This is a genomic window from Mesorhizobium sp. M0317 (assembly GCF_040321555.1).
Lineage (GTDB): Bacteria > Pseudomonadota > Alphaproteobacteria > Rhizobiales > Rhizobiaceae > Mesorhizobium.
This window is the reverse complement of the sequence record NZ_JAMYRV010000003.1, coordinates 115,344-173,014: the sequence shown is the minus strand read 5'-3', so window position 1 is coordinate 173,014 and position 57,671 is coordinate 115,344. Positions and strand designations below refer to the sequence as shown.

Here is a 57,671-nt window from a genome sequence, read left to right as displayed (position 1 = left end):
CCCGGCCAATTCGGCTCGAAGGCGATGAAGTCAGGCTGTTCAAGGCGACATTGTTATATTCGCTGCTGCTGTTGTGGCTGGTGCCTTATCTCTTCGTGATAGGCCGTGCCGGCTCGGCCGGTTTCATAATCGATTCCTATCTGGTCTCTTGTGCCGCGGCGATGATCATGCTTGCCTTGGGTGACCATGTGCGCAGGGCGCTTGGCAATGTCATCGTCGGCATGATTGTCCTCAGCGCCATCATCGGAACGATCGAGGCCGTCACCCAGCATCGATTCCTGCCCTATCCCCTCGTTGAGCTGGACTTTCGGCCGATCGGACTGTCGGCCCATCCGCTGGCGCTGGGCGCGCTTTGCACCACCGCCATAGGTTTCGTTGCATTGACGCGGTGGCGTATCTGGGTGTGTGCGCTTTGCATTTTCATTCTCTTCATCGGCACGGCCGCTTCGGGCGCGCGCACCGCCCTGCTGCTCGCTTGCGGCGAGATCCTGTTCCTGCTCGTGTTCCTGCCTTGGCCGGACTTGTCACCCAGACATCAGCGCCAGGCCAAACTCCTGGTGCTGATGCTGACGCTGGCCGGTGGCGCCATACTGATTGCGATACTCTTTTCGGCGGGGCTGCTGAACCGCTTCAGCAATACGCTCTTCGATCAAAATTACGACGCGCGCGTCAAGATCTACGATGTATTCAAGTTCGTTGAATGGAGGGACATCCTGCTTGGCATGAATCCCAACGAGTTGTTGAAGATCGTCAACGAAAAGCTCAACCTCCCCTTCATCGAAAGCACGCCGGTCGTTCTTACGCTTTTGTTTGGCCTGCCGATCGCCTTGCTCTTCGCGTTTGCTTTCTTCCGGTTCCTTTTCAAGCTCCTGCGCAATACGCCTCGGGCCGCCCATATCGCAGCGGCCGCGTCCATTCTCGCGGCATTGTCAAACAATGCCCTTTCTTCGAAGGCGCCGGATATCATGCTGCTCGTCATCTTGTTGCTCGCTTATCGAAAGCCGGATGGGCGCCAAACCGGCACGCCCCTTCAAGGCCAACCAGCATCAACAGCGACATGACGCCAAGCCCGCTCCTTGCGGGTGCCCTCGCGACGACCTCTTGTATTTCCATTTGAAACGCCTGCACGCTTTGCCAGGCTACGACGGGCGTGGCAGAATACCGACCAAGGGCGGATAGATCGCTGTTCCGGAACGCGCCTGACACGCCTGGAAAATGAAATGTTAACGATGTTTCCGTAAAGCAGGCTGTGCGTATTGAATATTAAAGGGTTAGCATGATGTCCGCCGCTTCCGGTCCTCCTCCAACCGCGGCCGCCGCCGGCATTAGCCCCTATGAACGGATCGAAAATGCGCGGCGCGCCAGCAGGCCACAGCCGCAACAAACCGCGCCGATCATGGCACATGCGGCGGCATCCGCTGTAACGTCGGCCCCTGTAACGTCGGCCCCTGTGTCGCCTGCACCCGTGGCCCTGCCTGTAGCCGAGCCCGTCACGACGGTGACGCTCAACAAGATCGGAACCTTTCTCGAACTCGATTTCGGGCGTCTGTTTGTCTGGCTGCGCGCCGGCCTCGCTCTGGTATGCCTGCTGGCAATCGCCGGCGGGATCATCGGCGGTGCCTACGCTCTGCTGAGCAAGCAGCGCTACACCGTGACCACGGACATCCTCATCAATCCCGCCAATCTTCAGGTTGTTCCGAATGATCTTTACCCGCAATCGGCCCAGGTCGATGGACAGCTGCTCAGCGCGCGCAGCAAAGAGCGCATCTTGACCTCGGGCAGCGTGCTTTCACGTGTTGTAGACGATCTTGACCTGGCCAGTGACCCGGAGTTCTTCGACGCGGACCGTAGCCGCACAGGGACGGACGGCGCCAAACCCGATCCAAAGCTTACCGCCCTGAAGAACCTGGCGGAACGGGTTAGCAGCATCGCGGATGAAAAGTCGTTTGTCACGACCTTGATGGTATCGGCGGAAACCCCCGCCAAGGCGATCCTGATTTCGCAGGATATCGTCAAGACTTTCCAGGAAGAGCTGGCCAGCGCCGAGGCTTCCGGCGCCAGCCGTGCCGCGGCGGCGCTGGACGGGCGGCTGGGCCAGCTCAAGAGCGATGTGCAGGCGGCCGAAGAGAAGGTCGAAGCCTATAGGCGCAGCCACAATCTGGCCACCAGCAATGGGCAGCTTGTTTCCTCGCAAACCATGACCCAGCTCAACGGCCAGATCGTGGAGACGCAATCGCGCGTCATCGCCGCGCAGGCAAGTTACGACGCCCTGCTTGCCGCCGGCGCAAACGGCACCAATTCCGGTCCCGCCACGTCGGAGGCGCTTGTGGCGCTGCGCGCAACGGCCAACGGCCTGCGCCAGCAGATCGATTCGCAGTCGATGACCTTTGGCCCCCGTCATCCGTCGATCGTCAGGCTGAAGACGGAGTACAACACAGTCAGCGCGCAACTCAGCGCCGAATACGCGCGCACCCTGCGCCTGGCGAAGGTCAATCTCGATGCCGCCAAAACCTCGTCGGCCTCCCTCAATGCCAAGATGAATGACTTGAAGGGCAACGTGTTCTCGGATAGCGATTCCGAGGTCGCCTTGCGTGAGCTTGAACGTGACGCCGCGTCGAAGACGGCTATCTATGAGAGCTTCCTGTCGCGGGCACGCCAGATAACCGAGCGCGAACAGATCGACAGCACCAATGTGCAGGTGATTTCCACCGCAGTGCCGCCAAAGGGCCGTTCATGGCCCCCGCGCACCGTCGTGATGATCGGCCTGGGGGCCATTGGCGGCATGATCCTCGGCATGTTGCTCGCCATTACCCTGGGTATCGTGCGCGACATGCGGCTTCCGCCGAACCGCCCGGATGTCATTGCCAGCCGCGCCTGAAATGGCGAAGCGGATTGTCTTTCACATTGCCAGCCTCAGGGGCGGCGGCGCCGAGCGTGTGTTCGTCCTGATAGCGAACGAGCTGGCATCGCGCGGCCACAACGTCACGCTTTTTACCTGGAACGCGCAGGGGCCCAATGCCGCCCTGCTTTCGCCTGCCGTGCATCTGGTCGATTTCGGCCTCCCCATTCGCGGCGAGGGTTATGGCAAGTGGGCGACATTGAAAGGCATCGTGCGAAGCGCGGGCCTGCTTGGCCGCCTTTCTCCCGACGCGATCTACAGCGCCCCGGAATTCGCCAATCTGGTCGTGGCGCTGGCGCTTTCCCTCGCGCGAAGCAGGGCGCGGTTCTTCCCGAGTTTCCACGCCGCCGCCTCACTGCCTTCCGGCAGCCTTGGCGCGAAAATGGCGGTCTGGCTTTCGGCCCTGGTTGCGGCCCGCGCCACCAGGGCCATCGCGGTTTCTGAGGGTGTCGGCGGCGATCTTGTGGCCCGAGGCTTCCCGAAATCCAAGGTCGTGGTCATCAACAACCCGCTGCCGCCGGCTGCGGCATCCCAGCAACGCTCCTACGCCTGGCAGGCAGAGCTCGCGGCGATGGGCAACGGCCCCATCATCATCACCGCCGGACGCCTGGTGCCCGTTAAGGATCATTGGACGTTGCTGCGGGCCTTCGCTGTGCTGCGCGCCGGCCGCCGGGCCCGGCTTGTCATCTTCGGCGAGGGTCCGCTGGCCGACGAGTTGCGCGCCTATGCCAAAGAATCCGGTATCGGCGCAGACGTTCTGTTTGCGGGCTATGTCAATGATCCGGCGGCCTGCTACGCCGTAGCTGACTTGTTCGTCCTATCATCGACCAGCGAGGGCTTCGGCAATGTTCTGGTCGAGGCCATGGCAGCGGGGATTCCGGTGGTCTCCACGGACGCGCCGCACGGCCCGCGCGAAATACTTGATGACGGCCGCTTCGGCGCCCTGGTGCCGGTCGGCGATGCCGCGGCCCTGGCAGTGGCGATGGCCGGAATGCTCGACCAGCCGACAACCGCCGCGATCCTGAAAAGCAGGGCGGCGGATTTCGAAATTGAAAAGATCGGAGACCGGTACGAGGCGTTGCTCTGAATTAGCGCATGGATCGGCTTGCGGCGGCACAGGAATCCGCCATTGATGGGACAGGACGCCGCCAACATAGGCCGGTTACTCATGATCTTTAACATCAATTTACCCGGAGTTGGTAACAACAGGGAACCCGCGTTTTATCCTCAGGATAGGGATTTTCCTTGCCGCAGCATCACAGCCTTCCTGCCGGCCGTGCAAACGATCGCAATTGGCCGCGATTGCACCGCTTCATGCGGGTTGAGCTGGAACTCGCGCCTGACGTCCTGGTGCCGCGAGCCGAAACGGAACTGCTTGGCCGGACGGCCGCGGCCATTCTTGGCGAACAGGCGCACGAAACGATCCTGATCGACATGTGCTGCGGCAGCGGCAATCTTGCCGTGGGCATCGTCAGCGAATGTCCTCGGGCTCGGGCATGGGCGGCGGACCTGACCGACAGCACGGTTTCGCTTGCCCGCCGCAATGTTGTGCGCCTCGCCCTGCAGGACAGGATCAAGGTCCGGCAAGGCGACCTATTTGCCGCGATCGAGGGTGACGGCCTCCGCGGCGCTGCCGACATGGTTGTGTGCAACCCGCCCTATATTTCCTCATCCCGTCTCGATAGCGAAAGCGCGCATCTGTTGGAGAACGAACCTCGGGAAGCTTTCGACGGCGGCCCTTACGGTATTTCGATCCTCCAAAGGCTGGTCCGGGATGCCGCAGCTTTCCTCAAGCCAGGCGGATGGCTGCTATTTGAGTTCGGCGAAGGTCAAGATCGGCAGATAGCAACCCTTTTATCGAGAACGAAATCCTACGAAACCCCAACCTTTGCCGTGACGGCCGACGGCCAGCCCCGTGTCGCCATGGCGCGCAAACATGGTGGCCGGGTTCCCGGAACCGGGAGCCCGGCGTGAGCGTCGTCCGCGCCCTCGATCAGGCCGACCTTGCGGCCGTCGCGGGCATGTTTCAACGCATGCTGCGCAAGAAGCGGGGGCCAGCGCCGGCCTCCCTCGTCGATTACATGAGGCGGTTTTATCTGGACGCACCCGACTGGGGCAGCGGGCTCCGTTCGCTTGTCCATGTCAATGACGCCGGCCAGGTTTCCGGGTTCGTCGGCGTTCATGCGCTGCCAATGAAATTCAACGGCCGGCAGCTCTACGCTGCCATCTGCAGCTCGCTGATGGTCGAGGATCACGAGACCGATCCGATGGCCGGTGCCCGCCTGTTGAAGGCCTTCCTCGATGGTCCGCAGGACATCTCCTTCAGCGAAACCGCCAATGATACGTCCGTGAAACTGTGGACGCGGCTTCGCGGCGTTGTGCTGCCGCAATACAGCCTTGACTGGGTTCGCGTGATGCGGCCGGCGACCTTCATGCTCAGCCTTTTTGCCAATCACATGAAGCTTGCCTGGATGTTCAACCCGCTCGCCCGGATCGTCGACCGGCTCTACCTTCGCAAAATGAAGGGCAGTCAACGACGCTGGACCGGCGTCGTCGCCAACGCATCGAGCCGGGGGGCATTTCGGGCCTCCGAGATCGACAGCGGCAGCTTTGCGGGGCTGCTGGAGCCGCTTTGCGCCCAATTTCCGCTACGTCCGCAGTGGGCGGAAGGTCAGCTCAACCATATTCTGGGCGATGCGGCGCAAAAGCCGGATTTCGGAGAGCTTGTCTACGTGTCGGTGGCATCGCCGAACGGCGCCAATGTCGGCGCTTTCGCCTATTACGCGCGACCGGACGGGATCGGCCGCGTGCTGCAGGTCCTCGCTCTTCCCGGCCAGGCCGGGCCGGTGATCGATTGCCTGGTCGAGCATGCCGCCCGGCGCGGTGTCTCCGGCTTGCGCGGCCGCGTCCAGCCCGCGCTTCTGGACGCCATGCTTGTAAGACGCATAGCCTTCATACCGGTCGCCTCGACCGTCGTGCATTCACGCGATCCCGAGCTTCTCGATGCCATGAAGAACGCGCAGGTCTTTCTGAACGGGCTTGCGGGCGAGCAGTGGAGCCAGTTGATCGGCGGCCGCTTCACCTGAAGCGTTCCGCCTACAGCAATTCCAGGAAAGGGTGCGCGGCTTTCCGTCCGGAATTGCGTAAAGACAAGAGCTTAGTATTTCTTTCATGCATGTCGTATCGCAAGACCGGATCACTTTTGCTCGATATGCATAGGTCAGGAGCCGACTTCGTCCACGCCGTCAACGAGCTGCGGGCGCAGGTGCAGATAGCGCGTTGCCTTTCGCTTGGCGGCGATGTCGGCCCAGACGCGTTCGATCTGTGAGGCGGTCAATCCCGCCGCTTGCCCTACCACCTCGGCTGACACGCCGTTGTTGAGGCCGTAGAGACACAGATCCATCCGATCGTAAGGCAGGGAGAAGTAGAATTCTTCCTGCGTCTGCGCCAGCGAGTAGGTGTCGGTGGTCGGCGGCCGGTTGCGGACCTCTTCCGGAATGCCGAGATAGGCGGCTAGCGCATAGACCTGCGTCTTGTAGAGATGCGCGATCGGCTTGACGTCGGCGGCGCCGTCGCCGTTCTTGACGAAGAACCCCTGGTCGTATTCCAGCCGGTTCGGTGTGCCGAGCACGGCGAAGTTCAGCCGGTCGGCATGATAATATTCGAGCTGCTTGCGGGTGCGCTGCTTCATGTTGGTGGCGGCAACGATGCCGAGATAGACAGCCACCGGCATCCGCAATTTCGTCTGCTTGCCTTGCGGGTCCTGCACCACCAGCGACGAGATGTTGTAGCCCTCGCCTTCGAGCACGTTCGCGATCACGATCTTCGAGGCCCAGCCCTTGCCATAGTCCGGGACCAATTCGCGGATGAAGGCGTCGCGGCGTTCATAGCAGCCCATTGCCCGCAGGGTCGGCCCGATATCCTCCACAACGGCCTCGACGCCGAAAGTGTCGGCGACCAGATGGCCGAGCCGCAGGCTTTCGGGGTCGGAATCGCTTTCCGGCATGAGGACGCACAGCACATTCTGGTGGCCGACGGCCCGCGCGGCCAATGCAGCCGAAACGCTGGAATCTACACCGCCCGAAAGACCGAGCACGAGTCCGCGCTTGCGAATGCCGCGCAACTGCTCGCGCAGGGCCGCCACGATCCTGTCCGTTTCGGCGGCGGGATCGATGGCCAGGGCTTGCGTGAAGGCCGGCGCATCCTGGGTTGAGCCGATGTTCATTGCTCGGCCTCCATCATCTCAGCCGCGAGCCGGCGGCTGACCTTGCCCGACTCCGTCTTCGGTAATTCGCTCCGGAACTCTATGATTTTGGGGACCATGAAATCCTCCAGGTGGCGCGCGCAGTGACGAATGATGTCCTTTCCGCCAAGCGCCGGATCGGACCGCACGACGAGCGCGCCAATCGCATGCCCCAGCACCGGATCCGGCACGCCGACGACCACCGCTTCCGCGATACCTGGATGGGCGTGGAGCACGGCCTCCACTTCCTTGGGGGCGACCTTCTCGCCACGCGTCTTGATGATGTCGTCCTTACGCCCGACAAAATAGAGAAAGCCGTCCTCGTCGGTCTGGAACAGGTCGCCCGTATAGAGCACCTTTTCCCAAGGGTTAGGCCCCGGCCGGAGCGCTCGTTCCGTCGCGGCCTTGTTGCGCCAATAGCCCTGCATCACGTGCGGACCGCGGATGACTAGCTCACCTGCCACGCCCGCCGGCACGCGTTGTCCAAGGTCGTCGACGACAAAGGCTTCCGTGTTGGGGATGGCTATGCCGACCGACCCTGGCCGGCGGTCAAGTTCCTCGGGTGGCAAATAGGTGCAGCGCTTGCATTCGGTCAGCCCATACATCGAATAGATCCGGACGCCGGGCAGCAGCGAGCGCAGGCGTTCTATGTGGGCTGGCGGCAAGGCGGCCGCGGTGTTGGAAATATAGCGGAGGCTGGGCAGGAAACCCGGCGCCAGATCACGCATCTGCAGGATCATCGCCGCCATGGTAGGCACCAGCGGAAGGCCGGTGACGCCCTCTTTGCGGATGCGTTCGAAGATCTCGTGCGGGAAGGCGAAGGACTTCTCGAGCACCAGCGTGGCCCCGAGCCTGACTGCCATCAGCAACTGGTAGAGGCCATAGTCGAAGGCAAGCGGGAGGACGTTCAGGATGATGTCGTCCGGCGCGTTGCGCAGATAGGTGGCGATCGACCCCGCGGCGGCGTCGCAATTGCGATGCGTCATCATCACACCCTTGGGCCGGCCGGTCGAACCTGACGTGTAGATCAGCATCGCAAGGTCGACGTCGATGCCGCGATGGTCTACCTCCGCGCCATCGAACGTCAGGCAGTCAGTCAGGGACGCGGCCCCTGCCGGGCATTGCCCATCGGCCCCAGGAGTGGAAGCCACGAAGATGCCGGTCTTGCCTTGCGATGCGCAGGCTTCGGTGACCACGGGCATCAGCTTCGCCTGCGTCAGGACCGCCCTGGCGTCGCAATCGGCGATGATGTAACCGAGCTTGTCGGCCTTTGTGGAGGGGTTGATCGGACTGAAGGTCGCACCTGCCTTGAGTGCGGCAAAGATCGATACGGCGGCCTCCCAGCAATTGTCCATGAAGATCAGGACGCGGTCGTCGCGCCTGATCCCATTCATGAAGAGAGCGGTGGCCAGCCGGCTCGAAAGGTCGTCGAGTTCTTCGTAGCTCAGCCTTTTGCTCCTGGTGACCAATGCCGTCTTGGCCGGGTGGGCAGCAGCCTTCGCCACCAGAAAATGCTCGATCCGCACGGGACGTTCCTCGCCGTTGGCGCTTACGCTGCCAGCGTTTGTGCTCTCGCCTCGATGAAGGACGAGATGCGGTCAAGCGAGTCCAGGTTGGCCGGAACGATGTCGGCGTCCACCATCGCGATGCCGAAATTGTCCTCGATGAAGGCCACCAGCTCAAGCACCGCAGTCGAGTCGATAATGTCGTTCTCGATCAGCGAGGCTGAATCCGACAGTTTGTAGGAGGTGTCGCCGAACAGGAAGTTGTCGACGATAAAGCTTCTGACCCTGTCCTTGATTGCCGTCATCATGTATTTCCTTTTCCTCGCCGTCTCAGGCCGCTCTTGCCGCGCCGACCGCTTGGCCGGCGAAATTCTTCTGCCACAGCTGCGTCGATAGAATGCCGACGAAGGCGGCGTTGTCGCGAAATCCGGTCGCGGTCTCCATGCGGCATTTCTCGTGGAGCTTGGCCACCGCCTTGGCGTTGAACAGGCCGCCGGCGGTAATGCTCGCCTCGCCCAGGCAGTCACGAATATAGTCTAGTTCCTCCGCCCCGACGAAGGAGCGGGCCTCCGGGGCGCGGTAAGGTTGCTTGGTGCGTTTGCCGATCGCCGCCGGAAGGTGGTGCCTGGCCACCTTGCGCAATATGTGCTTCTCCATCAAGCCTTTCAGTTTCATCTCCGGCGGAAGTCTTGCCGCGAACTGTACCACGCGATGATCCAGGAAAGGAAACCGCCCTTCGATGCCGTGCGCCATGGCCATCCGATCGCCTTGGCTGGAGAGGATGTAGCCGGGCAGGAGGAAGCGGGTTTCGAGATATTGCGCCTGATGCAGCGGATGCCATAGGGAAAACGCCTCGGGTAGGCGGCTGGTCAGCTCTTCAGCTGCGTCATAACCCTGCAACGTCGCGCGCAGGTCGCCGGAAAAGAAGATTTTCGCCGCCGCCGTGGTCTTGAAGCGTGGCCGATGCGAGAACAGCGGATCGTCGAGGGCAGCGTTGCTGGTACCGAAGAAGGCAGCCAGATACTCCACCGATTGCTGTTGCAGGCCCGGCAGATACGGGTAAAGCCGGCGGAACAGCTGCGGCCTTACGCGCGATGTGGGCTGCCGCCCGCAGAACCGGCGGACACGCGCCTCCTTGAAGACGTCGTAGCCGGCGAAGACCTCGTCGGCGCCTTCACCCGTCAGCACCACCTTCAGGCCGGCCTGGCGAACCAGGGCGGATAATTTGTAGAGTGGCGCTGGCGCCGTGCGGATGATCGGCCGCTCGGCAAAGCGGACGACCTCAGGAAAGACCCCGGCGATATCGCGGGCGCCGCATTCTATGGCGTGGTGGCGCGTGCCGAGCGCCGAGGCCATTTCGATCTGAAAGGCGCTTTCGTCATGCTCGGCGCTGTCGAAGGTTACGGAAAATGTCTCCAGTCTCCGAGGAGTCATGCCGGCGGCAAGCGCCGAAACGAGCGACGAATCGAGCCCTCCGGAAAGATAGGAACCGACCGGCACGTCGGCCCGCATGCGAAGCCTCACCGCATCGGTCAGAAGGGCTTGCAACTCCTCTGCCGCGTGGTCCTCGTTCGTGATCTTCGACGGCTCATCACGATGCGGATAGTCCAGGTGCCAGTACCGCTTGACCGTGACCTGCCCCTGCGTCGCAATCATCACACTTGCCGGTTCCAACTCGTGGATATTGCGGAACGCCGTGCGCGGAGCGATCGGCGCCCACAGCGTAAAGATCTGGTCCAGCGCAATCGGATCAATTTCAGCGGAGACGCCCGGGACCTTCAGCAGGGCTTTGATCTCCGAGGCAAAGTAAAGCACCCCGTCCTTGCTTGTGTAGAACAGCGGCCGGACACCCATCCGGTCTCGTGCAAGCACCATTCGTCGCTGCCGATTGTCCCATATCGCCAAGGCGAAATCACCGTTCAGGAGAGACAAGCAGTCTTCGCCCATCTCCTCATAGAGCTGAAGGATGACCTCTGTGTCGCTCGACGTCCGAAAGTGCCGGCCCTTGGCGATCAGCCCTTCGCGCAGTTCTATGTAGTTGAAAATCTCGCCGTTGAACGCAATCGTCAAATTGCCGGCCTCGTCGGACATCGGTTGCTGGCCATCGCCGATGCCGATCACCGACAGCCGCGCATGCCCGAGCCCGGCATCGGGTGCTACGAATTTCCCTTGCTCATCCGGCCCACGATGGGCAATTGCGGCTACCATGTGCGTGAGCAAAGCTTCCGCATCCCGGATTGACCCGAAATAACCCCCGAATCCACACATCCCTTGAACTCATCTTGAACGCTAAGGTACGGAACATAACCTCGATAATGGCATCTGAGGTTAATCCAATATTTTCACCCAGCATGTGGTTAACAAGAAGTTTGCCACGATGTGGTCTTCGTGGCTAGGACGCGATGGCTCTCCATCACCTGGCGGTCGCGTGTGTGGACAACAATTTTGAGGCCGAGCCCTTCCAGGGCGTGCGGCCGTATAGGCGGAACGATAGTCCAGGCGAACCGCCCTGGATACAAACAGGCCGCGCGCAACGTGCCGGCGATCTTGAGGCAAATTCAACCGCAGGCTGCCGGGCTGACTATTATTGGGTAGGTTTTTTCAACGGTTGCAATGGCTTAGCGTTTTCCGACACGCGCCGGGCGCGAACGGACCAGAGCGTTTCCAAAAAAGTGACACGGTTTTCTCTGCAGAAGCGCGCAGCGCTTCTCAAGCAATTTGCCTCGAAATCAAAAGATGACGTGGGTTTCAACGTGTCTGTGGAACGGTTGATCGCTCTAGGCCTTTTGTCCGGGTTGGCATGGCCGGACACGGGCGGCTAAGGCTGGAAATGTGATTGCACGTCTTCGCTGCCGGGGGGCTGGCCGGAGGACGAGGAGGATGGCGCTGAATTTCGAATATATTGCCGGCCATCCGGCGCTGCACCGTCATGTCGAGGCGCAGTCGAAGGCGCTGCTGCATATCTATGAAACGAGCCCACGCCTGGCCGCCGTGTTCGCCACGCAACAGCGCTGGCTGCTGGCTCACACCGGCCTAGCCCTGCATTTCGCCCGCGACCCGCGCGATCCCCGCACGGAACTGACACTGGCCCGCTTCATCGATGCCGTGCTTCACTATTCCGTCGCCAGCCGCAACACGGCCGAAGCCTTCATCAAGGAGATGCTGTACTATCACATCATCGAATACCTGCCGCACACCGGTGATGGACGAGCCCATCCCTTTCAGGTGACGGCAGCGACGCTGAAGGAATTCGACGGCTGGGTGGTTGCGCATCTGCGCACGCTCGACGGTCTCGACAGCGGCAACCGCCTCGCCGCTTTTCTCGAGCAGCACGGCATGATTGCCAGGCTGCAGCCGCTGGTGGCGGAAGGCCTGCTCTCCTCCAACCCTGTGCGTGAGCCCAAGCAGACGTTTTCGCTGTTCATCTGGCTCAACAATGGCGGCATCGTCATGGATTGGCTGATGTCCGGCATCGATCCCGACAATGCCGCCCTCGACCGGATCCCGACCAGCGTGGTTTCGATCGGTGAATTCGCCAGTTGGCTAAAACTCTCGCGCACCCATCTTGCGCGCAAATTGCGCGACGCCGAAAAGCTCGGCAGCGTCGGCTGGCTGGGCCGGCGCGGGCATTCCGTAATGTGGGTCTCGAACAGCTTCTACCAGGAATACATGACCGTGCAGGCCGCCAAGCTTGCCGTCATCGATGCCGCGTTCGAGGCCTGCCGACCGGCGTCGCCGCACGCTGGCTGAACGTTCGGCGCAGACGCTGTTGCGCAGCCGATCGTGCCGACCGCGAGGACCCGTCCGGGCGCATGGCCGAGGTGGCCTTTCCGCCGTCGGGATACGGACATCTGGACAGCGGGGGCGAAGCCTGAAAGCGGAACGATCCGCGCGAGCGGCAGCGATCCGCCCGACGGGTTCGGGTGGATCAACTGGTCAAAAGCCGGGCGCAGCATCTCAATCGATGTCGAATGACACGCCCTGCGCCAGCGGCAGCGCCTTGGAATAGTTCACCGTGTTGGTGGCGCGGCGCATATAGGCCTTCCAGGCATCGGAGCCGCTCTCGCGGCCGCCGCCGGTTTCCTTCTCGCCGCCGAACGCGCCGCCGATCTCGGCGCCCGACGTGCCGATGTTGACGTTGGCGATGCCGCAATCCGAACCATCGACGCCGAGAAAGCGCTCGGATTCCTGCAGATCGCGGGTGAAGATCGACGACGACAGTCCGGCGCCGACCGCATTGTGCTCGTCGAGCACGGCATCGAAATCGGAGTACTTCATCACATAGAGGATCGGCGCGAAGGTTTCTTCGGTGACGGGAGCCACCTGCTTCGGCATTTCGACCAGCGCCGGATGCACGTAATAAGCATCGGGATGGCCATTCTCGACCCGCGAACCGCCGGTCAGCTTGCCACCGTGAGCGGTGGCTTCCTTGAGCGCCTTCTGCATGGCGTCGAACGCCGCCTTGTCGATCAGCGGCCCGACGAGCGAAGACGTCTCCAGCGGATTGCCCACCGAGACGCTCTCATAGGCCTTCTTCAGCCGCGGCAGCAGCGCGTCATAGACGCTGTCATGCACGAACAGGCGCCGCAGCGTCGTGCAGCGCTGGCCCGCGGTGCCCATGGCGCCAAAGGCGATGGCGCGCAGCGCCATGTCGAGATCGGCGGTCGGGCAGACGATGCCGGCATTGTTGCCGCCGAGCTCGAGCACGGCGCGGGCAAAGCGCTTGGCCAGCCGCGGGCCGACATCCCGGCCCATGCGGGTCGAGCCGGTGGCAGAAACCAGCGCCACCTTCGGGTGGTCGACCAGGATCTCGCCGACGGAGCGGTCGCCAATCAGCACCGGTGCCAGGCCCTGCGGCGCATCCGCGCCGAAGCGCTTGACCGCGCCGGCAAAAATCGCCTCGCAGGCGAGCGCCGTCAGCGGCGTCTTTTCCGAGGGCTTCCACACCACGGCATCGCCGCAGACCAGCGCCAGCGCCGCGTTCCACGACCACACCGCGACCGGGAAGTTGAAGGCCGAAATGACGCCGACGACGCCGAGCGGATGCCAGGTCTCCATCATGCGATGTCCCGGACGCTCGGTGGCGATAGTCAGACCGTAGAGCTGGCGGGAAAGGCCGACGGCGAAATCGCAGATGTCGATCATTTCCTGGACTTCGCCGAGGCCTTCCGACGGGATCTTGCCGACCTCGACCGACACCAGCCGGCCAAGCTCGGTTTTGTGCGCGCGCAACTCCTCGCCGAGCAGCCGCACCAGTTCGCCGCGCCGGGGACCCGGCACCATCCGCCAAACCTGGAACGCCGTGTGCGCGGCATCGATGGTCTTGGCCGCATCGGCCGGCGAAATCGTCTTCAGCGCCGCGATCTGTTCACCCGTCACCGGACTGCGCACGACGAGGTCGCCGCCGGTCAGCGCGTCCTTGGCCACACCCAGTTTCGCCAGAAGTTCGGCCGTTTCCTTCGCTATCGTCATTTTCATCCCTTTCAGATCCGCTCGCCATCATAGGGCGGCGGTCGAGCCTTGGCGCCATTATCGCCCGCATGCCGCAGGCGCTGTCATGGCGTGCCATTACTCGGTTCAGGGGAAAATCGCCACCCCGGCATGGTCCAAGCCGGGATTGCACGATTGAGCCAGAGGAGAAACAGGCTTAGTGCGCTGTCTTCGCCGGCGCCTTCACGGCTCCGTCTCGCATCAGCCGGTCGATATGCATGCGGATATGGGCGGCTTCCGCTGCCGTGTTGGCCAACGCAATGGCGCGATCGAAGGCGACACGCGCCTCTTCGCCACGGCCGAGCTGCATCAACAGACCGCCCTTGAGGCCGAAGAAGTGGAAATAGCCGGACAGCCTCTCGCCTAGCGGCTCGATCATGGCAAGGGCAGCTTCCGGCCCGCGCACCTTGGCGACCGCAACGGCACGGTTCAGCGTCACCACCGGCGAAGGTTGCATCGCCTCCAGCAGGCTGTAGAGCAGGTCGATCTCTGTCCAGTCGGTCTCCTCGGGGGTTGCCGCCCGCGCATGAAGGGCGGCGATCGCCGCCTGCACCTGGTAGGGTCCGGGCTTCTGGTGGCGCAGGGCCTTGTCGACCAGCGCCAGGCCTTCGTCGATCATCTTGCGGCTCCACAGCGAGCGGTCCTGGTCGTCGAGCAGCACGATCTCGCCATTCTCGTCGAAGCGGGCCGGCGCGCGCGCATGCTGCAGCAAAAGCAATGCCGTCAGGCCCATGATCTCCGGCTCGGTCTGGAACAGCCGCAGCAACAGGCGAGCCAGCCGGATCGCTTCCTCGCAAAGCGGCGCACGCGCCGGCGCCTCGCCGCTGTTGGTGGAATAACCTTCGTTGAAGATCAGATAGACCATGGCGGCGACGGCGGCGAGCCGCTCCGAGCGCTCGACCGCGCCGGGCGTCTCGAACGGCACGCCGGCATCTGCAATGCGCGCCTTGGCGCGCGTGATGCGCTGTTCCATGGCGCTTTCGCCGACCAGGAACGCACGCGCGATCTGTTTGACGGTGAGACCGGAGACGATGCGCAACGCCACCGCGATCTGCTGCGTAGGCGGCAGATCCGGATGGCAGCAGATGAACAAGAGCCGCAATATGTCGTCGCGGTAGTGGGCGCCGTCCAGCCGTTCGGCGATATCGCTCTCGGCATCTTCGAGGTCCGAGATCTGGTCCTCTTCCGGCATCGGCGCCTGCTTGGCGCGCTTGCGCACCGCGTCGATGCCGGTATTGCGGCCGACAAAGATCAGCCAGGCCGCAGGATCGCGCGGCGGCCCGTTCTGCGGCCAGTTCTTGAGTGCCCTCAGGCACGCGTCCTGGAAAGCTTCCTCCGCCGTATCGAGATTGCGGAAATAGCGCAGCAGCGCACCCATAGCCTGCGGGCGGGCAGCGCTGATCGCCGAGCTTATCCAGGCGAGGTCTGTCATGTGGCTACTCTGGTTGGGTTGAAGACGGAAACCGGTCGGATCTCATAGGATCCGCCGCTGGGATTAACCTCGGAAAGCTCGCGCGCGAACTCGACGGCCTCGTCGAGATCGGCGCATTCCAGCGTGTAGAAGCCGAGGAACTGTTCCTTGGTCTCGGCAAACGGGCCGTCGATGACGACCGATTCGCCCTTGACCTTGCGCAGCGTCGTCGCGGCGGTGGTGGGCAAAAGCCGCGCCACCGGCCCAAGCCGGCCGGCTTGAGCGTATTTTTCCTGCACATGCATGAGCTTTGCCATGACCTCGTCATCCTGTGCCTTGCTCCAGGAGGAGACGACATCTTCGGAGGCATAGCAGAGGATAGCGTAGAGCATGGGAGGTCCTTTTCTGTCTCAAAGGACGAAACAGTAGGGCCTATGCCGACATGGCGTCGACAAAAAAGTTACGCCATTTTGTCAGCCTTCGCTTGCCTTCAACCATCTCAGCACAAGAGCCTCTTCATCATCGAGACCGTCTATCGATCGCTTGCGCTTGTTGGCCTCGGTCATTTCGCTAAGCAGCCGCCCTTCCACCCAGGCTTCGAAAACCTGTGGATGGATGTAGCATTTGCGGCAGACGGCGCGTGTGTTACCGAGCCGCTCGGCCACCTTGTCGATGACCGCGTTCATCACACGCTTGGTCTGCGCCTGGCTTTGGGGAAGCTCCGTCCGCGCAAACAGCGACGCGGCATGGATGGTGCCGCCCCAGGTGCGGAAATGCTTGGAGCTGAAATTGGCGCCGATCGCGTCGCGGATATAGCGGTTGACATCGTCGGAGCGCACTCCATGCCTCTCGCCGTCCTCGTCGAGATATTGGAACAGTTGCTGCCCCGGAATATCCTGCGCGCCGCGCACGACCCGGGCGATGCGGCGGTCGACCAGCTTCAACTTCCATTCCTTGCCGGACTTGCCCTTGAAGGCAAAGCGCAGGCTGGATCCCTTGATGTCGACGTGGCGGTCGCGTAGCGTCGTCAGCCCAAAGCTCTTGTTGTCGCGGGCATAGGCGGCATTGCCGACCCGGATCATCGTGTTGTCGAGCAGCCAGACAATTGCCGCCACGACGCGCTCGGCCGGCAGGCCACGGCGGCGCAGATCGGCATCGATCCGGCGGCGCAGCTCCGGCAGGCTTTCGGCAAAGGCGACAAGGCTGGAGTATTTGGCGCCGTCGCGCTCGGCGGCCCACAGCGGATGGTAGCGGTACTGTTTGCGCCCGCGCTGGTCGCGGCCGGTCGCCTGGATGTGGCCGGCGGGATCGGGCGAGATCCACACATCCGTCCATGCCGGCGGAATGGCCAGCGCCTTGATGCGGGCAATGGCTGCCGCGCCGACGGCCTGTCCTTTCGCGCCCTTGTAGGAAAAGCCTTCGCCCGCCTTCAGGCGCCGGATCCCCGGCTCGCTGTCGCTGATATAGGTGAGCGAGGCCTGTTCGGCAGCGGTCTGCGCGCCGTTCTTCGGCGCTCCATCGTCCCCCTGTCCGGCAGCCGACCGGCCGGATGGCGTCCCAGATTTGTCAAGCATGCCCGCTCCACGAGATTTTTCTCGTAGATAAGCGCCAGGCCGACTGCTGGTTCCACCGCGTTGCTATGGAATGTGGTCGGGTCCACCAATGGTGGCACCAGCCGGCACGGCCATCCAGAGGCCGCCATCGTCGACGTGAGGCGGATGGTAGTCGCGCCCGGGCGGAATCTGTTCGAACACGGCCCCTGCCTCATCGGCAAGGTAGTCATAGCCCACATCCTGCAGAAGCCCCTTTGGATCGAGGTGGTGGTAGAGATTGCGGCGGGCGATCCGCCGCTTCGGCTCCATCATTTTCAAATGATAGAGGTTGAGCCCGCTGTTGCGGGCCTTGAAACCAAGATCGGGAGGATACCAGAGCCCATGCAGGTCCTCTGGTCGGTACTTCGCCGGATCGTAGGCTCTGAACAGACGATACTGGAACTTTTCGGCCCACAGCCCGTCGACCCGGTACTCGGTCGGCGAATACAATTCGCGGAGCCGGAACCCCCAGGCCATACGCCTGTAATCCCCCGTCAGCTGTCCGATCCGCTCCGCGGTACCGCGTTCCAGCCGCTCATCGGGATCAATAGCCAGGATCCAGTCGGCAGCAGCTTCATGCGCTGCGTCGAGTAAGATCCGCCGCCGCTGCGGCTCGCTGCTGAACACGCCGGTCGCCCCACGATCGTCATAGGCAATCCAGCCGTCAACGACCGGATCGATGTTGGTGATCAGATCGGCAACCAGATGCGCGTCATAACGATAGCTGAAAACTGCGACCGTTCTCTGGCGCGTCCAGAACAGTCGGCTCCGTCGCCAGCGTCGAGGTTTGATTTGGCTCCTTATCATTTTCTTGTTGCCGCTTTCACGCGATTTCGCACGCCAATATAGACACCCACGGATTTGACCAGCAGGGCAAGCCAGACAATTGGCATCGACATCATCGCGAAAGTTCGATCCCGATCGGAAAGCCCGATCTTCACCAGCTTGCGGGCATTCCGCCGATCGCGAAACGTGTCGCGAAAACACCGAAACGGACTGTTCAGGGCGGACGCTGCGAGGTAATCGCCGCGGCGACAGCCGCGCCTGTACTGATCGGCAAGCAATCTGGACAGCCGGGTTTCGTTGCGATGAACGGTTTGCACCTTAGGCTCCCAGACCGGCTGCAGTTCCTGCGGCAGCCGCCCCAGGAATTCGGTGTCTTCGGCAGCAGGCATGGTTTCATCGAACAAGCCATATTCATCGAACAGCCGCCGATCGAACGACACGCCGTAACGCAGCGCACGATCCGACGGCAGACCGGGAAGCCGTCGCATGAACATGATCAGATGAGCCGCACAGGCGATCAGATTGCGCGGATGGCTATTCACCATCGCGCTCGCCACGGCGCGGTCGCCAGCCAGATGCCGCTGCATCCGTGCCTCGGCCCAGCCCGAACAGGCGAGGCAATCATCGGCAAGAAAGGCAACGAAAGGCGCTTTGGTGGCCGCAATGCCGAGGTTGCGGGCTGCGCCTACAAACAGCCTTCGACCGACCTCGATCACTGGCACCTTGACCCCGGCGCCGGTCAGCAGCGCCAGGACCTCGCCTCCGCCCGAGTTGACCACCATGATCTCGAGCGGCTCATCCTGATCCAGCAGGGATGTCACCGCCTCGACGATTTGAGCCGGCGCGCGATAGCCGATGACAATGACGGCAAGCTGCGGCGGGGCTGATTCAGGCACGTTGCAACTGGACGCGCGGAGAGGAAAACCAGCGCCGCAGCGCCAGCTTCAGCTGGTAGCGCCTGCAACGCCAGGTGTTCGACCGCACCTTCGGCGCCGCCGCCGCGATCCTCAGGAACCGCGCCGCCGTCTCCAGATCGCCGCGCGCATAGTGAACCCGGGCGATCTTGAGGGCGACCAGCCCCTCCCTGGTCTTTAGCGACGACAGTGGGATGCCACAGTCAGTCAGCTCGCGCAGCGCCAGCCGCCAGTCGAGAAAGCGGCGCACCGGCCTGGTGATGAAGCGATCATCGGAACGCACTGCCGAAACGTGGTAGATCATGACGGGATGCACGATCAGGGCAAGCGACGCCCTGCCCATCAGCCTGGACCAGAACAGCGTGTCCTCGTCATAGGCAAGCCCGGTCGGGAAGCGCGTGTCGCCGACGACGCGCCGGGAAACCAGCGCACTGCCCACGGCGATCGAGCGAATGTGACCTTCCAGATAGGCCGAGGCATTGGCTATACCGTCTTCTATGTAGCCGGCTGGAAGCTTGAGGTTCCGGTTCTCGCCATCGGTGCGCCGACGGTAGGCGCCGATCACCATGTCGGCGGCCGGCTGCGCCCCCGCCCGGACCAGCATCGACCGCAGCCCGCCCTCCAGATGCAAGTCGTCGGCGTCGATCAGGTAGATCCAGGAGCATTGCGCCTGCGCCAGCGCCACATTGCGGGAGCCGCCCGCGTCCCGGCAGTTGCTCATGAGCACGCGCAACGGCAACGAGAATTGCGTGGCGGCATTCAGCGCGGCTTCTGCCGTCCCGTCCGAGGAGGAATCGTCGACCAGCAGCACCTCGCCAATAACCTCGGCTTCGGAACGAAGCGAGGCCAGCGTGGCCGCTATGGTTGCCGCCGCATTGTGCGCCGGGATGATGACACTGATTGCCGTCAATACCGAACTCCGCATCAGCATGCCTGCCGACCGATCCTCCCCGAAGTTTCAACCGAGCATAACGGGCATCGCCGTTGTTGAGAAGCTGTGCTTCGAGGCTGTCAGGCCTTCTCAAGCGCGACCGGAATGACGTCGACGGCCTGGTCGCCGACCTGGCCGCCGGTGGTTTTCAGCACGCCGACGATCGGAGCCACGTCGGAATAGTCGCGGCCATAGCCAACGGTGATGTGGTCGTTGCTGGCCCGCATGCCATTGGTCGGGTCGAATTCCTGCCAGCCGGCATCGCGCCCACACCACACCTTGACCCAGGCATGCATGGCATCGGCGCCTTCGAGCCGCGGCTTCCCTTTCGGTGGAATGGTGCGCAGGAAGCCGCTGACATAACCCGCAGGAATACCTAGCCCGCGCAGGCCGGCGATCATGATGTGGGAGAAGTCCTGGCACACGCCCCGCTTCAAACGGAAGGCATCGCTGGCCCCGGTACGCACCGTGGTCGCTTCCCCGTCATAGGTGAAGTCGCGGTGGATGCGGTTGCACAGATCGATGGCCATGCCGACCGTCGAGCCGCCGGCGCTGTCGCAGGCATAGGCGGTGATCGCCGCATCGATGCCGGCATGATCGCTGGCGGCGAGAAAGTGATGCGGTGCATCCGGCCCCAGTGACCGTACGGCGCCGAGTTCTTCCCGCAGGCGCTGCAGATCGGGCGACACGTCGAGCCCAGGCTCCGGCCGTGACACCGACACGCGCGCGCTCATTCTGATGTCGAGCCCGTCATGGACGTCGCGAAAGGCGATCGCGGTGACATTGTTGCCAAAGAAATCGGCAAAATCCGTGCGCTCCGATGGGGTCGGCACAAACGAAAGCGAGGCCGCGATCACGCGCTGCACGCCGGCAATGGTCGGCGGCAATACACGCACCTGATGCCGGCTGCCACCGGCCGCGGCGTCATAATCGTAGCTGAGATGAAGCCTGATATCGTACAGCATGTTAACCGAAATACGCTTTAGCCAGGCTGCTGTAGAGGTTGCCGATCTCAGTTGCGAGATCGTCCAGCACCTCCGCCGACATCTCCGATGGCTCCATGACGGCAATTGCCGTGTTGAGCTGCAGGATTTCCTTGGCCGCGACCGACATATGCCCCTCCGGCCCAACCGATGGCAACAGGCCGATCTCCGCCTTCAGCCGTTCGAGCTGGAACAGGATCGAGCGCGGGTTGAGTGGGTCGAGCGCCAAGAGGTCGATCACCGTGCGCCGTCCGGCCCGCACCGGATATTGCCGGCGGTGGGTCATGACGCTGTCACCGATCTCCAGCATCATGTCGAGCGAGCCGTCCGGCGCACCGGACCTTGTCAGTCGGGCTAGCGTACGGGCGATCTGGATGCCGCGCTCGATCCGCCGGCCGATCTCGAGGAAACGCCAGCCGGTGAAACGGTACATATTCTCGTGCAACAGGCCGGAAAAGCCGGCCAACTTGCGCAGCATGACCGTCATCGCCCGTGTCGCGTCGTCACCCGGCGCCACCGTGGTGGCGAACTGATGAATGGTCTTCGACAGGTCCTTCAGCGCCAGCCAGCCATCGGGCGAAAAGCGGTCGCGGATCTGTCCGGCGCTGTAGACGGCGCTGTCCAGCGTGCCGATCAATCCGGGCGGAATGGCCGCTTCGAGATCGATGCCGAAGGGTTCGAGATAGTCCCTGATATCGGCGAGCAGCAGCATGTCAGGATCGGACGTCTCGGCCAGCCGCACATGATAGGCGCGCAGGATGCGAACCGTATCCTCCGAGCGCTCGATATAGCGGCCGAGCCAGGTCAGGTTTTCCGCCGCGCGGCTGGGCAGGCTGCCCGGCATGGTGCGGACGAAGCTGTCATGCTCCTGCGGCAGCAGCGTCTCGCGCTCGACCGACCGGTCGCTGACCACCCAGACGTCGGCCGCCTGGCCGCCGCGCTGCATGGCGATGGCCGTCGGGTCGAGCGAAAGGCCGACACGGGCGAAACCGCCCGGCATTACCGTCCAGCCATCGGGCGTGCGCGCCAGATAAACGCGCAGGCTTGCCGGTCGCGGTTCCAGCCAGCCGCCGACATAGACCGGCGTCGTCGACAGCGTCACCGCTTCCTGGCCGACGAAACCGCTGCCATCGCTCTCGATGCGCGCGATCAGCGCGATGCGTTCCTCCGGCGTCAGTGCCGAACCGAGCCTGGTCTGTCCGTCATCCTCGAAGGCCAGCCGCGTCGACAGCGCCGGACCGATCACCATGCGATCGATATTGGCAAGCACATGGGCCCGTTCGGTTGCTTGCCCGCACCACCAGGTGGCGACGCTTGGCAACAGAAGTTCTTCGCCGCGCAATGCGCGCGAAATCTTCGGCAGGAAGGCGAGCAGCGCCCGGGTTTCCATCAAGCCCGAACCCAGCGCATTGACCGTCGAAACCGTGCCGCGGCGGATCGCCTCGACCAGCCCCGGGGTGCCGATATGCGAGTCTGGCCGCAGTTCCAGCGGATCGGCGAAGGCGGCATCGAGCCGCCGCCACAGCACGCTGATCGGCATCAGCCCCGAAACCGTGCGCACCATAAGCTTGCCGCCGGCGACGGTCAGATCCTCGCCCTCGAGCAGCATGATGCCGAGATAGCGGGCGATATAGGCGTGCTCGTAATAGGTCTCGTTGAGCGGCCCCGGCGTCAGAATGGCGACGCGGCCGTCATTCTCCTTCGCCATGCCGATTAGCGCATCGCGAAAGCGGCGGAAGAAACCGGCCAGGCGATGCACATGCATCTCGCCATAGACGTCGGACAAAGCCCGCGTCGTGGCGACGCGGTTTTCCAGCGCAAAGCCGGCGCCCGACGGCGCCTGCGTGCGGTCGCCCAGCACCCACCAGCTTCCATCCGGCCCACGGCCGAGCTCGAAGGCGCAAAAATGCAGGAAATGACCGCTGGCCGGCATGGTGCCGACGACGGGGCGCAAATATTCGGGGCTCGCCGCAATCAGGCCTGCCGGCAGGATTCCCTTCTCGATCAGCCGGTTCGGGCCGTAGATATCAGCGACTATCTCCTCGAAAAGGTCGGCCCGCTGGACGAGACCGGCGCTGATCCCTGCCCATTCCTTGTCTTCGATCAGCAGCGGGATATGCGCCAACGGCCATTCGCGCTCATTGGCGCCGGCCTTGTCGTAGACGCGGTAGTAGACCCCGGCATCGCGCAGATACTGGTCGGCGCGGGCAAAGCGCTGGCCGAGCTTTTCGGGACCCAGCTCCTCCAGCGCCTCGATGAAGGGCGCCCAGGCCGGACGCGGATGGCCCGAAGCATCGACCATCTCGTCGACGACGCCGTCAATCGGCTGGTAGTGCTCCAGCAGACTGTGCCTCAGCGGCTTGCCGCGGACCTTTTTCTGATTCCCCTTTGCCATCGCTGATCAGAGTCTTGCTGGCCGCCTGAGGTCAAGGGTCATGGGGAAGTCTTCAGAGGCTTCTTCATTGCGCAGCACATAGGCCGACGGCGTATGGCCGCGCGGCTCGAAGCGGGCGAGACGCCTCGCCTCGGCCTCATTGCCGTTGACCGGGAAAGTGTCGTAGCTGCGCCCACCTGGATGCGCGACATGGTAGACGCAGCCGCCCACCGCCCGCCCCGACCAACGGTCGTAAATGTCGAAGACCAAAGGCGTGTTGACCGGCAGCGCCGGATGCAGGCCCGACGAAGGCTGCCAGGCCTTGAAGCGCACACCGGCCACCGCGACCTCGCGATTGTCAGTGACCTTCATCGGCACGATTCGGCCATTGCAGACAATGGCATGACGTTCCGGGTTGAGGCCTTCGGTCCTGACCTGCAGCCGTTCGACCGAGGAATCGACGAAGCGCACGGTGCCGCCGATGGCGCCTTGCTCACCCATCACATGCCACGGCTCCAGCGCCTGCCGCAGTTCCAGCTTGATGCCGGCATGCTGGACTTCGCCGCAGAACGGAAAGCGGAACTCCAGCTGGGCATCGAACCATTCCGGCCGGAATTCGAACCCGTTGAGCTTGAGGTCGTCGAGCACGTCGAGGAAATCCGCCCAGACATAGTGCGGCAGCATGAAACGGTCATGGAGCGAGGTGCCCCAGCGCACGAAGCGGCCATCAAGCGGGTTCTTCCACGCACTGGCGATGATGGCGCGCACCAGCAATTGCTGCGCCAGCGACATGCGCGCATTGGGCGGCATCTCGAAACCGCGGAACTCGACAAGCCCAAGCCGGCCGGTCGGGCCATCGGGCGAAAACAGCTTGTCGATGCAGATTTCCGAGCGGTGCGTATTGCCGGTGACATCGGTCAACAGGTTGCGAAACAGTCGGTCGACCAGCCAAGGCAGCGGTGGGTTGCCCTGGCCCGGGTGCGGCACCTGCGCCATCGCGATCTCGAGTTCGTAAAGTGAGTCGTGCCGCGCCTCGTCGAAGCGAGGCGCTTGGCTAGTCGGGCCGATGAACAGGCCGGAGAATAAATAGGATAGCGACGGGCGCCGCTGCCATTGCAGCACCAGGCTCTTCAACAGATCGGGCCGGCGCAGGAACGGGCTGTCATTGGGCGTTGCGCCGCCGACGACGACATGGTTGCCGCCGCCGGTACCGGTGTGGCGGCCATCGATCATGAACTTGTCGGCGCCAAGCCGTGTCTGCCGTGCTTCCTCGTAAATCGCCGTCGTCGTCGCCACGCAGTCCTGCCAGTTGGCAGCCGGATGGATGTTGACCTCGATGACGCCGGGATCGGGTGCCACCCTGATGACGTTGAGGCGCGGATCGTGCGGCGGTCCATAGCCTTCGATATGCACGGGAAGGCCGATCGCCTTGGCCGCGTTTTCTGCGGCTGCGACGAGCTCGAGATAGTCTTCCAGCGCCTCGACCGGCGGCATGAAGACGCACAGCCTGCCATCGCGCGGCTCGACCGAAAGTGCTGTACGCACAGCGCCGCCGATCTCGGTGATCTCCTGTTCGACCCTATCCTGCTGGCCGGTCGTCGCCGTGAAAGAAATCGCCTGCTGGCGTCGTGCCATCTCGTCGGCGCCTTCCAGCTCGGCCGGAGCCGGTTCTGGCAGTATGGCTTCCCGCGCCGGCAGCGGTCCACGCGGCAGCGACGGATCGACCGGCACAATATAGGGGAACTGCGCCGGCGGCACATAGGGCAGCGTGCCCAGCGGCAGGCGGTAACCGACAGGCGAATCGCCCGGCACCAGGAACAGCCGCCCGCGCCGTGTCTTCCACTTCTCCGAGCGCCAGCGCGGGTCCGAAGCCTGGCTGTTCCAGCGCTGCACCGGCAGCACGTAGCCGGACGGCCTGGTCAGCCCGCGCTCGAACACTTTCGCCATGCGGCTGCGCTCTTCCGGGTCTTCCAGCTTGGAGTTGGACGGATCGACATTGTCGGGCAGCTTGCCTTCCTTGAGCAGCCATTCGGCCGGGTCCTCATAGGCCTCGCTGACCATCGCCTTGTCGATGCCGAGTTCGCCGGCGATTGCCGTCAGCAAGCTTTCGGCTTGCTGCGGCCCGACCTCCGCATCGCTCTTTTCGTGTGCGATCAGCGACGGATCGCTCCACACCGGCTGGCCGTCGGTGCGCCAATACAGCGAGAAGGTCCAACGCGGCAGGCTCTCGCCCGGATACCATTTGCCCTGGCCGTAGTGGAGGAAGCCGCCCGGCGCGAAGCGTTCGCACAATTTACGGATCAGCGCATCGGCCTTTTCGCGCTTGGTCGGGCCGACGGCGGCGGTGTTCCACTCGGCGGACTCGAAATCGTCGATGGAGACAAAGGTCGGCTCGCCGCCCATGGTCAGCCTGACGTCGCCCGCTTGAAGTGCGGCGTCGACCTTGTTGCCCAGCACATCCAGCGCCTGCCAGCTTTCGTCCGAGAATGGCTTGGTGATGCGCGGATGTTCGGCGATGCGGTCGACACGCATGTCGAAGCCGAATTCGACATTGGCGAAGCTCGCCATGCCGGAAATGGGTGCGGCGTTGCGGAAATGCGGCGTGGCCGCCAGCGGCACATGGCTTTCGCCGGTGAGCAGGCCGGACGTCGGATCGAAGCCGATCCAGCCGGCGCCCGGCAGATAGACCTCGCACCAGGCGTGCAGGTCGGTGAAGTCTACGGCGGTCCCGGCTGGGCCATCGAGCGCGACCAGATCGGGCTTCAGCTGGATCAGATAGCCGGAGACGAAACGAGCGGCGATGCCGAGATTCCTGAGGATTTGCACCAGCAGCCAGCTCGAATCCCGGCACGATCCCTTTTTCGCGGCCAGCGTTTCCTCCGGCGAGAACACGCCGGTTTCCATCCGCACGATATAGGCGATTTCGCGCTGCAGCCGCGCATTGAGGTCGACGACGAAGTTGACGGTGTTGGTGGCGCTACGGTCGATGTTTGCGAGGAAAGCAGACAGCAGCGGCCCCGCCGGCTCCGGCGTGCGGTAGATGGCGAGATCGTCCCTGATGTCTTCGGGGTACTCGAACGGGAAGGTCTCGGCCGATGGTTCGACGAAGAAATCGAACGGATTGTAGACCGTCATGTCGGCGACGAGGTCGACCTCGATCTTCAATTCCGTCACCGGTTCCGGGAAGACGAAGCGGGCGAGGAAATTGCCGTAGGGGTCCTGCTGCAGATTGACGAAGTGGTTCGCCGGCCCGACGTTCAGCGAATGGCTGAGCACCTTGGTGCGGGAATGCGGTGCCGGCTGCAGCCTGATGACCTGGGGCCCGAGAACCACCGGCCGGTCATATTTGTAATGGGTCAGGTGGTAGACGGCTGCCAGTATTGCCATGGGGCCCCGGAGATCGGCGTTTCTTCAGCCGAACCCTGACACATCTATTGGCCATTCTCCAAGCAGAGATGTTGCGCTGCACCTAAATTAAGCAGCTAACGACCGCGGAACCGTGCTTAGCGGCGGGGTCACCGCCCGTGCCTGCCTTAGACGTCGGGGTTAGCGAAGCCCTTCGCGCCTTCGTCATCCTGGGGCGAAGCAAGGAGCGAAGCGACGCGGCGCAGACCCCGGGATCCATGCCGGGACATCAGCCGAAGAATGCAACGTGCAGAACGATCCTGTTCACATCCTGCCCTGAAAAGATCCTGCCCCGCAGTGCCGGACGAAGCAGAGGGCTCAGAAAAACGCCTGTATCCCCGTCTGAGCCCTGCCAAGGATCAGCGCATGCACGTCATGCGTGCCTTCATAGGTGTTGACCGTCTCCAGGTTCTGCGCGTGGCGCATGACGTGGTAGCCGATCTGGATGCCGTTGCCGCCATGCATGTCGCGGGCCTGGCGGGCGATGTCAAGCGCCTTGCCGCAATTGTTGCGCTTGACGATGGAGATCATTTCTGGGGCCATCTTGCCTTCATCCATCAGCCGCCCGACGCGCAGCGAGCCCTGCAGGCCGAGCGCGATCTCGGTCTGCATGTCGGCGAGCTTTTTCTGGAACAGCTGCGTGCCGGCGAGCGGCTTGCCGAACTGCTTGCGGTCGAGTCCATACTGCCGGGCCCGGTGCCAGCAATCCTCGGCGGCGCCCATCGCGCCCCAGGAAATGCCGTAGCGGGCCCGGTTGAGGCAGCCGAATGGGCCGCCGAGGCCCCTGGCGTTGGGCAGCAGCGCGTCTTCGCCAACCTCGACGCCTTCCATCACCACCTCGCCGGTGATCGAGGCCCTAAGGCTGAGCTTGCCGCCGATCTTCGGCGCCGACAGCCCCTTCATGCCCTTCTCCAGCACGAAACCGCGGATTTCGTCCTTGCCGTTGTCGCCCTTCAGCTTCGCCCAGACCACGAACACGTCGGCGATCGGCGCGTTGGATATCCACATTTTCGAGCCGGAAATCTTGTAGCCGTTCGCCGTCTTCTCGGCCCGCGTCTTCATGCCGCCCGGATCGGAACCGGCATCCGGCTCGGTCAGGCCGAAACAGCCGATCCATTCGCCCGAAGCCAGCTTCGGCAGGTATCTCTTGCGCTGCTCTTCCGTGCCATAGGCATGGATGGGGTACATCACCAGCGACGATTGCACCGACATCATCGAGCGGTAGCCGGAATCGACCCGCTCGACCTCGCGCGCCACCAACCCGTAGGTGACGTAATTGGCGCCGAGCCCGCCATATTCCTCGGGAATGGTGATGCCGAGCAGGCCGGCCTCGCCCATCTCGCGAAAAATGCCGGCGTCGGTCTTTTCCTCGAGATAGGCCTCCTCGATGCGCGGCGCGAGCTTGTCGGCGGCAAAGGCGGCCGCGCCATCGCGCACCATGCGCTCATCCTCGGAAAGCTGGTTCTCGATCAGGAAGGGGTCTTCCCAGACGAACGCGTTCTTGTCGGCGGCCATGGCTTCGCTCTCTCCCAAAATCTTGAAGTGCTCGGGCTTATCCACCTCCGCTTCGGAAAAATCAAACAAAATTGCATCACCGATCAATGAGGTTTAGTAATGGATCATGAACGTCCAACGCCGGCTTTTGCCCAGCACCAGCGCCCTTGCCGCCTTCGAGGCCGTGGCCCGCCTTGGCTCCTTCACCGCTGCCGCCCAGGAACTCGATTTGACCCAAGGGGCCGTCAGCCGCCAGATAGCCCTTCTGGAGGAACAGTTCGGCCGCCGGCTGTTCGAGCGCGACAGCCGCAATGTTCGGCTGTCCACGGCGGGCGAAATCTATGCCGAAGCCGTGCGGGCGGCACTCGGGCAATTGCGCGACGCCGCGCTCGGATTGATGAGCAATCGGCATAGCGGCATGCTGAACCTCGCCATACTGCCGACCTTCGGCACGCGCTGGTTGATGCCTCTGATCCCGGATTTCGTCGCAGAAAACCCTGACATCACCATCAACTTTGTCACCCGCATCGGCCGCTTCGACTTCGCCCGCGAGCGGCTCGACGCCGCCATCCATCATGGCCAGCCCGACTGGCCGGACGCCGATTCCACATTGTTGATGCGCGAAACCGTGATGCCGGTGGTTTCGCCCGACTTCCTTGCCAGCCGCGATATCACCACGGCGGCCGACATCAGCCGCCTGCCGCTGCTGCACATGGCGACGCGTCCCGGGGCCTGGGGCGAATGGTTCGAGGAACAGGGCTTGAGCGCACCGATCGGACCCGGCATGCAGTTCGAGCAATTCGGCACCGTTGCCCAAGCCTGCATGGCGGGGCTTGGCGTCGCGCTCCTGCCGCAAGTTCTTATCGCCGGCGAATTGCAGCGCGGTCAGCTCGTGCCGGCGCCGGGACAGCCGATGCAAAGCCGCAGCGCCTACTACCTCGTCGTCCCGAACGACAAGCGCGGCCACCCGCCCGTCGTCAGCTTTCGCGACTGGCTGCTGGGCCAGGTTGAGAAGGAACCGGCCGTTCTGGCCTGGTAGCTACTTCCGCTTCATCGGCACGGTTTCCGGCTGGAAGCGCAGCGTTTTTGCGACTTGCGTTCGGCAACTTTCGCATCGAGCTTGCTTTTGATCCGGGCGAAAGCCTGGTCTCCATCGACCGAACTGCCACTCGCCATGCCCTCGTCCCAAGACGCCCCAACTCTTGGACACTCACTTTCTCGAAACTTGCCATATCGCGCGTATCTCCACACAAGGATGGTAGATAACGCTCTAGCGATTGCAAGGAACCATTCGAGGCTACTTCCGCTTCAAGGCATCGGCCAGTGCTGCGCCAAACGCGCCTTGCTGTGCCGGTCGTTCCGGCTGACGCTGCGGCATCGGCGAAGGTTGCGCCGGCTTGCCGCCGCCATTGTCGCGCGGCCCCTTCGGCGTCCCGCCCTCGCCGCCGTCCTTGCGCATGGACAGCGCGATGCGCTTGCGCTTGATGTCGACATCGACGACCCGCACCTTCACCACGTCGCCGGCCTTCACCACCTCATGCGCGTCCTTGATGAAGCGGTCGGCGAGTTGCGAGACGTGCACCAGCCCGTCCTGATGCACGCCTATATCGACGAAGGCGCCGAAGGCCGCGACATTGGTGACGGTGCCTTCGAGAAGCATGCCGGGCTTCAGATCCTTGATATCGTCGATGCCATCGGCAAAGGTCGCGGTCTTGAAGCCGGGGCGCGGATCGCGGCCGGGCTTTTCCAGTTCGGCAATGATGTCGCGCACCGTCGGCAGGCCGAAGCGTTCGTCGACGAAGACTCGCGGATCGAGCGCCTTGAGCGCGGCACTGTCTCCCATCAGCGAGCGCACATCGCGACCGCAGGCGGCGACGATCTTCTTGGCCACGCCATAGGCTTCCGGATGGACCGACGAGGCGTCGAGCGGCTCGCTGCCATTGGCAATGCGCAGGAAGCCTGCGGACTGTTCGAACGCGCGCGGTCCGAGCCGCGCTACCTTGAGCAGCTCCTTGCGGCTGGCGAACGGCCCGGTCGCATCGCGATGCGCGACAATGGCATCGGCAAGCGACGCGCCTAGGCCTGACACGCGGGCCAAAAGCGGCGCCGAGGCGGTGTTGAGATCGACGCCGACAGCATTCACCGCGTCCTCCACCACCGCCTCCAGCGAGCGGCCAAGCCGGTACTGGTCGACATCATGCTGGTACTGGCCGACGCCGATCGATTTCGGCTCGATCTTGACCAGTTCGGCGAGCGGGTCCTGCAGGCGCCTGGCGATCGACACCGCACCGCGCAGCGACACGTCGAGCCCGGGAAACTCAGCCGCCGCTGTCGCGGAGGCCGAATAGACCGAGGCGCCGGCTTCGCTGACGATCACCTTGAGCGGCTTTGGCCCACCATCCGAAGGCATGTCGGACAGCATGTCGGCGACCAGCTTTTCAGTCTCGCGGCTGCCGGTGCCGTTGCCGATCGAGATCAGCTCGACCTTATGCTGGCGGATGAGTGCTGCGAGCTGGGCCTGTGTGCCGCGCACATCGTTCCGCGGCGGAAATGGATAGACCGTCGTCGTCGCCAGCACCTTGCCGGTGCCATCTACCACCGCGACCTTGACGCCGGTGCGGATGCCGGGATCGAGCCCCATGGTCGGACGCGATCCGGCGGGCGCTGCCAGCAGCAAATCCTTGAGGTTGCGTGCAAAGACATGGATCGCCTCTTCCTCCGCCCGCTCGCGCAGGTCACGCATTAAATCGAGCGTCAGGTGCAGCGAAAGCTTGATCCGCCAGGTCCAGCCGGCGACTTCCATCAGCCAGCGGTCGCCCGGCAGGCTGCCGCCGATGGCGTAGGCATTGGCGATCATCCGCTCGACCGGCTTCACCGGCGAGGCATCGTCGGCATCGACCTCGATGTCGAGCGACAACACCTCTTCGTTGCGGCCGCGCAGCATGGCCAGCGCGCGGTGGCTCGGAACATTTGCCCAACGCTCGACGTGCTCGAAATAGTCGGAGAATTTCGCCCCGGCCTCCTGCTTACCGTCGACGACACGGGCACGCATGAAAGCGCGCTCCTTCATGTAGGTGCGAAGGTTGCCGACCAGATCGGCATTTTCCGCGAACTGTTCCGACAGGATGTCGCGTGCGCCTTCCAGTGCGGCCTTGGCGTCGGTCACATCCTCGGTCACATAAGCCAGCGCCGCCTCGGCGGGCACCAACGACCGGTTGGCCAAAATAGCCTCCGCCAATGGCCCCAGCCCGCGCTCCCGGGCGATCTCGGCCTTGGTGCGCCGCTTGGGCTTGTAGGGCAGGTAGATGTCTTCCAGTTCAGCCTTGGTGGCGGCAGCCACAATTTTGGCCTCAAGTTCTTCGGTCAGCTTGCCCTGCTCGCGGATCGAACCGAGAATGGTATCGCGGCGCGCATCGAGTTCGCGCAGATAGGCCAATCGCTCGGCAAGGTCGCGCAATTGGGTGTCGTCGAGCCCGCCGGTGACCTCCTTGCGGTAGCGCGCCACAAACGGCACCGTCGCGCCCTCATCGAGCAGCCCTATAGCTGCCGATGCCTGCTCCGGCCGCGCCCCGATCTCTGCCGCGATGATGGATGCGATGCGTTTGCTGTCTGCTGCCATGCTGGTCCCTGTCGCAAAGAGCGGCGACCATAGGCGCTGATGTCCGTCACGCCAACCGCAGTGTTCTCAAGCGTCAAAGAGGTCCACAGGAAAGCGCCTTGCTTTGGCTCGTCCTCAGACCATCCCGCTCAGCGCCTCGAAAAAGGCAACGATCTCGCGTTCGAGCGGATAATCTTCAGGCACCGGCTGCGACCCCATTTTTGCAATCACCACTTCCATCTTCGGATCGACGTAGAGCCATTGGCCGTGGATGCCGATGCCGCAGAAAGCACCGTTTGCCGCACCCGTCTGGTACCACTTGTTGCGATAGCGGCCCTTCGGGAACAGATGCACCATCGTGCCGCGCTGCCAAGCCTCCGCGCTGCCGCCGGCAACAGTCGTATCGTGCACCCAGGCTTCCGGCACGATGCGCCGCCCATTGGCCGTGCCGCCCTGCCGCACCATCTCGCCAATACGCGCCAGGTCGCGCGGCGTCACCGAAGTGCCGCCGGCGGTGCGCGCCGTACCTTCCATGTCGACGCCGATCGAAGCCTCGCTGACAGCACCCAGCGGCAGCCACAGTTTCTCGCGCATCAGGTCCGGGAAGCGCTGGCCGGAAGCTCGTTCGAGCAACAGGCCGAGCAGATCGGAATTGGGCGAACGGTAGCGGAAGGTTTTGCCGTGCGGTTCTTCGAGCCGCTGCAAGGTCAGAATGAATTCGCGCAAGCTTTCAGTGCCGCCGCCCGGATTCCACAGCGTAGCGCGACGGTAACGGGCAAAGGCGCTTTCGGGATCGAGATAGGCCTCCTCGAAGTCGAGGCTGACGCTCATATCGAGCACATGCCGGCAGCTTGCATCGGCATAGGCCGAACCGGCGGCTTCCGGAATGTACTGGGTCACCGGCGCTTCCGGGTCGAACACGCCCTCGCCTTCCAGTATTCCGGCGATGATCGCGGTGACCGATTTGCTGATCGAAAAGATGATGTGACGGGCGCCGAAATCCATATTGGGCGCGAACCAGTCGCCGATGACCTTGCCAGCCTTCATCACCGTCAGCGCGTCGCTGCTCGAACGTGTGAGGAATTCGGCCACCGTTTCCGGGGCGCTGGCGATCGAAACCTTTTCGCCGAGCAGGCCGCTCAGGTCCCGCACCGGCGCTTCGACGCTTCCCGGCGTCGCCGCCACGGGAGCGGTCGGCACCAGCTCGCCAAGGTTCTGGAACGACCAGCGGTTGAACGGGCTTTCGCGCCAGTTGGAGAGCAGCACCTCATTGCGGGCAAAGCCGTAGCGGGTCTCGAACGCAGTCTTGCCGGTCATGAACGTTTCCTCAGAGGGATGGTTTGTTGTGGGTCAACCAAGCGCCTTGGCGATGGCGTGCACCGCCTTCAGCGTTGCCACCGAATAGGCGACATTGCTGAAATCCGGATAGCTTGAAAGCTTGACCACGACCATGCCGGTGTCCCAGTCGATATGGATCATCTGCCCGAACACGCCTCGGCACATCAAAGCGCGCGTGCGCGGATTCTCGATCCAGAACTGGTTGCGATAGCTGCCCTCCGGCAGGCTCGGATTGAAGTCCGGCCCATGCTTGCCGTTGCGCGTCGCCTCGATCCAGTCGGCCGGCACGATGCCGCGGCCCTTGTCGAGGATCAGCTGGCCGAAGCGGGCGTAATCGCGCAGCGTCGCGTTGAAGCCGCCATCGGCCAGCGCATAGCCGGCGCTGTCGACCGTGAAGCAAGCGCTTTCGTCGGCGCCGAGCTTCTGCCACAGCTCCTCGGACACCAGCTGCGCCAGACGTTTACCGGTGACCCGCTCCATGATGAAGGCAAGCACGTCGGTCTCGATCGAGCGGTACTCGAACGCGGCGCCATGCGGCCGCACCTTGTCCTTCAGCTGCAGGATCAACTCGAACAGATGCGGCGGCCATTGGAAATCCGGATCGCTGTCCGGCGGCACCGGCTTCCAGCCCGTGGCGACATCAACCTGGCCGATGTCGGAGTAACGGTCGGTGTATTCCTCGGAAAACCGCACGCCGGTGGTCATATCCAGCACATGCTGCACGCTGGCGCCGTCCCAGCCGGTCGCGCCGAGCTCCGGCAGATAGGCGCTCACCGGTTTGGCCGGGTCGATCAAGCCGCGCCCAACCAGAATACCGAACACGGTGCCTGTTACCGACTTCGCCATCGACTGCGACAGATGCAGCGTGCGCTCGGCCATGCCGTTGAAATAGCGCTCATAGGCGACCTTGCCGTCTTTGAGCACCAGGAAGCCGTCCGTGTAGGTCTCGTCGAGCAGGCCAACGAGCGTCGTCGGACGGCCCTTGCTGTCTTCCACCGGCAGCGCGTCGAGATCGGTCTCTGCGCGCTCAAGACGATGGCGATGGCCATTACCGCGCCAGACCTCGATGGTCGGCAGGAATTCGCGGATGTGTTGGAAGGCCCAGCGATTCCATGGCGGCCGGTCCCAGTCGAGCTTCGGCAGCACCATTTGAGGCGGCGAGCCCTGCATGATCGACGGCCGCGGATCGCTGTTGCGATAGGAGTCCATGAAAGCCATTCCGGAAAAGAAAAGACCCCGCGGCGCAGGCCGCCGGGTCTGTCAGACTGCGGTTATTTCTGCAGTTCGGTCCAGATCTTGGTGTAGATGTCCTGGATCTCAGGCGCGCACATCTTCTGGAATTCGCCTTGTGCCTTCGCAGCCTCCGGAATGACGACTTCCGGGGCATCCTTCATATCGGCCGGCATGTATTTGTCCGAGCCGGTAATGGCGTTTGCGTAACGGTGGAAGGCCGAGAGGCCGGCCGCGTTTTCCGGATCCATGATGAAGTTCTGGAACAGCTTGGCGTTCTCGACATTTTTGGCTTCCTTGAGAACGACGACGTTATCGCTCCACAGGCCGTAGCCTTCCTTCGGATAATTGTAATGGATGGCCGGATTGGCCAGCCGCTGACGCAGCGCCGAACCGTTCCAGTCGCTGGTCGCCTTGAAGTCGCCGGCGCCCATCTTTTCGATGGTGTTGTATTCCATGGCGATCCAGTTCGGCTTGGCCGCGACAAGCGTGTCGCGCACCTTCTTCAGCACCGTCTTGTCGTCGGTGCACTGCTGGCCGCCGACATATTTGATCGCCGCGAAGATAACGTCATTCATCTCGGGAACGACATTGGTCTTGCCCTTCAGCTCGTCCGGCGTGTTGAAGATGATGCCCCAGCTGTCGGCTGGTCCCTTGTAGGCATCGGTGTTGACGACGACGCCGACGGTGCCCAGCGCCCACGGCACGGAATATTTGCGGCCGGGGTCGAAGTCTGGATTGGCCCATTCCGGCGCCACGTTCTTGAAGTTCTCCATCTTGCCCGGATCGGTCTCCTGCACGAGGCCCTCCTTGATCCAGATCGGCACGTAGGTTTGCGACGGAACGGCGATGTCGAAGCCGGTGCCGCCCTGGCGTACCTTGGCGAGCGCCGTATCGTTGGAATCGTAATCGGTGATGGTCACCTTGACGTTGTATTTGGCTTCGAACTTTTTGATCACGTCGGGGCTGGTATAGTTGCCCCAATTGTAGATGTTCAGCTCGCCATCGGCGCGGGCCAGGCTCGTCGTTGCGAGCAGCGCCAACCCCATGGCGGCTGTCGTTGTTTTCCAGTTCATGGTTTTAGCTCCCATTTGTCGGTTCAGTCTCTTTTCCTGCTGACGAAGAAAAACAACGTGACGATCGCGACCGAAAGCAGCAGGAAGGCGGTCGATATCGCGTTGATCTCAGGCGTGATGCCGCGGCGGATCTGGCCGAGCATGTAGGTGGGCAGCGTATCCTGGCCGCCCGATTTGACAAACTCGGTGATGACGACGTCATCGAGCGAGATGACGAAGGCCAGCATCAGTCCGGCCAGTATGCCGGGCCACAAAAGCGGCAGCGTGATGCGGCGGAAGGTCTTCCAAGGCGTCGCGTACAGATCGGCGGCCGCGCGCTCCAGCGTCAGGTCCATGTTTTCCAGCCGCGCCCGGATCGGCAGATAGGCGAACGGGATGCAGAACGCCGTGTGCGCGGCGATCAGATAGCCAATGCCGGAATAGCCGGTGAAGATCTTGATGCGCGAGAAGAAGATCAGCAGCGCCACGCCCGTGACGATCTCGGGCACCATCAGCGGCTGGTTGATCGCCGCATATTTGAAGGTGAGGCCCGGATAGGACGCGGTGCGCGTGGTGGCGAGCGCGGCCATGGTGGCAAAGATTGTCGACAGCACCGCAGCGACGGCGCCGATCTGGAACGAGCGTAGCGTCGCGTCGATAACTTGCACGTTCTGCCAAGCCGACTGGAACCAGCGCATCGAAAAGCCGCCCCATTCGGACGTCGAGTTCGCCGCGTTGAAGGCATAGGCGACCAGCACGATGATCGGCAGATAGAGCACGATAAAACAGGTCGCAGCGATCACCGTGAAGCCGGTCTGGTGCTTGATGGAAAAGTTCTTAGCCATGCCGCGCCCCCGACTTGCCGGCATTGCGCACATAGGCAAGCAGCGCCACCATGACGATGATCATCACCGTGATCGACAGCGCCGAGCCGAGCGGCCAGTTGCGGCCTTGGCCGAACTGCAATTCGATCAGGTTGGACAGCATCATATTCTTGCCGCCGCCAAGCACGCTCGGCGTCACATAGGCGCCAAGGGCTGGAATGAAGACCAGGATGGAGCCGGCAATGACGCCGGGTTTGACCAGCGGGAAAATGATCTTCCGCAATACCTTGAATCGGGTCGCGTAGAGGTCGTAGCCCGCCTCGACGAGGCGAAAATCAAGCTTCTCCATGCTGGCATAGATCGGCAGCACCATCAGCGGCAGATAGACATAGGCCATGCCGATCAGAATCGCCGTGTCGGTGAAGAGGATCTGCACCGGCGCTGAGACGATACCAAGCTTGATAAGGATGGTGTTGATGATGCCTTCGTTGCGGATGATCTGCAGCACGGCGAAGGTGCGGATCAGAAGGTTGGTCCAGAACGGAATGGTGATCAGGAACAGCCAGAGATCCCTGGTTTTCTCGCTGCGCGTCGCCATGAAATAGGCGGTTGGAAACCCCAATGCCAAAGTGGCGATCGTCGTTATCACCGCCAGCTTGATCGAGCGCCAGAAGATGGTGACATGCGCTGCCGCAAGCGAAAGCGTATCGTCGAAAATGTCGCGTTCCATGAACACCGACAGCCAGGCATCGGGCGAAAACTGCCACTTCACATCGCCATAGGGGCCAGGCGTCAGGAACGAGTAGATCAGCACGATCAGCAAGGGGCCGGTCGCGGCGAGGAAGATCACCAGCAAGGCTGGCGCTGACAGCAGCCACCGGTCGCGCACATCGCGTCGCTCCGCTGCCTTGGCGACTTGTTCCGCGGTCGCCATGATCAGTCCTTCAGCACTTGCGCGGCGTCGTTGCCGATCATGATGCCGATCTGGCCGCCCTGCACGAAGCCGTCACCGGCGCCGCGGCTGTTCTGACGCCGCACGATGAACGGCTCGCCACCGGCAAGGCGCAGATGGAAGTGCGTGTCGGTGCCGAGATAGACGATGTTTTCGACGGTGCCGGACAGCGAAGCGCTCGGGCTGGCCGTGCCCAACTGCGCATGCTCTGGACGCACGACGATGGTGACCTTGCCGCTGGGGCTGAAGCCTTCCGGCAGCGAGGCTGGGATTTCCACACCAGACGGCAGCTTCACCGTCGCCCGGCCACCAGTCGCGCTAACCACATCCGCCTTGAGGAAGTTCGACTCGCCGATGAAGTCGGCGACGAAACGCTCGGCCGGCCGGTCGTAGATGTCGCGCGGCGAGCCGACCTGCAGGATTTTGCCCGACGACATCACCGCGATGCGGTCCGACATGGTCAGCGCTTCCTCCTGGTCGTGGGTGACGAAGATGAAGGTAATTCCGGTCTCGTGCTGCAGCCGCTTCAATTCGATCTGCATTTCCTTGCGCAGCTTGTAGTCGAGCGCCGAGAGCGGTTCGTCGAGCAGGAGCACCTTGGGCTGCGGCGCCAGCGCCCGGGCGAGCGCCACGCGCTGCTGCTGGCCGCCGGAGATCTGGCTGGTTCGGCGACCCGCCAGCGCCTCCATCTTCACCAGTTTCAGCATCTCGGCGACGCGCGCCTTGATCTCGGCCTTCGGCTTGCCCAGCATTTCCAGGCCAAAGCCGATATTGTCGGCGACCGTCATATGCGGGAACAGCGCGTAGGATTGGAAGACGGTGTTGACCGGCCGCTTGAAGGGCGGCAACGGCGCGATGTCCTGACCGTAGAGGAGGATTTCGCCGGCGGTTGGAAAGTCGAAGCCGGCAATCAGCCGCAGCAACGTGGTCTTGCCGCAGCCGGATGGTCCCAGCAGGGTGAAGAACTCATTCTCGCGGATGGATACCGAGACCGTATCGAGGGCAGCAACCTGCCCCTCACCCGATCCGAAAATTTTACTGACGTTTACGACTTCAATTGCATTCCGATCCGGTTTTTCCGGCACGATACGCCTCACTGTTGACCCCGCTCTTGCTGGCGGAGTTTTTCCCCTGTTCGATGTGACCACACGGCCGGTTGGTTGGCAAGTCCGGCATTGAACCACAGTTCAGTCGGTCATTTCGTCTTGCAAGCGGCAAGCTGTGCAAGCCGCATGCCATTGTCAGGCCTGGTAGGTTACCTTGCCACCGCAGACCGTCGTCACCAGTCGCAGCTTGTGCAGATCGGCCGGCGCCGTCTTCTCGATATCGGCCGACAAAACCACCAGATCCGCCATGTAGCCGGGTTTCAGAACGCCTTTGCGATGCTCGGCGAATTCGGCATAGGCGCCCTCGACCGTGTAGGCGGCAATCGCTTCCTGCAGCGAGAAACTCTGGTCAGGATCGCCTTCTGCCCATGGTTTGCGCTGCACTGCCGCCTGAATGCTCAGGATCGGGTCGATCGCTGCCACCGGCCAGTCCGAGGCGAACACGACATGGGCGCCGGCGCTTTTCAGGGTGCGCCAGGCATAGCTCAGCGGCCAGCGGGCCGGTCCGATGCGTGACACCGTCGGCTCCAGTGGAAAATCCATGGCGCCGGGCGGATGCGACGGCTGCATCGAGGCGATGACGCCGAGTTCGGCAAAACGCGGCACGTCGGCTGCTGTGGTGACCTCGATGTGCTCAACCCTGTGCCGGCTGTCGCGCTTGCCATTGAGCTTCTGCGCCGCCTCGTAACCGTCGAGCACTGCGCGCACCGCGCCGTCACCGATCGAGTGCACCGCGATCTGCAGCCCGCGTTTGTCGATAGCCACGGCGAGATCGATAAATTGCTGCGGCGTGAACAGCGGCTCGCCGACCCAGTCGGGACGATCCGCATAGGGTTCGACCATAACAGCGGTCCAGGAATCGAGCACGCCGTCATAGAACACCTTGACCATGCCCGATGACAGCCACTCACTGTGGTAGCGCTCGGCCATGACGGACGCCTTCTCGAGCATGTCGAGCGTCATGAAATTCTTGTAGTGGAACGGGATCTTGACGCGGCAGGGCAATCCCTCCTCGGCCTCGATCTCGGAAAGCAGTTCGAGCTGGTAGAGATTGCCGTCCATGTTCTGGATCGAGGTGATGCCGTGGCGCGCGCACCATGCAAGCCCGCGCCGCATGATGTCACGGTCAGCGGCCCGCTCGGCGGCCGACGGCATTGGGTCGGGCTCACCGCCGGTCGACAGCCCCAGCCGCACCCGGCTTTCGCCGGCAAGGTCGAGCACCGGACCGAAGGCCTCGCCCTCGCGCAATTCGCCCGCGGCCAGGCCGTCGCCACCCATCACGATCTCGTTGCCCGGACCGAGCGTCCGTCCCTTCAGGATGCCGGCTATCTCCAACGCCTTGGTGTTGGCCCACATCGTATGGTGGTCGGGCGCTGCCATGCAGAAGGGGCGGTCGGGCAGGATGGCGTCGAGATGATGGCGTGTCACCCGCTCGTCGCCGAGCACGGTGTAGTCGACGCCCTGGCCCACAAGCATTTTCGCCTCGGGCCGCGTCGTTGCGTAGTCGCGGATGGCGCTTTGAAGCGCCTCGAAGCCATGGATACCGCCGAGTTGAAGATGCGCGAGCTCGGCCCCTCCCGAGAACAGATGCATGTGGGCTTCGATGAAACCGGGCAGGACCGAACCGCCCTTGGCGTCGATCACCTCTGTGGTCGTTCCCTTGAGTTTTTCGATGGCGGCGTGGTTGCCTATGGCGATGATGGCGCCGTCCTTGACGGCAATCGCCTCGGCGGCGGGATTGTCATCGTCCATGGTCCGCACGCGACCATTGATGACGATCAGATCAGCATTTTGACCCGCACCCGTGACAGACATCGCGACTCCGCGCTTTTGACGACTGGCTGAGACCGACAACCCTCTTGTCCGACAAGCTGCCACTCCGCTGGAGCGTCGTTATCGGACGAAAACTGATGCCAGTGCGCTGTTTCGAAATTCCCCTTGTGATCTCTCAAAACAGCGTGGATAAAAGAATGCGACTAATTATTCGCGTTTGTCAACGTGCCGAATTTCGAATGTATTGTGGACAACACACCACGCCAATGTTGAGACCGGGACCTGTGTTGAACCGGCAGGGAACGAAGGCATCAATCCGTGAAGCGCAGTCTCAGCCGCGAAACCAGGATGGCGCTCGAACCGCGCAAGCAGCCGCGGCAGGAACGGTCGAGCAAGGTCGTCGACAGGATACTCGACGCTGCGCTGATCCTGACGCGGGAGCAAGGAACCAAGACGCCGACGACGCTCGCCATTGCCCGGCGCGCGGGCCTGTCGGTCGGTTCGGTCTACCAGTACTTTCCCAACAAGGAAGCCATTCTCCTCGACCTCGCCCGGCGCTGGCTGTCGTCGTTTCCCGAGGTGATCGCCAGGCGCATCGAGGTCACCCCACCCACCAACCGCGACGAGTTTCGGCAGGAGGTGCGCAAGCTGTTCATCGATACCTCCAGAATATATCTCGAAAACGCCACCCTGATGCCGGTGATCGAGGCGATATCCGGCAATGCCGACCTCAGGCCGATCCAGGACGAATATGACGAGCAGATCATCGCGCTTTACGCCGCGTGGCTGCAGCATGTGAACCCGGCCCTTGAAGACAAGATCGCCAGCCGGCTCGGCGTGCTGATGATGGATGTCGGGCACGCCTGCCGGCTTGTGGGGTTGAAGCGGGATCGCAAGACATACGACCTCATCGAGGACGATGTGGAAAGAATGTGGCTCGCTTTGGTCACCCCCTATCTCAACCTTGACTGATTTCGCTATTTCGAGAGGAAATTCATGAAGACTGTCTATTCGCCGCTTCATGCCGGCCATGCCGGCCAGATGGAACTGGTCACGTCGGCAATCGTGCCGGGTTTCGAAAAGCCATCGCGGGCCGAGTTCATCAAGGCGCGGGTCGAGAGCGAGAAGCTGGGGCCGATCATCGGACCGGTCGAGCACGATCTCACAGCCGCCAAGCGCATCCACAAGGCCGACTATATCGACTTCCTGCCAACCGTCTGGCCAGCGTGGAAGGCCGCCGGCCTCGATGGCACGGCGATGCCCTTCACCTGGCCGACGCGCGGCCTGCGCGGCGACGTGCCACCCAAGCGCGTCGACGCCTTGCTCGGCTATTACTCCTTCGACGCCGGCGCCACCTTCGTCGAAGGCACATGGACCGCGATCAAATCGTCCTACGACGTGGCGCTGACGGCGGCGGCCTTGGTCAAGGGTGGCGAGCGGTCGGCCTTCGCGCTTTGCCGCCCGCCCGGCCATCACGCCGGTGCCGGGTTCATGGGCGGCTACTGCTACATCAACAATGCTGCGGTCGCCGCGCAGTGGTTCCTCGACCAGGGCGCCGAACGCGTCTCGATCCTCGACGTCGACTACCACCACGGCAATGGCACGCAGGAGATCTTCTATGAACGCGCCGACGTGCAGGTTCTCAACCTGCATGGCGATCCCATGGTCGAGTATCCGTTCTTCCTCGGCCATGCCGATGAACGCGGCGCCGGCGCCGGCGAAGGTTTCAACGTCAACTATCCCATGCCCTTCGGCACCAATTGGGACGCCTGGAACGCCTCGCTGGAGGATGCCTGCGTCAAGCTCGCCGCCTACGCCCCCGATATCGTCATCGTCTCCCTTGGCGTCGACACCTTCGAGAAGGACCCGATCAGCCAGTTCAAGCTGAAAAGCCCGGACTATCCGAAGATCGGCCGGCGCATGGCCAAGCTCGGCCTGCCGACGCTGTTCGTGATGGAAGGCGGCTACGCCGTCGAGGAGATCGGCATCAACGCCGTCGGCGTGCTCACCGGCTTCGAGGACAAATAGGAAAGCAATTCCAGGATAAGTGTGAGGCGGTTTTCCGGCCGGATTGCGCCAAAGAGATATGGGGCGGCTCCGGCCGCCCCGACCATCTAGGCGGCCGCAGCCGGGTTAGGTGCAACCACCGGAACGGCTGGCCTTCGCGACCGGCCGATGCGGTAGACAATCACCGCCGCAATCACGCCTGCCGCCAGGATGGCGAGCGCCAGCAACGGCCGGTACCAGAACCAGGCAATCGCGATCGTCACCGTGCCGACCAGGATCGCCAGAACGAAGGCGATGATGCCGGTACCCATCCGCGCCATGCTGCCGAGGAAGGGTATGACGTCGAGGATCACCCCGATCGGGCTGAGGAACAGCGCAAAGCCTATGGTCAGCAACAGCAAGCCGGCGCCGCGCAGCAGCCAGGTGATCAGCGTGTTGGCGCTGACCGCGTCGGCGAACATCTTTTCGGCCGGGACGTTGCCGGTATCGACCATCAGCAGCGCATCGCCGGCTTGCGTCTGGTAGGGCTCGAAGCGGCTGCCGGCCTGGCGCGCGATGATACTGATCACGCCCAGCGGCGCCAGTTCGTAGCCGATGCGATAGTCACCCAAAGCGGGCGTCGTGTTGTCATTGCCGAGATAAATCTTGCCATCGACGATGCTGAGCGGTTTCGTTCCGATATAGGCAGCCTTTATCGCCGCCGACTGGTCGGCTGAGAGCGAATAGTCCTTGTCACCCTCGATACGGTCCAGCACTGGCGTATCGAGATCGAAGGCGACAAGCTTGCCCTCAGGAATCTGGAAGGTCCGGCCGTGGATTTCCATCGGCGGATTCTGGTGGCCGTCCGGCTTCTTGAAGTCCGACGAGTCGATCTGGCTGTCGTGCCACACCTTGGAATAGCTGTAGGTGGTCACCGTCTCTTCGCCACCGCCGAGCTTCTTGGTCGTCTCCGACTTGGACTCTTCCTTCCACTGATACATCTCGACACTGCGCGACAGCCGCAGCCCTTGCGTGGCGATGCCGAAATCCGGATCCGCCAGGCCGCTGTCCGCCGTCACCAGTCCGCTGACATGAACCAGCTTGCCGTCATTGGCGGTATCGAAGCTGTCGGCGCCGACCGAAACCACCGCTCCAGAACCTTCGGCCAGCGAGCGCGCCGTCTGCACGGCGCGGCCCTCGTTCCAGAACAGCCCGATCACCATCAGCGCGATCAGGATAAGGCCGAAGATGACCCCGCCGACCGCGCGCTTGATCCGCCCGAACCACGAGACGGACGTTACTTCCCGAAATGAATCGCTCATCGTTTCCCCCGAAACAAAGTTATCCCAAAATTACAACGCGGCCGGCGGCTGCGCGTTTAGCCCGTCAATCGGCGTGGATCTGCGCGCCGCAATCCCTTTCGCCGGCGCAGGCGTGCACCGCCCGTGTCGTGCCGCCATCGCCAACCCGCCACGGCGAGGCAGACAGCGGCGCCTGGCGATTGCCCCCGAGAAGATCGAGCGCCCGCATCGCCGTCTCTTCACCAGCCTCGTCACGCTTGACGATCTCGACGTCCTTGAGGCCGATCGCGGCAAGCTGCGGCATCACCACATCGGGGTCGCCCGCCACCACGATCAGCGACGGATCGAGCGACGCCAGGGCCAGCGCCTGTTTCTGAACCGCATCGAGCGTCAGCTTTGTGCGCGCCGCCATGCGGGTTTGCTGGTCCTCCAGCGTCGATCCGCTGCCGACCGCGCCAATCAGCGAGGAGAACAGACTAGCCGACGTCTCGGCCGATCCAGCCAGCGCCCGGCGATAGACAGTCACCGTGCGGTCGACTTCGTCCTGCGCCACCGGCAAGGTGGTCAGGCCGGCAAATCCTTTCAGGATTTCGGTAATCGCCGGCCCGGTGTTGGCGCGCTCGACGGTGGTTGCCACGACCAATCCCGAGCCGGCCTTCATCGGGCTCATCAGATAGCTCGACACGCCATAGGAGTAGCCCTTCTCCTCGCGGATCACCGAATTCAGCCGGCTGGAGAAATCGGCGCCAAGCAGGTTGGAGACCGCGGTCGATTCGGCGCGCTCGCTCTCGTCGGTGCCGGGCGCCGGCCGCGCCACGAACAGCGCCGACTGGCTGGCGCCGGGTTCGGGCACCAGCAGCACTTTCTGTCCCCCGTTGAAATGCGCCGCCGGCGACGGCTCGACGGCATAGCCGGCGGTGTCGCTTGTCCACGCGCCGAATGCTTTTTCAAGGCTGGCGGCGACGGTCGCGACCGGCATCGGGCCGACGCTGTAGAAGGTCACCGCCTTCGGCGTGAACGCCGCCTTGAATGCGTCCCTCGCCTCGTCGAGCGAGATCGAGGCCAGCGCCTTTGCCGACCAGTCCACCGCTGCCTTGCCCGGCACCTGCGGGATCAGTGTCGCCTTTGCCATGCGGCCGGCAACGCCGGGCAGATCCGCCTCGCGGCCGTTTAGCCAGTCGACCGTCTGCGCCATCAGCACCGTCCATTCGGTCTTGTCGAAACGAGGCTTCAGTACCGCGTCGGCGAGCAGCCCAATACCCTGGTCGAGCTTTTCCGGCGGCACGCCAAGCGTCATCATCGTGGCCAGCGTTCCGGCCTGGTGGCTGACGCCGGCGCCGATGTCGCTGGCCGCCTTGGCGAAATCAGCCGAGCCGCGATCGGCGGCCCCGCGTGTCGCCATGCTTGCTGCAAGCTCCAGCAATCCCTCCTTGCCTTCCGGCACGCTGTTCCAGCCGCCGGCGGCACTGGCCGCGACATAGACCATCGGCGCTTCCGGCATTGTGTAGTGGACGAGTTTGATGCCATTCGAGAGCGTCGCCGTTTCCATGGCGGGCAGTGTTGCCGAAGGCGCTTGCCCGGCCGCATGCTTCGGAATGTCGATCGCCGCTCGCTCCGGCGCGGTGAACGGCTGCGGTGTGCCGGACGAGCCGATCAGTGCATCGGGATAGCCGCCGCGCGGGCCGGGCTTCAGCACCAGCACGCTGGCGTCTTCCGGTTTGAACAGCCGCTTCATCGTTGCCTCGAGATCCGCCACGCTGGCGTCCTTCACCCGCGGGTCGTCGACCATCGCGCTCTGCGCATCGCCGAGCACGTCGGCATTGTAGGAGACGACGCCGGCGCGATCCTTCAGTGCTTCGCTGCCAAGCCGGGCGGCCTGCAACAGGCCGGTGCGCGCACGCTCGACATCGGCCGGATCGAGCGGTGTCTTCAGGAAATCCGCGAACGCCGCTTTCATCGCGCTTTCCAGCGCTTCCGGCTTAACACCTTCGGCGGCGCCCGCCTCGAAGGTGAAGCGGCCGCCGAGCAGGCCGGCGGTCCAGCTTGCGCTGGCATAGGTGGCGATACCCTGTTCCGAGACCAGCCGGTTGCGCAGGAATCCATATTCGCTGTTGCCGAGCAGTTCGGCGGCGATGCTGAGCGCGACATTGTCGAGCGATTGCGCCACCGGACCACTGAAGCCGACGACGACGACAGGGCTCGGCACCCGATCCTCGAGCACCAGTTTCAGCCGCGCCTCCGTCGGTTCGGGCACGGCGGGCCGCGCCACGTCGGCGCCGCGCGCCACGCGGCCGAACGTGTCGGCAATTAGCGCCTTGGTGTCGTCGATCTCCAAGTCGCCGACCAGCACCAGCACCGCATTGTTGGGCAGATAGTAGCTGTTGAAGAAACCCCTGACATCGTCGAGCGTCGCCGCATCGAGATCGGCGACCGAGCCGATGACCATGCGGCTATAGGGATGCGGCTTCGGGAACAGCCCGGACCAGAAAGCTTCCCAGCCGGATGCGCCGGCCTTGTCGAGCACGTTCTGGCGCATCTCGTTCTTGACCACCGAGCGCTGCAGATCGAGCTTGGCCTGGGTCACCGAGCGGCCGAGATTGGCCATGCGGTCGGCCTCCAGCGACAGGATCATCGGCAGTGACGACGACAGCCCGTCGACGTAATAAACGGTGCCGTCTTCGGTGGTCCAGGCATTGATCTCGTTGCCGAGCGCGGCGTGCGCGCCGAACACGTTCGGCCAGGCCGGCGTGCCGGAAAACATCAGATGTTCGAACAGATGCGCAAAGCCCGAGCGTCCCGCGGGTTCATTCATCGACCCGACGCGGTAGCGCAGGTTCATCACCACCTTCGGCACGCGATGGTCGGGCACCAGCACCACCTGCAGCCCGTTGTCGAGCGCATAGGTAACGGTCGGCTCAGCCTTGGCGGGCGCTGCCATGCCGGCAAGAACCGCAAGCACCACCGTGAACGCCAGGAAAACCTGCTTCATCATGACCCCCGATGCTGATGGCCGCGAGCAAGCGCCGCCAAATCCGCCGTATGACCGAAGGGATGCCCACCCCTCCCGGCTGCCGAGACCCTATCGGAATCGATCGGCCCTCGATACGGCAGTATCGCAACACCCTCTGGCTTTTTCGTGTCGGCGTTTCAGGCCTTTTGCGGCGGAAAAGGCCGCGAAGGCCGCCCCTGAGTCGCTTGAGTCCAATAATATTGATTTTGTCAAATCGCGTTTGATGTCGGATTCATCTGCGGGTAGATTAGACCCGAATCAGCCGGTCCTTGGGGGGCGCGGCGACCACCCAAAGTCTCAAGTTCCGGCCAATGACCGGCACCAGACGCGGACGGCTTCGCGTTCCCTGAATGGATTCGGCGATCAGCGCGACCACCGCGCCGTGTGAGTGCTTCGTAAACGTGATGCGTCTTCAAGTTCGGCCGCTGCTAACCCCAGCGTCCGGGCTCAAGAAAAGACTCCGGCCATGACATACAACCAAAGCATCCAATGAGCAGTTCCGCCGCGCTTCTCCAATCCGATACGTTAGGCTCGCGCCTTGAATCGCGCGGCGATCTCACCTCCTTTTTCATGCAGCTTGCCGCCGAGATCGGCGCCGACAGCTACATGCTCGTCGCCATCGTCCACGACCAGGACCGCAACGACGCCCGCATCGTCTCATCCAACTGGATCTTCGACGCCATTGAACTGATCGGCAAGCGGCTGATCGCCGGCCTTGCCCAGGGACCGCTGACCGTTGCACCTGGCATCCGCCCGAGGCCGCTGGTCGCCGCCGCGGCGCCCGACGCCGGCGGACTGCTCACAGGCGAAGAGGCGCGCCTGCTCGACGTGCTTGGCCATGCCGAAGTCTATTCGCTGCGGCTCAATGTCGGCCGTCAGCGGCTGTTTGCGCTTTTCTCGGCGGCCGAGGCCGGCAGTATCGACCAGCCGGCGCTGATGAAGGCTCAGTTGAAGTGCTGCTACGCGCTGTCCGCCATCCCGCAATTGATCGCCGCCGCCGCCATGCAGGACCCGCTGTCCGACCGTGAGCGCGAATGCCTGTTCTGGGTGTCTGAAGGCAAGACCACCGATGAGGTCGCGGTGATCCTCGGGGTCTCGTCCAACACCGTCAACAGCTACATCACCCACGCCATCCAGAAATTCGCGGCCTCGAACCGCGCTATGGCCATCGCCACGGCGATCAGGAGCGGCATCATTTGAAACACGCTGACATCAAGGCGGCGGCCGAAGCCCTTTTCAACGAGCAGCGCAATCCGTTCGGCGCCTTCTCCATCGGTTCCGAGACGCACCATGCCGTTACCATCCCGGACGCGGTGCGCCGCTGCCGCTGGATCGCCGTCGACATCAACGCGTCGGCGTTTGGCCTCTATTTCGTCAGCCCCTCGCCGGAACGGGCGCGCCTGGTGCCGAGCTTCGATTCCGACTATCCAGCCACTGCGGTGACAACCAAGTTCATCGCCGGCGCCAATGGCGAGGAGATGGTGCGCCACAGCGGCGCCTCGACAGCGCCGCGCTGGTGGGCCGATGACGGCATCGCCGGCTCGGACGCCGTCTTCCAGAACCTCGCCTGGGCGGAGCGGACGGCGCCGCTGGCGCCGGGCACCAACGGCATTGCCTTTCCCGTCCATGCCGATCGCGGCCATTGCGGGCTGGTGGTGTTCCTCGGCTCGACGATCGCTCTGCCGGAGGACACGCTCTACGAAATCCACGCCCGCTGTTTTTCGCTGTTCGCCGCCGTCGCCCGCATTCGTCCGAACGATGCCGGCCGGATGCGGTCGATCTCCAAGCGTGAACTGGAGTGCCTGAAGCTGACCGCCAACGGCAACACCAGCGAAGAGATCGCCAGGCTGCTGAAGCTGTCGGTCCACACCGCCAACCAGTATCTCACCCAGTCGACGCAGAAGCTCAACGCGGTCAACCGCAACCAGGCGGTGGCCAAGGCGCTGCGGCTGGGGCTGATCGAGTAGTCAGCGTCCAGCGATTCGGCTTGCGAAAGAAAATCAGCGATAGGCGAGCGGCTCGGTCCGGCGAATGCGCGCCTCTTCGATGACGGTCTCCAGCAAGGCGGTGTTGTGCTCGGGGTCTTCGCCGGGCTTCTCGAACGACACATAGTTGACCGCGACCGAAGACCTCTCCTCGCTCAGCGTCAGCTGGAAATAGACGGTGACGCCCGGCGGCCGAAGCTCGAGATCGAGCACGATGCGCGGGCTGCCGCTCCAGTCGACATGTGCCTCTCCGCCATGGCCGAGCCTGAGCGTGCCCGGCAGGAAGAACAGCTCCACCGCCGAATCCACCAGATCCGACAGGCAAGCGAAATGCTCGAGCCGGATGAAAGCGATGTAGTCGGCGACATCGATCAGCCGCAACTCGTCGACCACCTGCTCGATGGCCTTGGCGACAATGAGTTCGCGGGATTTTGCGTGCGGTTGGCGGTTCATGAAATTTGTCTCCGCTCAGCCTTTTTGGAGTAGACGATCCGCACCAGTTCGGCGACGGCCTGGTAGAATTGCGACGGGATCACGCTATCAACCGAAACTTGCTTGTACATGGAGCGGGCGAGCGCCACGTCCTCGAAGATCGGGATGTTGTGCTCCTTGGCGATCTCGCGAATCTTGAGCGCAACCAGGTCCTGGCCCTTGGCCAGCACCAGGGGTGCTGAATCCTCGTCGCGGACATATCTGAGCGCGATGGAAAAGTGCGTCGGATTGGCAATGATCAGCGTCGCGCGCGGCACCGCCGTCATCATCCGCTTGCGCGCCCGGTCGCGCGCCAGCGAGCGCAGCCGGGACTTGATGATCGGGTCGCCCTCGGACTGTTTGAACTCGTCCTTGACCTCCTGCTTGGTCATCCGCAGATCCTGCTTCCAATGGAAGCGCGACCAGACGACGTCGACCGCCGCGATCAGCCCCATGACGAAGACGATCGCCACCAATATGTCGACGGTGATGCTTTTGATGACGAGGCCGAAAGCGACGGGGTTGGTGATCATGCCGGCCAGGAGCTGGCGGTAGTCCTGCGACAGCGTGAAGTAGAGCACGATACTGGCGAAGCCGAGCTTGCCCAGCGATTTCAGGAATTCTACCCAGCCCTGAATGCCGAACATCCTGGTCCAGCCCTTGGCTATCGAGATGCGCGACAGTTGCGGCCGGATCCGCTCGCCGACGACTTGCGGCATGTTCTGCAGCACCGAGGCGCCGATGCCGGCCACCACCAGCAGCACCAGCAGGCTGACGACGGCGTTGCCTATTTCCATCATCACGGTCTTGTAGAGCGCGATGACGTCGGTCTCGGTGTCCATCGGCCACGCCTCGGGCTTTTCCAGGAACATCGACAGGAACATGCCGAGATTGACGACCGCGTCCTTGGCGTAGAAGACGGTGAACACCAGTATGGCGATGAAGGACGCCAGAAGTGCGGCCTCCCTGGAATGGGGCAGCCTGCCCTGTTCGATGGTGTCGCGGATCTTCTTTTCGGTCGCGTCTTCGGTTTTGGAGTCTTTGTCCGCCGCTTCAGCCATTCAGCTCTCGGCGTTAAGCCGCTTCGCTCTGCTGCGACGAGGGCAGTTCGAAAGCCCCCTCGCGCGAAAGCCGGATTGTCGCCACCGCGATGTTCTTGCGCGCCGTCATGATATCGGCAAGCTGAATGCCTTCCGAGCCCTGTCCGAGCTCGGACTCGATCATGCGCCGCGACCGTGCGCCGATCGCCGAGAGCGCCGATTCCGTCAATGCGGGTGGTGCACCGCGCAGCGCCAGCGTAATCAGTTCGGTCGACAGCCCGTCGAACAGAAGCACCCGCGCCTTCTGCGTCAAAAGCGGCAGATCGTCGAAGGCAAACAACCTGGAGCGGACACCGCCGAGGTCCGGCGTGCCGGCCTCTTCCAGATCCTGCATGACCTCTTCCAGCTGCGGCTTGTCCATTTCGTTGAGCACACTGGCGACGCGCGCCTGTCCCGCCGAGATGTCCTTGGTCGCGGTCTGCGCCAGCACGCTGGCGCGCAGCTGGTTCTCGATGATCCTGGTGGCCCCGTCCGGAATGGTCGCCATCGTCACCATGCGCTTGATGATCTCGCTGCGCATCGGCTTTTCCATGGTCAGCAAAATGTTGGCGGCGGCTTGCGGCGCAAGCTTCGACAGCACCATGGCCGCGGTCTGGGGATGCTCGGCGGCAAGGAATGTGCCCAGACGCGTCGGTTCGAGCTTTTCCAGCTCCGGCCAGATCGGCGGTGGCCCTTCCGGCGCAACCTCGAAGCGCTTGTCGCCCATGATGGCGCTCATCTCTTCGGGCGACAGCGATTCATTGAGGATCGTGTCCATCCGGTCGGCGGAATCGAGCAGGCCCGCACCTTCGGTGAACTCGGCCTCGAATTCGGCGACGATGCGTTCGAGGTCGCTTTGCGGAATGGTGCGCAGCAGCCGCGCCCCTTCGATCAGTGCCTTCAGTTCTTCTTGCTTGAAGAATTTCAGCAGCCGGCTGGCCGAAGGCTTGCCCATCGCCACCAGGATGGCGGCGGCCTTTTGCGGGCGCGTGAGCGTCACCGGCGTCGTCATGGCATAAGCTCCGATCGCTGCTGAGACCGCATGTCGTCTAATCCTCAGGCGCTCTTGGCGGCAGCGATGATTTCGGTCAACCTGATGCCAAAGCGCGACGGATCGCTTTCCAGCACGGTGATTTCGCCGCGCGCGATCTTGCGGCCGTTGACCACGACATCGACCGGTTCGCCGATGCGCCGGTTGAGCGCCACCGTCGAGCCCTTCTGCAGCGCCATCAGGTCCGACACCGGCATTTCCGTACTGCCGAGGATGATCTGCACATCGACCGGGATGCTCATGATGATGTTCGAATTGGCGCCGGACGTGGCAGCCCGCAAGGCGGCGTCGGGGCGCTTTTCCTCCTCCTGGAGGACACCGCGCAATTCCTCGATGGCGCGGTCGAGCTGTTCGTCCGGCTGGTCGATATTGGCTTCCACCTTGGTCTTGGCCATCAGTCGTCTCCAAATGCTTGAGCTTGCCCGGCGTCAGCCCGGCATGAGCCCGTCGATAAAATCCTGACCGGCATCGTAAGGATGCCTGATCCGGACGGTGTAGTTCTGCCCGAGTTTGCCGAACTCGCAGACAAACAGCGTCTTGTCGCGCGCGCTCAGCTTGGCGTGCGACTGCGCGGTTTCCTCGAACTCGATGACCTGGCCCGGCTCGAAACCGGCGAGATCGCCGAGCGTCAGGCGGGCCAGCGGCATGGTCGCTTCGAGCGTCACCGTCGAGCGCATGACCTCTTCGGAAAAACGTGCCCGCCAGTCGGAGGTCGTGCCTTCGCTGTCGTGGACATCGGCGATACCGCGTGTGGCCAGCAGGATGCGCTGCGGGATCATCACCGTGACCGTTCCGCTGTCGGTCGGCGTCGAGATGCCGAAGACGATGCGCACCGCCGCGCCATCGCGCAGCACGCGGCGCTTGGCTTCGCTGCCCGAAAGCGCCCGCGGCACCGGCAGCCGCAGCTCGAGCGAGCGCCGGCCTGATCCGTTCAACGCCTGCGCAACTTCCTGGAAGACCGTGGTCGCAACATCGGTCTCGATCTGCGACAGAGCGCGCTCGATCGGCGAAACCGGCTGATCCGGATCGCCGCCGAACAGCGCGCACACCATCACGGCGATGGCCGGCGCATCTGCCACCAGCGTCATCGCATCCGAAGACGTCGGCGATGCTATGATGGCCATGGCAAAGGCATCGCCGGCATTCGTGCGGGCATCGGGAACACGGCTGATCTCGACCGCGCGCAGGTCGACGGTGACCGGTGCGCCGAGTTCGCCGGCCAGGCTCTTCTGCAGCAGCGGCAGGGCGCGCTCGCCCATCGAGCGCCCGGTGCCGATGACATGAGCGGCCTCACCGCTGTCACCGACCAGACGCTCAATGATCAGCGAGCGGGCTTGCGAGGGGCTGCCAGGACTTGTCATGACGGCGTGCGGTCCTGTCTGTCGTCATGCATGGCTCAAGCCGCTTTCTTCTCGGCGGAAGCTGTGTTCATCGTGCTTTGCTCGACGGCATCGATCGTCGGCCGCTCATAGGACGAGATGGTCTTGCGACCGAACTCGATGGCCACCTGCGGCAGGGCGCCGTTCATGTAGGCAAGCAGCGTCTGCTTGACGATGATATAGAGGCGGTTCTTCTTCTCGCGCACCGTCTTGATCTTGGTGGCGACCGGCCCGACCACCGCATAGGACAGGAAGATGCCGAGGAAGGTTCCGACAAGGGCAGCGCCGATCAGGCCGCCGAGGATTTCGGGCGACTGGTCGAGCGCGCCCATCGCCTTGACCACGCCGAGCACGGCGGCGACGATGCCGAGCGCCGGCAGACCATCGCCCACCGCCACAAGCGCGTGGTAAGCCTTCATCTTGTCGGACTTGATGGTCTGGATTTCCTCGTCCATCAGCGCCTCGATCTCATGCGAGCGGGCATTGCCGATGATGATGATGCGGCAGTAGTCGCAGATGAAATTCGTCAGATCGTGATTCTTGAGCACGGTCGGGAATGCCTGGAAGATCGCCGATTCCTCCGGATTGTCGATATGTGCCTCGACCTCGCTGCGCGACTTCGAGCGCAGTTCGCGCATCAGGCTGTGCAGCACGCCCAACGTCTCCAGATAGTCGCGCTCCCTCGGCACCGCCTGCTTGAACGCTTCGAGGATACCCCTGCCGGTGTCCTTGACCGTCTTCATCGGGTTGGCGACGAGAAAGGTTCCAAGTGCGGCGCCGCAGATGACCACCGCTTCCCAAGGCTGCATCAGCACATGCAGATGGCCGCCCATCGCCATGAAGCCGCCGAGAACACAGCCGAGCGTCACCACAAGTCCGATCAGAATGCCCACGCCAGATCCTTCCGCATCACGTCAGGCCTAACCGATAGCCCCCGTGCCTTGTGTGAGGCTTGAATCATGCAAGGTGAGGCGATTCAGCCTCGCGCAAGCAAGTCCGCATAGTCTTGCTTTTGAAGCTGCGACCGGAGGCATGTCGTGTTGAGCACTTTTACCAGCTACCAGCTCATCGCCAGGGACATCCCCAAGGCGATCGACCGCATCGAGGCGGAGCCGATCACCAAGCGCGAAACCGACTACTATCTCGCGAACATCGGCAGCGTGAAATCGATCGACGATTTCGTCAAGAACGACCGGCTGTTCAAATATGCCATGAAGGCCTTCGGTCTCGGCGACATGGCTTACGCCAAGGCCTTCATGGTCAAAGCCCTGAAGGAAGGGGTGTCGGATTCCGACAGCTTCGCCAACAAACTGAGCGACAAGCGTTATGCCGAGTTCGTGTCGGCCTTCAATTTCGCCGCCCTGGGCCCTAATGCCACGAGCTACAATTCGGCACAGCAGGGCGTGACCAACAATTATGGTCTCCAGGTCTCGGTCGGCCCTTCGCAGAACGGCTTCACCTACTACAAGGGCGAAACCTCGTACTACCTGAGCAACATTTCCAACGTAAAATCGATCGACGACCTGATGGGCAACGATCGCCTGCTCACCTATGCGATGGCCGCGTTCGGCCTGGACGCCGACGCCGAGCCGGCTGCGACCGTGCGGGCCATGCTGGAAGGCGGCGTCACCGACCCGAACAGCCCCGCAAACACGTCGACAAACAAGGGCTATGCGGCTTTCGTCGCGGCTTTCGACTTTGCCCAATATGGCGACCAGGCTACGGCGGGCGACGCCGTCCAGCAGGCGGTGCCGAAGGCTGTGATCGGCGGAACCGGACTGTTGCTCGTCAAGCCGACCGCGCAATACATCAAGGGCGAGGCCGACTACTACGCAGCCAACATCTCCAAGGTGAAGTCCATCGAAGACCTGCTGAAGGACAAGCGCCTGCTGACCTTCGCCATGGCTGCCTATGGGCTTGATGCATCGACCCAGACGACGAAGCAGATCCGCACCATGGTCAATGGCGGCGTCACCGATCCGTTGAGTCCCGCCAACCTGTTGACCGACAAGAGCTACGCCAACTTCGTCAGCGCCTTTGATTTTGCCCAGTATGGCGATCAGACGACCACGCGCGACGCGGTGCTGAAGACCACGCCGAAGCTCTACACGACCGAGTCCAGTCTTGGCCTCATCAAGCCGAATGCGGACGCCGTCCAGGCCGAGACCAGCTACTACCTCGCCAACATCACCAAGGTGAAATCGGTCGACGACCTGATGGCCGGCAGCCGCCTTTATAACTATGCTCTGTCCGCAAGCGGGCTCGATCCGGCGACCACCAACAAGGATCTCGTCCGTGATGTCCTTGAGGGCGGTGTCCGCGATCCCGCCAGTGTCGCCAACAAGCTCTCCAACAAGGCCTATGCCAGGCTCGCCACCTCGTTGAATTTCGAGGCCTACGGCGAAGCGGCAACGACCCGCAGCCCGTCGCAGCAGCCGGTGGTCGACAAATACATGCGCCAGACCCTGGAAGAAGACGCCGGCAAGACCAATGAGGGCGTGCGGTTGGCGCTCTATTTCGAGCGCAAGGCCTCGACCATCACCAACTGGTACGACGTGCTGGCCGACACGGCCCTGGCCAGCGTGGTACGCACCGCCATCGGCCTGCCCGATTCCTTCGCTGCCGCAGATATCGACAAGCAGGCGCAGGCCTTCGAGGCAAAGCTCGACCTCACGGATTTCACCGACCCGGCCAAGCTCGAGAAATTCCTCACCCGCTTCACCAGCCTTTGGGAAATCAATCATCCGACCTCGACCGCCCAGACATCGATCGGTGTGCTGTTTGCGCAGCCGACCACCGTCGGCATCTCGACCGATCTGATGATGGCCATGCAGAAACTGAGATTCTGAGAACACCATGCAGGACAGCCTTTACGTCGCCCTTTCCTCGCAGATCGCGCTTGAGCGCCGTCTCGACACCATCGCCGATAATGTCGCCAACGCCTCGACCATCGGCTTTCGCGCCACCGGCGTGAAGTTCGAGGATGTCGTCTCCGGCAGCGGCCCCAAATCGGTGTCCTTCGCCTCCTCCGGCAAGACCTATTTGTCCGGCGCGCATGGCGCGATGACGCAGACCGGCAACCCGTTCGACTTCGCCGTCCAGGGCGATGCCTGGTTCGGCATCGACACCCCGGCCGGCACCGTGATGACGCGCGACGGACGCTTTTCGATGAACGAGAACGGCGAGTTGATGTCGCTCGAAGGCCATCCGGTGCTCGACGCCGGCGGTGCGCCGATCCAGCTCGACCCGCGCGACGGCCCACCCAAGGCGGGCGCCGACGGCTCGCTGCGCCAGGGCGACAAGCTCGTCGGCGCCATCGGCCTGTTCAATTTCGATCCCGGCCCGAATTTCGTCCGCTACGGCAATTCTGGCATCGTGCCCGCGCGTGCGCCGGAGCCGGTCACCGACCGTTCCGATCTCGGCGTCGCGCAGGGCTATGTCGAGGAATCCAACGTCAATCCGGTGCTGGAGATGACGCGCCTGATCATGGTCCAGCGCGCCTTCGAGAACACGGCGGCGCTGATGCGCCAGACCGATGCCTCGACCGACGACGCCATCAAGACGCTCGGCTCCAAGTCGTAGCAGCATGTCGAGCAGCAAATCATCGATACGCGCGCTTGAACGGCAACCGGAGACAGCACCGGAAAACCGGCTGGCTGCGCTGGAGCGGATCTGGCGCCGCTTCGATGACACCGAGACGTTGCTGCGGCGCGGCGGCCGTGTTTCGGAGGTTTCGCCAACGCATTACAAGGTGCGCGGCCTGTCTGAAGTCGCCAGGCTTGGCGACCTCGTCGAACAGCGCGGCAATGCCGGCACGCGCCGCGGCGAGATCGTCAGGATCGGCCGCGACGAAGTCGTCATCGCCCCTTTCGAACGCAGCGCCGACGCCGGCATCGGCGACGCCGTGTTTCGCCGCGGCCCGCTGACGGTAACGCCGCATGCTTCGTGGCGTGGGCGCGCCATCGACGCGCTGACCCGCGTCATCGACGGCGGCCCGCCGCTGATCAGGATCGGCGAGGCTGCGAGCGGCGACGGCACAACGCCCGGCGCCATGGCGCGGCAGCGCGTCGGCACCGCCTTCAAGACCGGGGTCAAGGTCATCGACATCTTCACGCCGCTCTGCCTCGGCCAGCGCCTCGGCGTCTTTGCCGGTTCCGGCGTCGGCAAGTCGACGCTGCTCGCCATGCTGGCCGGCGCCGACGCCTTCGACACCGTGGTCGTGGCGCTGATCGGCGAGCGCGGCCGCGAGGTACGCGAATTCCTCGAAGACACGATCGGCGCAGAGAGCATGGCCAAGACGGTCGCCGTCGTCGCTACCAGCGACGAGAGCGCCATGATGCGCCGGCGCGCGCCGGATACCGCCATGCGCGTTGCCGAACATTTTCGCGACCAGGGCCATCGCGTGCTGCTGGTGCTGGATTCGATTACCCGCTTTGCCCATGCGCTGCGCGAGGTAGCGACCGGCACCGGCGAGCCGCCGGTCGCCCGCGGCTATCCCGCTTCGGTTTTCACCGACCTGCCCAAGCTGCTCGAACGCGCTGGCCCGGGCGCTGAAGGCCCCGGTATCAAAGGACAGGGATCAATCACTGCCATCATCTCGGTGCTGGTCGACGGCGACGACCACAACGACCCGGTCGCCGATTCGGTACGCGGCATTCTCGACGGCCATGTCGTGCTCGACCGCGCCATTGCCGAACAGGGCCGCTACCCCCCGGTCAATCCGCTGTCGTCGATCTCGCGCCTCGCCGACAAGGCATGGAGCCCCGAGCAACGCATGCTGGTGACCAGGCTGAAGTCGATGATCTCGCGCTTCGAGGACACGCGCGACATCCGCCTGCTCGGCGCCTATCAGGGCGGCGCCGATGCCGAGCTCGATATTGCCGTGCGCCAGGTGCCGCTGATCTACGAGGCGCTGACGCAGTCGCCCAGGGATCGCGCCTCGAGCGACGCATTCTCCGACCTCGCCCGTCATCTGAAAGGCAAGCAAAGTGTCGATGCAGGAGACTGAGCTTCAGTACACCGAGCGGCTTTTGCGCGAGATGATCGCAGAGGCCAGTGCCGCCGAGGAAGCCCGGGCCAACGAAGCGAGAGCTGTCAGGGCAAAGGCCGATCTCGACAAGGCCGCCAAGGCTGAGGCCATTCTGGCCAGGGCCGCCAGGCCATTCTTGCCCAGGGTAGCCAGCGTAGTCGAGTCCACTGTGCCTCGCTTGGCCGAGCCTGCCTTGCCCAGCGTCGTCAAGCCTGAATTGCCAAGGACCCCTCGCGCCGGCCCCGACGAAGCTATGGAGACCAGTCGTGACTCGCTTCTCGACGGGCTGTTCCCGGTCACCGAATGGCCGCAGCCGCCAAGGCCGCAATATCCCAGGCTCGACAAGAAATCCGACCGCCGCAGCGATATCGTCTTTGCCGCGCTCGGCATCACGCTTGGCCTGATCTGCGCGCTGTTTCCCTGGTATATCTTCTTCAATCAGGACCAGTTCGGCGTGCAGGCGATCAAGTTCGGCGG

47 protein-coding genes (2 of these 47 cut by a window edge) are annotated in these 57,671 nt (G+C 63.3%); 16 read left to right on the top strand and 31 right to left on the bottom strand.

Annotated elements, in window-relative coordinates:
• From NKI88_RS04920 to NKI88_RS04900, 5 genes are all read left to right on the top strand, one after another.
• Nucleotides 1-1,061, top strand: partial view of a VpsF family polysaccharide biosynthesis protein gene (locus tag NKI88_RS04920; RefSeq protein WP_352653990.1) — the 3' portion only. It extends 202 nt beyond the left edge of the window; the window shows 1,061 of its 1,263 coding nt (coding positions 203-1,263); its start codon lies beyond the left edge, outside the window; its stop codon occupies nucleotides 1,059-1,061.
• 218 nt (nucleotides 1,062-1,279) lie between these two features.
• Nucleotides 1,280-2,878: a GumC family protein gene (locus NKI88_RS04915; RefSeq protein WP_352653988.1), complete on the top strand. Its 1,599-nt coding sequence runs from the start codon at nucleotides 1,280-1,282 to the stop codon at nucleotides 2,876-2,878.
• Nucleotide 2,879: 1 nt separating this feature from the next.
• The gene (locus NKI88_RS04910) at nucleotides 2,880-3,986 is read left to right on the top strand and encodes a glycosyltransferase (RefSeq protein ID WP_352653986.1); all 1,107 of its coding nucleotides are present in this window, start codon (nucleotides 2,880-2,882) and stop codon (nucleotides 3,984-3,986) included.
• Nucleotides 3,987-4,144: 158 nt separating this feature from the next.
• Nucleotides 4,145-4,873 carry a N5-glutamine methyltransferase family protein gene (locus tag NKI88_RS04905; protein ID WP_023671791.1) on the top strand — a complete coding sequence of 243 codons (729 nt, stop codon included), beginning with the start codon at nucleotides 4,145-4,147 and terminating at the stop codon, nucleotides 4,871-4,873.
• Nucleotides 4,870-5,985 (top strand): hypothetical protein, encoded by a 1,116-nt coding sequence (locus NKI88_RS04900; RefSeq protein ID WP_023671790.1) that lies wholly within the window; start codon nucleotides 4,870-4,872, stop codon nucleotides 5,983-5,985. The genes NKI88_RS04905 and NKI88_RS04900 overlap by 4 nt, the downstream gene beginning before the upstream one ends.
• Before the next feature lie 134 nt (nucleotides 5,986-6,119).
• Here the strand turns inward: NKI88_RS04900 and nadE are convergent, their stop codons facing one another.
• From nadE to asnB, 4 genes are read right to left on the bottom strand one after another with little or no spacing between them, the layout of a single operon-like run.
• Nucleotides 6,120-7,124 (bottom strand): NAD(+) synthase, encoded by a 1,005-nt coding sequence (nadE, locus tag NKI88_RS04895; RefSeq protein ID WP_023751291.1) that lies wholly within the window; start codon nucleotides 7,122-7,124, stop codon nucleotides 6,120-6,122.
• Nucleotides 7,121-8,668, bottom strand: coding sequence for a class I adenylate-forming enzyme family protein (locus NKI88_RS04890; RefSeq protein ID WP_352653983.1), 1,548 nt, complete (start codon nucleotides 8,666-8,668; stop codon nucleotides 7,121-7,123). Before NKI88_RS04890 ends, nadE begins: the two co-directional genes overlap by 4 nt.
• Nucleotides 8,669-8,691: 23 nt before the next feature.
• Nucleotides 8,692-8,955, bottom strand: a complete 264-nt coding sequence (locus tag NKI88_RS04885; RefSeq protein ID WP_023671787.1) for an acyl carrier protein — start codon at nucleotides 8,953-8,955, stop codon at nucleotides 8,692-8,694.
• Between the two features lie 22 nt (nucleotides 8,956-8,977).
• The gene (asnB, locus tag NKI88_RS04880) at nucleotides 8,978-10,915 is read right to left on the bottom strand and encodes an asparagine synthase (glutamine-hydrolyzing) (RefSeq protein WP_352653981.1); all 1,938 of its coding nucleotides are present in this window, start codon (nucleotides 10,913-10,915) and stop codon (nucleotides 8,978-8,980) included.
• A 134-nt stretch (nucleotides 10,916-11,049) separates the two neighbouring features.
• On the opposite strand from asnB, the gene NKI88_RS04875 reads away from it, so the two are divergent.
• Together NKI88_RS04875 and NKI88_RS04870 are read left to right on the top strand one after the other, a co-directional pair.
• Complete coding sequence (locus tag NKI88_RS04875; RefSeq protein WP_352653979.1) at nucleotides 11,050-11,469, top strand: hypothetical protein; 420 nt, start codon at nucleotides 11,050-11,052, stop codon at nucleotides 11,467-11,469.
• Nucleotides 11,470-11,527: 58 nt separating this feature from the next.
• Entirely contained in the window at nucleotides 11,528-12,397 is an 870-nt protein-coding gene (locus tag NKI88_RS04870; protein ID WP_352513974.1) for a hypothetical protein, read from the top strand.
• Nucleotides 12,398-12,604: 207 nt separating this feature from the next.
• Here the strand turns inward: NKI88_RS04870 and amaB are convergent, their stop codons facing one another.
• The 11 genes from amaB to NKI88_RS04815 form a co-directional block, all read right to left on the bottom strand.
• A complete protein-coding gene (amaB, locus tag NKI88_RS04865) occupies nucleotides 12,605-14,119 on the bottom strand; it encodes an L-piperidine-6-carboxylate dehydrogenase (protein WP_023735004.1) in 1,515 nt (504 codons plus the stop codon).
• Nucleotides 14,120-14,294: 175 nt separating this feature from the next.
• Entirely contained in the window at nucleotides 14,295-15,569 is a 1,275-nt protein-coding gene (locus NKI88_RS04860; RefSeq protein ID WP_023707663.1) for an RNA polymerase sigma factor, read from the bottom strand.
• On the bottom strand, nucleotides 15,566-15,940 hold the full coding sequence (locus tag NKI88_RS04855) for a YciI family protein (protein WP_023725131.1): 375 nt from the start codon (nucleotides 15,938-15,940) through the stop codon (nucleotides 15,566-15,568). Before NKI88_RS04855 ends, NKI88_RS04860 begins: the two co-directional genes overlap by 4 nt.
• Before the next feature lie 81 nt (nucleotides 15,941-16,021).
• Complete coding sequence (locus NKI88_RS04850) at nucleotides 16,022-17,122, bottom strand: DNA topoisomerase IB (protein ID WP_023831514.1); 1,101 nt, start codon at nucleotides 17,120-17,122, stop codon at nucleotides 16,022-16,024.
• 63 nt (nucleotides 17,123-17,185) lie between these two features.
• Nucleotides 17,186-17,947: a hypothetical protein gene (locus tag NKI88_RS04845; protein WP_352653976.1), complete on the bottom strand. Its 762-nt coding sequence runs from the start codon at nucleotides 17,945-17,947 to the stop codon at nucleotides 17,186-17,188.
• Nucleotides 17,944-18,822, bottom strand: coding sequence for a glycosyltransferase family 2 protein (locus NKI88_RS04840; protein ID WP_352653974.1), 879 nt, complete (start codon nucleotides 18,820-18,822; stop codon nucleotides 17,944-17,946). The genes NKI88_RS04845 and NKI88_RS04840 overlap by 4 nt, the downstream gene beginning before the upstream one ends.
• On the bottom strand, nucleotides 18,815-19,750 hold the full coding sequence (locus NKI88_RS04835; protein ID WP_023725135.1) for a glycosyltransferase family 2 protein: 936 nt from the start codon (nucleotides 19,748-19,750) through the stop codon (nucleotides 18,815-18,817). The genes NKI88_RS04840 and NKI88_RS04835 overlap by 8 nt, the downstream gene beginning before the upstream one ends.
• Before the next feature lie 101 nt (nucleotides 19,751-19,851).
• Complete coding sequence (locus NKI88_RS04830) at nucleotides 19,852-20,736, bottom strand: transglutaminase family protein (RefSeq protein ID WP_352650607.1); 885 nt, start codon at nucleotides 20,734-20,736, stop codon at nucleotides 19,852-19,854.
• A 1-nt stretch (nucleotide 20,737) separates the two neighbouring features.
• On the bottom strand, nucleotides 20,738-23,149 hold the full coding sequence (locus tag NKI88_RS04825) for a circularly permuted type 2 ATP-grasp protein (protein ID WP_352653972.1): 2,412 nt from the start codon (nucleotides 23,147-23,149) through the stop codon (nucleotides 20,738-20,740).
• 6 nt (nucleotides 23,150-23,155) lie between these two features.
• Entirely contained in the window at nucleotides 23,156-26,515 is a 3,360-nt protein-coding gene (locus NKI88_RS04820) for a transglutaminase family protein (protein WP_352653970.1), read from the bottom strand.
• Between the two features lie 336 nt (nucleotides 26,516-26,851).
• On the bottom strand, nucleotides 26,852-28,048 hold the full coding sequence (locus NKI88_RS04815) for an acyl-CoA dehydrogenase (protein WP_027049851.1): 1,197 nt from the start codon (nucleotides 28,046-28,048) through the stop codon (nucleotides 26,852-26,854).
• Between the two features lie 106 nt (nucleotides 28,049-28,154).
• Here NKI88_RS04815 and NKI88_RS04810 point away from each other — a divergent pair, with 106 nt between their 5' ends.
• Nucleotides 28,155-29,066 (top strand): LysR family transcriptional regulator, encoded by a 912-nt coding sequence (locus NKI88_RS04810; RefSeq protein WP_023686321.1) that lies wholly within the window; start codon nucleotides 28,155-28,157, stop codon nucleotides 29,064-29,066.
• Between the two features lie 258 nt (nucleotides 29,067-29,324).
• Here the strand turns inward: NKI88_RS04810 and NKI88_RS04805 are convergent, their stop codons facing one another.
• From NKI88_RS04805 to NKI88_RS04770, 8 genes are all read right to left on the bottom strand, one after another.
• Nucleotides 29,325-31,646 carry a Tex family protein gene (locus NKI88_RS04805; RefSeq protein ID WP_352653968.1) on the bottom strand — a complete coding sequence of 774 codons (2,322 nt, stop codon included), beginning with the start codon at nucleotides 31,644-31,646 and terminating at the stop codon, nucleotides 29,325-29,327.
• Between the two features lie 114 nt (nucleotides 31,647-31,760).
• On the bottom strand, nucleotides 31,761-32,942 hold the full coding sequence (locus NKI88_RS04800) for a serine hydrolase domain-containing protein (protein ID WP_352653966.1): 1,182 nt from the start codon (nucleotides 32,940-32,942) through the stop codon (nucleotides 31,761-31,763).
• 33 nt (nucleotides 32,943-32,975) lie between these two features.
• Nucleotides 32,976-34,172, bottom strand: coding sequence for a serine hydrolase domain-containing protein (locus NKI88_RS04795; RefSeq protein ID WP_023691711.1), 1,197 nt, complete (start codon nucleotides 34,170-34,172; stop codon nucleotides 32,976-32,978).
• A gap of 62 nt (nucleotides 34,173-34,234) precedes the next feature.
• On the bottom strand, nucleotides 34,235-35,269 hold the full coding sequence (locus tag NKI88_RS04790) for an ABC transporter substrate-binding protein (RefSeq protein ID WP_023804756.1): 1,035 nt from the start codon (nucleotides 35,267-35,269) through the stop codon (nucleotides 34,235-34,237).
• Nucleotides 35,270-35,292: 23 nt separating this feature from the next.
• Entirely contained in the window at nucleotides 35,293-36,093 is an 801-nt protein-coding gene (locus tag NKI88_RS04785; RefSeq protein WP_023671766.1) for an ABC transporter permease, read from the bottom strand.
• A complete protein-coding gene (locus NKI88_RS04780) occupies nucleotides 36,086-37,006 on the bottom strand; it encodes an ABC transporter permease (RefSeq protein ID WP_023691712.1) in 921 nt (306 codons plus the stop codon). Before NKI88_RS04780 ends, NKI88_RS04785 begins: the two co-directional genes overlap by 8 nt.
• A gap of 2 nt (nucleotides 37,007-37,008) precedes the next feature.
• Entirely contained in the window at nucleotides 37,009-38,109 is a 1,101-nt protein-coding gene (locus tag NKI88_RS04775) for an ABC transporter ATP-binding protein (protein WP_023691713.1), read from the bottom strand.
• Between the two features lie 156 nt (nucleotides 38,110-38,265).
• Nucleotides 38,266-39,945: an amidohydrolase gene (locus tag NKI88_RS04770; RefSeq protein WP_352653963.1), complete on the bottom strand. Its 1,680-nt coding sequence runs from the start codon at nucleotides 39,943-39,945 to the stop codon at nucleotides 38,266-38,268.
• Between the two features lie 276 nt (nucleotides 39,946-40,221).
• Between NKI88_RS04770 and NKI88_RS04765 the strand changes: the two genes are divergently transcribed.
• Nucleotides 40,222-40,875, top strand: coding sequence for a TetR/AcrR family transcriptional regulator (locus NKI88_RS04765; RefSeq protein ID WP_023686329.1), 654 nt, complete (start codon nucleotides 40,222-40,224; stop codon nucleotides 40,873-40,875).
• Between the two features lie 24 nt (nucleotides 40,876-40,899).
• On the top strand, nucleotides 40,900-41,931 hold the full coding sequence (locus NKI88_RS04760) for a histone deacetylase family protein (RefSeq protein WP_023747172.1): 1,032 nt from the start codon (nucleotides 40,900-40,902) through the stop codon (nucleotides 41,929-41,931).
• A gap of 86 nt (nucleotides 41,932-42,017) precedes the next feature.
• Here the strand turns inward: NKI88_RS04760 and NKI88_RS04755 are convergent, their stop codons facing one another.
• Both NKI88_RS04755 and NKI88_RS04750 read right to left on the bottom strand, forming a co-directional pair.
• On the bottom strand, nucleotides 42,018-43,211 hold the full coding sequence (locus NKI88_RS04755; protein WP_352653961.1) for a TMEM43 family protein: 1,194 nt from the start codon (nucleotides 43,209-43,211) through the stop codon (nucleotides 42,018-42,020).
• Between the two features lie 64 nt (nucleotides 43,212-43,275).
• Nucleotides 43,276-46,182 (bottom strand): M16 family metallopeptidase, encoded by a 2,907-nt coding sequence (locus NKI88_RS04750; protein ID WP_352653959.1) that lies wholly within the window; start codon nucleotides 46,180-46,182, stop codon nucleotides 43,276-43,278.
• Between the two features lie 507 nt (nucleotides 46,183-46,689).
• Here NKI88_RS04750 and NKI88_RS04745 point away from each other — a divergent pair.
• Both NKI88_RS04745 and NKI88_RS04740 read left to right on the top strand, forming a co-directional pair.
• Nucleotides 46,690-47,400, top strand: a complete 711-nt coding sequence (locus tag NKI88_RS04745; protein ID WP_023671758.1) for a helix-turn-helix transcriptional regulator — start codon at nucleotides 46,690-46,692, stop codon at nucleotides 47,398-47,400.
• Nucleotides 47,397-48,167, top strand: a complete 771-nt coding sequence (locus NKI88_RS04740; protein WP_023686334.1) for a helix-turn-helix transcriptional regulator — start codon at nucleotides 47,397-47,399, stop codon at nucleotides 48,165-48,167. Before NKI88_RS04745 ends, NKI88_RS04740 begins: the two co-directional genes overlap by 4 nt.
• 33 nt (nucleotides 48,168-48,200) lie before the next feature.
• Here NKI88_RS04740 and NKI88_RS04735 read toward each other — a convergent pair whose 3' ends face one another.
• The 6 genes from NKI88_RS04735 to motA are packed head-to-tail and all read right to left on the bottom strand — an operon-like array spanning nucleotide 48,201 to nucleotide 53,058.
• Nucleotides 48,201-48,638 carry a BspJ family T4SS effector nucleomodulin gene (locus NKI88_RS04735; protein WP_023671756.1) on the bottom strand — a complete coding sequence of 146 codons (438 nt, stop codon included), beginning with the start codon at nucleotides 48,636-48,638 and terminating at the stop codon, nucleotides 48,201-48,203.
• Nucleotides 48,635-49,717: a flagellar biosynthesis protein FlhB gene (gene flhB / locus NKI88_RS04730; RefSeq protein ID WP_023823326.1), complete on the bottom strand. Its 1,083-nt coding sequence runs from the start codon at nucleotides 49,715-49,717 to the stop codon at nucleotides 48,635-48,637. The genes NKI88_RS04735 and flhB overlap by 4 nt, the downstream gene beginning before the upstream one ends.
• A 13-nt stretch (nucleotides 49,718-49,730) precedes the next feature.
• Nucleotides 49,731-50,747 carry a flagellar motor switch protein FliG gene (locus NKI88_RS04725; RefSeq protein WP_352653956.1) on the bottom strand — a complete coding sequence of 339 codons (1,017 nt, stop codon included), beginning with the start codon at nucleotides 50,745-50,747 and terminating at the stop codon, nucleotides 49,731-49,733.
• A 44-nt stretch (nucleotides 50,748-50,791) separates the two neighbouring features.
• The gene (fliN, locus tag NKI88_RS04720; protein ID WP_023671753.1) at nucleotides 50,792-51,181 is read right to left on the bottom strand and encodes a flagellar motor switch protein FliN; all 390 of its coding nucleotides are present in this window, start codon (nucleotides 51,179-51,181) and stop codon (nucleotides 50,792-50,794) included.
• 33 nt (nucleotides 51,182-51,214) lie between these two features.
• Entirely contained in the window at nucleotides 51,215-52,147 is a 933-nt protein-coding gene (locus NKI88_RS04715; RefSeq protein WP_023671752.1) for a FliM/FliN family flagellar motor switch protein, read from the bottom strand.
• A gap of 35 nt (nucleotides 52,148-52,182) precedes the next feature.
• A complete protein-coding gene (gene motA / locus NKI88_RS04710) occupies nucleotides 52,183-53,058 on the bottom strand; it encodes a flagellar motor stator protein MotA (RefSeq protein ID WP_023691719.1) in 876 nt (291 codons plus the stop codon).
• Between the two features lie 144 nt (nucleotides 53,059-53,202).
• On the opposite strand from motA, the gene NKI88_RS04705 reads away from it, so the two are divergent.
• The 4 genes in view from NKI88_RS04705 to NKI88_RS04690 are tightly spaced (at most 7 nt apart) and all read left to right on the top strand, a layout consistent with a single transcriptional unit that may run on beyond the window.
• Entirely contained in the window at nucleotides 53,203-55,014 is a 1,812-nt protein-coding gene (locus NKI88_RS04705) for a DUF1217 domain-containing protein (protein ID WP_352653954.1), read from the top strand.
• 7 nt (nucleotides 55,015-55,021) lie between these two features.
• Entirely contained in the window at nucleotides 55,022-55,747 is a 726-nt protein-coding gene (gene flgF, locus NKI88_RS04700) for a flagellar basal-body rod protein FlgF (protein ID WP_023671749.1), read from the top strand.
• A gap of 4 nt (nucleotides 55,748-55,751) precedes the next feature.
• Nucleotides 55,752-57,173, top strand: coding sequence for a flagellar protein export ATPase FliI (fliI, locus tag NKI88_RS04695; protein ID WP_352653952.1), 1,422 nt, complete (start codon nucleotides 55,752-55,754; stop codon nucleotides 57,171-57,173).
• On the top strand, nucleotides 57,160-57,671 hold the 5' portion of the coding sequence (locus NKI88_RS04690; protein WP_352653950.1) for a hypothetical protein. The gene runs 355 nt beyond the window's last position; only the first 512 of its 867 coding nucleotides appear in the window; it begins with the start codon at nucleotides 57,160-57,162; its stop codon lies off the right edge, out of view. The genes fliI and NKI88_RS04690 overlap by 14 nt, the downstream gene beginning before the upstream one ends.

Coding starts and splice junctions, on each gene's coding strand:
- NKI88_RS04915 (WP_352653988.1), top strand. CDS start 1,280: ATGTCCGCCGCTTCCGGTCCTCCTCCAACCGCGGCCGCCGCCGGCATT.
- NKI88_RS04910 (WP_352653986.1), top strand. CDS start 2,880: ATGGCGAAGCGGATTGTCTTTCACATTGCCAGCCTCAGGGGCGGCGGC.
- nadE (WP_023751291.1), bottom strand. CDS start 7,124: ATGAACATCGGCTCAACCCAGGATGCGCCGGCCTTCACGCAAGCCCTG.
- NKI88_RS04885 (WP_023671787.1), bottom strand. CDS start 8,955: ATGATGACGGCAATCAAGGACAGGGTCAGAAGCTTTATCGTCGACAAC.
- asnB (WP_352653981.1), bottom strand. CDS start 10,915: ATGTGTGGATTCGGGGGTTATTTCGGGTCAATCCGGGATGCGGAAGCT.
- NKI88_RS04875 (WP_352653979.1), top strand. CDS start 11,050: ATGGCTCTCCATCACCTGGCGGTCGCGTGTGTGGACAACAATTTTGAG.
- NKI88_RS04870 (WP_352513974.1), top strand. CDS start 11,528: ATGGCGCTGAATTTCGAATATATTGCCGGCCATCCGGCGCTGCACCGT.
- amaB (WP_023735004.1), bottom strand. CDS start 14,119: ATGACGATAGCGAAGGAAACGGCCGAACTTCTGGCGAAACTGGGTGTG.
- NKI88_RS04860 (WP_023707663.1), bottom strand. CDS start 15,569: ATGACAGACCTCGCCTGGATAAGCTCGGCGATCAGCGCTGCCCGCCCG.
- NKI88_RS04855 (WP_023725131.1), bottom strand. CDS start 15,940: ATGCTCTACGCTATCCTCTGCTATGCCTCCGAAGATGTCGTCTCCTCC.
- NKI88_RS04850 (WP_023831514.1), bottom strand. CDS start 17,122: ATGCTTGACAAATCTGGGACGCCATCCGGCCGGTCGGCTGCCGGACAG.
- NKI88_RS04845 (WP_352653976.1), bottom strand. CDS start 17,947: ATGATAAGGAGCCAAATCAAACCTCGACGCTGGCGACGGAGCCGACTG.
- NKI88_RS04830 (WP_352650607.1), bottom strand. CDS start 20,736: ATGCTGTACGATATCAGGCTTCATCTCAGCTACGATTATGACGCCGCG.
- NKI88_RS04825 (WP_352653972.1), bottom strand. CDS start 23,149: ATGGCAAAGGGGAATCAGAAAAAGGTCCGCGGCAAGCCGCTGAGGCAC.
- NKI88_RS04820 (WP_352653970.1), bottom strand. CDS start 26,515: ATGGCAATACTGGCAGCCGTCTACCACCTGACCCATTACAAATATGAC.
- NKI88_RS04815 (WP_027049851.1), bottom strand. CDS start 28,048: ATGGCCGCCGACAAGAACGCGTTCGTCTGGGAAGACCCCTTCCTGATC.
- NKI88_RS04810 (WP_023686321.1), top strand. CDS start 28,155: ATGAACGTCCAACGCCGGCTTTTGCCCAGCACCAGCGCCCTTGCCGCC.
- NKI88_RS04805 (WP_352653968.1), bottom strand. CDS start 31,646: ATGGCAGCAGACAGCAAACGCATCGCATCCATCATCGCGGCAGAGATC.
- NKI88_RS04800 (WP_352653966.1), bottom strand. CDS start 32,942: ATGACCGGCAAGACTGCGTTCGAGACCCGCTACGGCTTTGCCCGCAAT.
- NKI88_RS04795 (WP_023691711.1), bottom strand. CDS start 34,172: ATGGACTCCTATCGCAACAGCGATCCGCGGCCGTCGATCATGCAGGGC.
- NKI88_RS04790 (WP_023804756.1), bottom strand. CDS start 35,269: ATGAACTGGAAAACAACGACAGCCGCCATGGGGTTGGCGCTGCTCGCA.
- NKI88_RS04785 (WP_023671766.1), bottom strand. CDS start 36,093: ATGGCTAAGAACTTTTCCATCAAGCACCAGACCGGCTTCACGGTGATC.
- NKI88_RS04780 (WP_023691712.1), bottom strand. CDS start 37,006: ATGGCGACCGCGGAACAAGTCGCCAAGGCAGCGGAGCGACGCGATGTG.
- NKI88_RS04770 (WP_352653963.1), bottom strand. CDS start 39,945: ATGTCTGTCACGGGTGCGGGTCAAAATGCTGATCTGATCGTCATCAAT.
- NKI88_RS04760 (WP_023747172.1), top strand. CDS start 40,900: ATGAAGACTGTCTATTCGCCGCTTCATGCCGGCCATGCCGGCCAGATG.
- NKI88_RS04755 (WP_352653961.1), bottom strand. CDS start 43,211: ATGAGCGATTCATTTCGGGAAGTAACGTCCGTCTCGTGGTTCGGGCGG.
- NKI88_RS04750 (WP_352653959.1), bottom strand. CDS start 46,182: ATGATGAAGCAGGTTTTCCTGGCGTTCACGGTGGTGCTTGCGGTTCTT.
- NKI88_RS04745 (WP_023671758.1), top strand. CDS start 46,690: ATGAGCAGTTCCGCCGCGCTTCTCCAATCCGATACGTTAGGCTCGCGC.
- NKI88_RS04735 (WP_023671756.1), bottom strand. CDS start 48,638: ATGAACCGCCAACCGCACGCAAAATCCCGCGAACTCATTGTCGCCAAG.
- flhB (WP_023823326.1), bottom strand. CDS start 49,717: ATGGCTGAAGCGGCGGACAAAGACTCCAAAACCGAAGACGCGACCGAA.
- NKI88_RS04725 (WP_352653956.1), bottom strand. CDS start 50,747: ATGACGACGCCGGTGACGCTCACGCGCCCGCAAAAGGCCGCCGCCATC.
- fliN (WP_023671753.1), bottom strand. CDS start 51,181: ATGGCCAAGACCAAGGTGGAAGCCAATATCGACCAGCCGGACGAACAG.
- NKI88_RS04715 (WP_023671752.1), bottom strand. CDS start 52,147: ATGACAAGTCCTGGCAGCCCCTCGCAAGCCCGCTCGCTGATCATTGAG.
- flgF (WP_023671749.1), top strand. CDS start 55,022: ATGCAGGACAGCCTTTACGTCGCCCTTTCCTCGCAGATCGCGCTTGAG.
- fliI (WP_352653952.1), top strand. CDS start 55,752: ATGTCGAGCAGCAAATCATCGATACGCGCGCTTGAACGGCAACCGGAG.